Below are 55792 nucleotides of genomic sequence, written 5' to 3' on the forward strand. Positions count from 1 at the left end.
GCTCTCGCGGAAAAGGATCTCCGGGCGTAGCGTTGGCGGTATGCGGCAGGCACACGCTGAAGACGCCAGGACCGAGGCCAGACGAGTGATCCGCAACCTGCTGGGAGAGGACCGCCCGACGGCCGAGACACTGGTCGCCGACGCGCGCCCGATCGTCGGGGACGAGCGGTGCGACCGGTGTCTGGGGCTGGCTCTGGGCGCGTCGCTCACGCGGCGGTCGGCGGAGCTGGCCGCGATCGCCGCGCTGCTGGTCGGCACCAGGGAACTGGGCGCGGAGTGGTGGACGCGCCCCAGGGGCGGGAAGCTGCCGGCGCCCGACGAGGTGCTGCGCACGGCCGTGGCGATCGAGCCGTGGACCGATCTGACCGCGCTGGAGATGCTGGCCGCCTGGGCGTCCGACGATGCCGCCGACGCGCTGTGGGGCAAACCGGTCGCCCAGGTCGACCTGAACTCGTGGCAGGCCGAGGACCGCTTCGAGCTGCCGGAAGGGGTGCGGCCGGGGCAGCGGCTGGTCGTGCACTTCGACGCCGGTGGCCGGCTGGACGCGGTCGTGACGCGGCGCCCCGACGAGGACCTGGGCTCCAACCTGGACTTCCACTCGCTGCGCTACTCCCGGCCCGCCGAGGCGCAGTGGAGCTGGGGGGTGGCCGCCGGGCTGGGCCCGCACCGGCTGCCGGGCGAGGACCCCGACCCGTACGCCCGGCCCGTAGACGAGGAGGCGGTGCGGATCCTGCGCGACTGGGCGCTGCGGCACGGCGCCACCGCGCAGCAGCTCGGCGAAGGCTGGGGAAGCGTCGGCGACGTGGTGGCCGCGATCGAGCGGGTGGACTGGATGTGGCGCAGCGGCGAGTGGTTCGGCTGGTGGCGCGGCGCCTCGGCGCTCGTCGACGGCTCGGCCTACCTGCCCTACCGGCTGGAGGAGCTGGCCTCCGGCTGACGCCGCCCTCCGGGATCGCGCCGCTCGGCCGGAATCACCGCAGCGGGGCGGTGGTTGTCAGTGGGCGTGAAGGTTGAGATTTTCTCTGACATCGTCTGCCCTTGGTGCTATATCGGGCACACCAGGTTCGCCCGTGCCGCGGAGGCGTTCCGGGCCAAGGGCGGGGTCATCGACGTGACGATGCGCCCGTACCAGCTCAACCCGGACGCCCCGGCCGAGGGTGAGCCGCTGATCCCCGCGCTGGAACGCAAGTTCGGCGCGAACGTCCCGCAGATGGTCACCCGGGTGACCGCCACCGGCGCCGAGGACGGCCTCGACATCCGCTTCGACCGGGCGGTCAGCGCCAACACGTTCGAGGCGCACCGGCTCGTCGACGTCGCCGCCGCGCAGGGGCTGGGCGAGGAGATGGCCGGGCGGCTGTTCCGCGCGCACTTCACCGACGGGCTGAACGTCGGCGACCCCGGGGTGCTGGCCAAGCTGGCCGCCGAGACGGGTGTGCGCGACACCGGCGAGGGGGCCGGCGGAGTGCGCGAGCAGATCGCGAGGGCCGCCCAGCTCGGGATCACGGGGGTGCCGCTGTTCCTGTTCGAGGGGCAGTTCGCGGTGTCGGGGGCGCAGCCGGTGGACACGTTCAGGGTCGCGATCGACGAGGTGGCCGCCCGCACCGGCCAGACGCCCATCACGCCGCTCACCCCGCCCGGCGACGGCTGCGACGACGGTTACTGCGCCGTCTGAGCGACCCGGCCGCCACGACGGGTGCTGTGCCTCTACTGAGCCGCGTGCGTGGCTCCCGGGGCTCCCGGGGCTGTGGTGCCCTCGCCGAGCAGGCCCGCGCGGTGGTGGCGGCGGCACAGGACCTGGTAGCGCACCGGGGAGGCGTCGGTGTCGCCGATGACCACCTGCTCGCCGGTGCGCGCCAGCTCGCCGCCGACCACGCGGGCGTTGAGCCGGCCCGGCCGGCCGCACCAGCACAGCACCTCGACCTGCAGCCGGCACACCTCGTCGGCCAGCTCGAACAGCCGCTGCGCCGCCGGGAACATCACCGACCGGAAGTCCGACGCCAGCCCGAACGCGTACACGTCGATCCCGTGCTCGTCCACCAGATCGGCGAGCTGCTCGATCTGCTCTACGGTGTAGAAGCACGCCTCGTCGCAGATCAGGTAGTCGATCTTGTCGTGCCCGGTGACCAGCGCTACCAGGTCGAGCGCGTCGCCGACCTCGATCGCCTCCAGGCCGAGCCCGATCCTGCTGGTGACCCGGGGCCCGCCCGACCGGTCGTGCTTGGTCAGCACCAGCCCGCGCCTGCCCTGGCGGCCGTGGTTGTAGTTCATCTGCAGCGCCAGCGTGGACTTGCCGCAGTCCATGGGCCCGAAATAGAACTTCAGCACGGCATCACGCGCACCAGGCGGCACAGGAGACAGGGCAGACGATTCAGTCACGGGGTGCCACCTTAGCGGCTTGGCTTGTTCCATGACCTCGTGGGACATTTCTCCTCTGGAGTATCAGGAGGAACCGTGGTCCATGACAAACCCCCGTCGCTCGACGCGATGATGACCCCCGACGAGGTCACCGCCGCGCAGGCCGACGCCGCCCGCTGGCGGTACGGCTTCTTCGTGGTCGTGACCGGCATCATCGCCGTCCTCGTCGCGTTCGGCGCCGCCGTGTTCGCCACCGGGGAGCTCGCCGCGCTGTTCGCCGGGGTGGCCGGGGTGATCGGCACCATCATCGGCGCCTACTTCGGCGTGCAGGCGGGCCAGTCGGGGAAGGCCAGGGTCGAGGCCGAACTGTCCAAGGCGCAGGAGATGGTGGTCCGGCTCGCCGCGTACGTGGGCACCGAGAACGCGCCCAAGGTCATCGACGAAGTGCTCGGCCGTCGCCGAAGCTAGAGGAGCCATGCGCAGCGTCCGTATCGGAGTCGACACCGGCGGGACGTTCACCGATGTGGTGGCGGTGGACGAGCAGACCGGTGAGATCGTCACGACCAAGACCCCCTCCACCCCCGCCAACCCGGCCGACGGCTTCCTCACGGGCGTCGGCAAACTGGGCGAGCTCGACGTCGCCTCGATCGTGCACGGCACCACCGTCGCGACGAACCTCCTCCTGGAGGACCGGATCACGAACCTGGGCCTGATCACCACGGAGGGCTTCGAGTACCTCCTGGAGATCGGCCGGCAGAGCGTCCCCGACGGCTACGGCAACTCCTACTTCTGGGTCAAACCGCCCCGGATCGTCCCCGTGCACCTGGTGAAGACCGTCGGCGGCCGGCTGGACCACCGGGGCGCCGAGGTGCGCCCGTTCTCCGAGGAGCAGGCGGCCGAGGTGGCGCGCTGGTTCCGGAGCCGGGGCGTGACCGCGATCGGCGTGTGCTTCCTGCACTCCTACGCCAACCCGGACCACGAGCGGCGGATGCGCGAGGTGCTGGCCCGCGAGCATCCCGAGGCCGTGGTGTCGCTCTCCAGCGACGTGCTGCGCGAGTACCGCGAGTACGAGCGCGCCGTCACCACCCTGGTCGACGCCGCGGTCAAACCGGGCATGCGCGCCTACATCGCCAACCTGTCGAGCCGCCTGGGCAAGCCGTTCTCGGTGATGAAGTCCAACGGCGGCGTGCTGTCGGCCCGCGAGGTCGTCCACCAGCCCGTCACCACGGTCCTGTCGGGGCCGGCGGCGGGCGCGCTCGGCGCCGGGCTGATCGCGGCCAACGCCGGGCACCCGTCGGTGATCACGCTGGACGGCGGCGGCACGTCCACCGACGTGGCCGTGGTGATCGACGGCGAGCCGTCCGTCACCACCGAAGGAGCCGTCGGCCGCTACCCGTGCAAGATCCCGATGATCGACATCGTCACCGTCGGCGCCGGCGGCGGCTCGATCGCCTGGATCTCGCCGGAGGGCACGCTCAAGGTCGGCCCGCGCTCGGCGGGCGCCGACCCGGGCCCGCTCTGCTACCGGCGGGGCGGCACCGAGGTGACGGTCACCGACGCGCACGTCTACCTGCGCCGCATCCCGCCGCACCTGCTCGGCGGCGAGATCCCGCTCGACTACGACGCCGCCCGGATGGGCATCGAGGCGCTGGCCGGCAAGCTCGGGCTCACGCCTCAGCGCACCGCGACGGGCATCCTGGAGATCAGCGCGTTCAACCAGAGCAACGCGATCCGGCAGCTCACGGTCAAGCGCGGGCTCGACGTGCGTGACTTCCCGCTGGTGACGTTCGGCGGTTCGGGGCCGCTGCTGGCGTGCCGGCTCATCGACATCCTCGGCCTGCCCGCCGTGATCGTCCCGCCCGAGCCGGGCAACGTCTCGGCGTTCGGCCTGCTCACGGTCGACGTCAAGAACGACTACGTACGCACCTGCGTCACCCGCGACCTCGACCTGGCCGGCGCCGCCAAGATCTTCGGCGAGCTGGAGGGCGAGGCCGCCGAGGCGCTCGACCGCGAGGGCTTCGACGAGCCCGTCCACGTACGCAGCGCCGACCTGCGCTACTACGGCCAGGCCTACGAGGTACGCGTCCCGGCTCCGGCCGGCCCGCTGGACGAGGAGTGGCGCGCGCAGGTCGTCGGCCGCTTCCACGACGCCCACGAGAAGCTGTACGGCTACGCCTACCGCGACGACGGACGGCACGGCGTCGAATGGGTCAACCTGCGCGTCTCGGGCATCGGCCCCATCACCCGGCCGGTGATCCGGCGGGACCCGTACCAGCGGATCGAGCCCGTCGAGGCGAGCAGGAGCGTGCACTTCGAGGAGGCGCACGACACCCCGGTCCTCCAGCGCGCCGCGCTGGAGGCGGGCGCGGTCGTCGAGGGGCCCGCCGTCATCGAGGAGTACGGCTCGACCATCCCGATCCATCCCGGTTTCTCCGCGAAGGTGGACGAGTACGGCAACCTGGAGGTACGGCGTGACTGACCCGATCCTCGTGGAGATCGTCGAGGGCACGCTCGCCTCGGTGGAGAAGGAGGTCGAGACCGCCATCGCGCGCACGGCCCGCTCGCCGATGATCCGCGACGCGCACGACTTCCGCGCCGGCATCCACGACGTGCGGCTGCGCAAGCTGACCGGCCGCTCCTACAGCGCGCTCGTGCAGCCGGTCGTCCGTGACTTCCCGGCCGCGACGATGAAGCCGGGCGACGTGTACTTCCACAACGACGTCTACCTGTCCGAAGGCGGCATCGGCCACCTGCCCGACCTGTGCGTCACCGTGCCGGTCTTCCACGACGGCGCGGTGGTGGCGTTCGTGCAGGCGTTCGGGCACCACGACGACATCGGCGGCGCCGTGCCGGGCTCGATGCCGTCGCACGCCCGGTCGGTGTACGAGGAGGGGCTGATGGTCCCGCCGATCAAGCTGTGGGACCAGGGCGTGCCGAACGAGGCGGCGCTGCGCATCATGACGCGCAACTCCCGCATGCCCGACTCGCTGGCCGGCGACCTCGACGCCGAGTGCTCCGCCTGTCTCATGGGCGCCCGCCGCCTCGGCGAGCTGTTCGAGAGGTACGGCAGGCAGGCGGTCGAGGAGTGCTTCGACGCGATCATCGCCAAGACGACCGAGACCTTCCGCCGGGAGTTGCTGGCCAAGATCCCCGAAGGCACGTACACGTGGGAGGACTACGCCGAGCACGACGGCGTCGACGAGCCGCGCCTGCACGCCCAGCGCATCACGCTGACCGTCGACCACGCCGCCGAGGCGCCCCTCACCATCGACTTCACCGGCACGTCACCGCAGGCCAAAGGCCCGATCAACCACGCGGGCGACTACGCCGACGGCGTCTTCCTGAAGAAGTGGCTCGCCCCGGTGCTGCGCAACCTGGCCGACACGCCCGAGCGCATGGCCGAGCTGGACGTCAACGAGGGCGTCGTCCCCCTCATCAAGATGATTTTCCCGGAGAAGGGCACGCTGCTCACCCCGGTCTTCCCCGCGCCCACCAACGCCCGCACGTTCGTCATCCTGCGGCTGCTCGGCGTCCTGGCCGGGGTGCTGGCCAAGGCCACCGGCGGCCGCATGCCCGCCGACCAGGAGACGATCCGCTACACCGGCGTGCACGGCACCGGCGACGACGGCCCGTACCTCATGCGGGAGGTGCTCGGCGGCGGCTCCGGCGGGCGCTGGTACGCCGACGGCGAGGACACCATCCACGTCGTGCCCGACTCGCGCAACATCCCCGTCGAGTTCGCCGAGGCGCGCTGGCCGTTCCGGGTCGAACGCCTCGGGCTGGCCTGCGACTCCGGCGGGCCCGGCATGTACCGGGGCGGGCTCGGCTACGACAAGCACATCAGGATGCTCCGGGACGCGTCGTACATGTCCATCGCCGACCGCTCGATCCTGTCGTGCTGGGGCGTCAACGGCGGCCTCGCCGGGCGTCCCTTCCGTGTCGAGATCGCCGGCAAGGAGATGGAGGGCCTGGTCGACGACCACCCGGTGCAGGCGGGCGAGCTCATCCGCATCCGCACCACGGGGGGCGGCGGCTGGGGCTCCCCGTACGACCGCGACCCGCGCGCGGTGGCGGCCGACGTCCGCGACGGCAAGGTCTCGATCGCCGGCGCCCTCGGCGACTACGGCGTCGTCCTGGACGGCGACCGCATCGACGAGCAGGGCACCGCCGAGCTCCGCGCCCGCCTCCGCCCGCCCGCCGACCGCTTCTTCGACCGCGGCCCCGGCTATCCGCGCCTGTCGGGCGGGCGCGCGTTCGCCGAGGTGGACGAACTGTAGAGATTGTCACGTCACGTGAGGGGCGGGGCCGCCATGAGCCGTCGTGAACCCCCCGTTCTCCGCGTACGTCGACGAGTCGTGCTGCCGGCACGTGGCCTCCACCTCCCCCGTAGGGGGCCTGTTCCAGGCGTGCCCGCCCGCGTACGCAGTGTCACCTGGGATGCGGGGCTGTCATGATGGGCTGCGTTTCCGGACCTTGACCCTTTGGAGGACGCAGTGCGCATCGCTCTCGCCGGGCTCGCCACCAGCCATCCCTACACCGATGCCCGCACCCTGGCCAGGCATGCCGAGCTGGTGGTGTGGGAGCCGGACGGGGAGCGGCTGCGGAGGTTCACCGAGGAGCATCCCGGGGCGCGGGTCGCGGGAAGCCTGGCGGAGGCGCTGGCCGACGGGCCGGACGGGGTGGTGCTGACGGTGCCGAACCCGCGGGTGCCGGAGGCGCTGGCGGCGGTGCTGGAGACCGGGGCGGCGTGTTTCGTGAACAAGCCGGCCGCCGCCACCCGGGAGCAGCTGGACCGGCTGGACCGGCTGGCGATCCATGACCGGGTGATGTCGGGCTCGGTGCTGCGGTTCGCGCCGGGGTTCGCGGGGGTGAAGGCGGAGCCGGGCGAGGTGCTGTCGGTGCGCGCGACCGTACGGCATGACGTGGGGCTCTGGGCGACGGGCTACAACGCCTGGCAGGACACCCCGTCGGAGGGCGGCGGGACGCTGGTGACCATGGGCGTGCACGGGGTGGAGCTGCTGGTGGCGCTGCTCGGCCCGCAGGTGCGGCTGGTGGGGGCGGCGGGGGCGACGCGGCACTACGGGACGCTCCGGTCGGAGGACACGGGGGTGCTGGCGCTGCAGTGGGAGAGCGGGGTGACCGGCGTGGTGGAGGTCCTCGGGGTGAGCGACCAGGAGTCCTACGGCGTGACCCTCTACCGGCGTGACGGCGCCGACCGGGTGGTGATCGAGCCGGGCGACGACCCGGTGCTCGGGCTGGGTTACGCGGGGACGATCGAGGCGTTCCTGCGCATGGTGGCGGGCGCGCCGAGCCCGGTGCCGTGGGCGCAGACCAGGGCGATCCTCGGCGTGCTGGTCGACGCGCGCGAGAGCGTCTGACGGCGGGGAAGGCGGTCCCCGTGCGGGGGCCGCTCATCGCGGGAGTGTGTGCCCGTTGACAGCGGGAGTCTGTCGCAGTTACGGTCTGGACCGTAAATGACGACAGAGGGGGATCCCGCGTGCGGACGACAGCGGAACTCGAGGAGCGGCTGGCGCGGCCGAGCGCCGGGCTGGTCGAGGACCTCGGAAAGCTCGACGGCGACATCATGATCCTGGGCGCGGGCGGCAAGCTCGGCCCGAGCCTGGTGCGGCTGGCGCTCAACGCCACCCGCGGCGACCGGCGGATCATCGCCGTCTCCCGCTTCTCCGAGCCGGGCCTGGCCGACGCGCTGACCGGCGAGGGCGCCACCGTGGTGAGCGCCGATGTGGCCGACGAGCGGGCGCTGCGCGAGCTGCCCGAGGCGCCGAACGTGGTGTTCCTGGTCGGGGCCAAGTTCGGCACGCAGGGCCGCGAGCACGCGACCTGGTACACCAACGCGTACCTGCCCGGCCGGGTCGCCGACCGGTTCCGCGACAGCCGCATCGCCGCGCTCTCCACCGGGAACGTCTACCCGCTCGTCCCCGTGACCGGCGGCGGCAGCGTCGAGGAGGACCGGCCCGGCCCCGTCGGCGACTACGCGATGAGCTGCCTCGGCCGCGAGCGGGTGCTGACGCACTTCTCGGAGCTGCACGGCACCCCCATGTCGCTGATCCGCCTCAACTACGCCGTCGAGCTGCGTTACGGCGTGCTCGTCGACCTGGCGCAGAAGGTGCTCGCCCGCGAGCCCGTCGACCTGGCCACCGGTCAGGTCAACATCGTGTGGCAGGGCTACGCGAACGAGGTGACCCTCCGCTCGCTGCTGCTCGCCGGCACCCCGCCGTACGTGCTCAACGTCACGGGCCCGGAGCTGATCTCGGTCCGGCGGGCGGCGCTGGAGCTGGGCGCGCGCCTGGGCGAGGAGCCGGTGTTCACCGGCGAGGAGGCGCCGACGGCGCTGCTGTCGAACGCCTCGCGGTGCCACCAGCTGTTCGGCTACCCGGAGATCACGCCGCTGGAGCTGATCGACCACATCGCCCGCTGGGTGTCCGACGGCGGGCCGATGCTGGGCAAGCCGACCAAGTTCGAACGCCGTGACGGCCGTTTCTAGAGCCGGCGGACCATCTTTCATGACAAGGGGGACACACGTGCTCAGCACGGCTCCAGAGGCGCAGACGTCGGTGCGTGACCTGTTCAGGCGCGGGCTGGTGATACCGGCGCACCCGCTCGCACTGACCGAGGACAGGAAGCTCGACGAGCGCCGCCAGCGCGCCCTGACCCGCTACTACGTCGAGGCCGGCGCGGGCGGTCTGGCGGTGGGCGTGCACACCACGCAGTTCGCGCTGCACGGCACGGACCTGCTGCCGCCCGTGCTGGAGCTGGCCGCGCGGACCGCCGGTGAGTTCGAGCGCGAGGTGGTGCTGGTGGCGGGCACCACCGGGCCGACCGCCCAGGCCGTGGCCGAGGCCGAGCTGGCCAGGTCGCTCGGCTATCACATGGCGTTGCTGAGCCCGTACGCCGAGCTCGACGAGGACGCGCTGGTGGAGCGGGCGCGGGCGGTGGGCGAGGTGCTGCCGGTGATCGGCTTCTACCTGCAGCCCGCCGTGGGCGGCCGGCCGTTGTCGCGGGACTTCTGGACGAGGCTGGCGTCGATCGAGTCAGTCGTCGGCATCAAGGTCGCCCCGTTCGACCGCTACCGCACGCTCGACGTGCTGCACGGCGTCGTCCGCGCGGGGCGCACCGCCGAGGTCGCCCTCTACACGGGCAACGACGACCACATCCTGGCCGACCTCATCACGCCGCACCGGGTGGTGGTCGACGGGCGGAAGGTGGAGGTCGAGTTCGTCGGCGGGCTCCTCGGCCAGTGGGCCGTCTGGGTGCGGCGCGCGGTGGAGCTCCTGGAGGAGGCCGGGCGCGCCCGCGCGGGCGACGACACCGCCGTGCGCCGCCTGCTCACCCTCGACGGGCACCTCACCGACGCCAACGCGGCCATCTTCGACACGGCCAACGGCTTCCACGGCTGCATCCCCGGCATCCACGAGATCCTGCGCCGCCAGGGCCTGCTGGCGGGCCGCTGGTGCCTCGACCCGGCGGAGGAGCTCTCGCCGGGCCAGCTCGCGGAGATCGACCGGATCTGGGCGGCCTACCCGTGGCTCAGGGACGACGACTTCGTGGCCGAGGGCCTGGCCCGCTGGCTGTCCTGACGGCCGGCGCGTGTCAGAGCATCAGCCGGTACAGCGTCAGCGGCCGCCCGCTGGAGCCGCTGGTCAGGTTGCCGGTGCGCTCGGCGAGACCGGCGAGCTCCAGGCGGTGCAGCATTCGGCGGGCGGTGCGCTGCTGGACGGCGAGCCGGTCGGCGATCTCCCGCGTGGTCAGCGGCTCGTCGCCGGCGGCGTCGCGGGCCTCCAGGAGCTTCTCCAGCGTGGGCACCGACAGGCCGACCCGCCGGGAGATGACCGACAGGTTCTGCTCGGCCGCCGGCCCGGTCGGGACCGACTCCAGCACGATGTCGGTGTCGGCGCGCAGCGACAGCACCGCCGCGACGTCGCCGATGCGGCGGGCGCGGGCCAGGGCGCGGCGGGCCAGGCTCTCCGCCTCGGCGGCGCTGCGGCCCAGGCCGAAGCCGACCCGCACCACCTGGTTCTGACTCGCCAGGCGGGCCAGCAGCGGCAGCCCGGTGAAGCCGACCGTGGCGTCGAACAGCGGCCCGCGGGTGGTCACCAGCAGGTGCGTGCCGCCGCGGAAGGCGGCGACGGTGCCGCCCAGGGCGGCGGCCTCGCGCAGCAGCCCCTCGTCGTTCTCCACCTCGATGAGGCCGAGCGCGATCTGCGCGTCCTCCTGGGCCTGGCCCTCGGCGGTCAGCAGGAGCTGGCGCAGCGCGACCCGCACCGAGTGCGTCGACGGGGCCAGCCGCAGCACGTGCGGGTCGTCGCGCAGCGACTCGTACACGGAGCTCAGGCAGGTGATCACCGGGTGGGCCGGGCCGCGCCGGTGGAAGGCGATGGCCTTCTTCGACGTCATCTCCGGCCGGTAGGGCAGGGTGCGCAGCTCGTCGGTGGGCAGCCCGGCCTCGGCGAACGTGGCCGTCACGTCGGCCGCCGGCAGCGTGTCGATGGACAGCCGGGTCACGTCCACGCCCTCGTGCTGCAGCCGCACCAGGGCGCTGAGCAGCGTCGCGCCCGTGTAGTCGACGAACGCGGCCGGGCGGGTGAGCGCCTCGGCGTCGCGGGAGAGCATGTACGGCACGATGCCGGTGAACAGCCAGCCCTCGACGGAGGAGGCGTGCGCCTCCACGATCGCGGGCGCCTGCGACTCGTGGTCGTAGTCGAGCCGCAGGGCGCTGAGGCCCGGCTGCTCCTCGCAGGTGGCCGCGACCTGGTCGACCAGATCATGCGGACCGACGACACCGATGACGATCGCCACCCACGTCTCCCTTTTCGTTATTAACGGTCAAGACCGCAATCGTAACCTGTGAGGTGCTCTGTGAAGTTCCCGTCCATGGCCGAGGCGGACGGCCGCACGCTCGGCGACGAGGAGGTGGCGGCCGTCGAGCGGGTGATCCGTTCGGGGATGCTCAACTCCGTCTGGGGCACCGAGGCGCGGGCGCTCGAACGCGAGATCGCCGAGCTGCACGGCGTGCGCCACGCGATCGCGTGTAGCTCCGGCACCGCCGCCCTCCATCTCGCGGTCGTGGCCGCCGCACCGGATCCCGGCGACGAGATCATCACGACGCCGATCACGGATTTCGGGACTGTGGCCCCCATCTTGGCGCAGAACGCCGTTCCTGTCTTCGCCGACGTAGATCCCGCCGACGGCAATCTCGATCCCGGCGCCGTCGCGCGGCTGATCGGGCCGCGCACCCGGGCCATCATGGCGGTGCACCTGTTCGGCGCCCCGGCCCGGGTGGACGAGCTGCGCGCCCTGGCCGACCGGCACGGGCTCGCGCTGATCGAGGACTGCGCCCAGGCGTGGCTGACGGAGCTGCCCGCAGCTCGTCCGCCCGGGCCGGGCGGGGCCAGGCTCGCCGGGACCGTCGGCGACGTGGCGTGCCTGAGCCTGCAGCAGTGGAAGCACATCACCTGCGGCGACGGCGGGCTCACGCTGACGAGCGACGACGAGCTGGCCCGGCGGATGCGGCTGTTCTCGGACAAGGGCTGGGACAGGTCGGCCGGCCGCTCGCACGCCGCCTTCGGCCTGAACTACCGCATGACCGAGCTCCAGGCCGCCGTAGCGCGGGCCCAGCTCGCCAAGCTGCCCCGGGTGGTCGCCGACCGCCGCCGGACGGCCCTGGCGCTCCTGGAGGCCCTGGAAGGCCAGGAGGGGCTGGAGGGGGTACGGCTGCCGCGCCCGGACGGCCACGCCTGGTGGCTCTTCCCCCTCGTGCTGCCCGGGGGCGGCGCGCCAGAGCTGGCCGCGCACCTGCGGGCGGCCGGGATACCGGCGCGGGCCGGATACCTGAACGAGCCCCTCAACCACGCCCCCGTCTGGCAAGGACCGATATATGGAGCCTCTCGCTACCCTTTGGAGGGGTACGCCCCCCGTCCGTGCCCGGAGGCCGAGCGGATGGTCGCCGAGACGCTGCTGGTCATCGACTGGAATGAGAACTACACCTCGGATCACATCAACCTCATAGCCCACGAGATGACGAAATTTCGGGCCCTCCCGTAGTCACGGTCAGGTATCAGGGATTGACCGCGCCGAGGACGCGTCACTAGGTTTCGGTCAGGACCGGTATTAGTGAAAGGATGCCGCCGATGAGGAAGACAACGGCCCTGGGCGTCGCGCTCGCACTGAGCGTCGCCGCCGCCGGGTGCGGATCGTCCAGCGGGTCGGACAAGAGCACGGTGACCCTCTGGATGTACCCCGTCATCGGCGACCAGGCCAAGAGCCAGGCGTTCTGGGCGAAGGTCGAGAAGGACTTCGAGGCGAAGAACCCGGCGATCGACGTCACCGTCGACCAGCAGCCGTGGGAAGGCCGCCAGGAGAAGGTCACCACGGCCCTGGTCTCGAAGAAGGGCTTCGACCTGGTCGTCCTCGGCCCCGACCAGATCCCGCAGTACGCCCAGCAGGGCACGATCGAGCCCGTCGACGACGTCGTGGCCACCGCGAAGGGCTCCTACCTGCCCAACTCGCTCAGCGCCCTGACCGTCGACGGCAAGCTCTACGGGGTCCCGATCTACCAGACGATCACCGCCCCCATCTACAACAAGAAGCTGTTCACCGACGCGGGCGTCGAGAAGGTCCCCGAGACGCTGGAGGAGCTCAAGGCGGCCGCCCCCAAGCTGGCCGCCGACAAGGTCGCCGTCCTCGACTACCCGGGCAAGCCCGAGGTCAGCCTGAACCAGAGCTTCTACCCCTTCCTGTGGGCCAACGGCGGCACCGTCTTCGCCGCCGACGGCAAGAGCGTGGCCTTCAACGGCCCGGAGGGCGTGGCGAGCCTGCAGCTCCTGCTCGACCTCAAGGCCGCCGGCGGCCTGCCGGAGAACGCCGCCAGCAAGGGCAACGACATCGAGGGCGGCGCGCTGGCGGCGGGCAAGACCGCCATGTACCACGCGGCCACCGCGCTGCAGGCCGTCCAGCTCGGCGCCGCCATCGGCGAGGAGAACGTCGGCATCGGCCTGCCCCTGGAGGGCAGCAAGCGGGTCGCGTTCGGCATCCCCGGCGGCGTCGTGCTCGCCAAGCACACCGAGAACAAGGACGCCGCCAAGAAGCTCGCCGGCTACCTGGCCTCGCCCGAGGTCGCCGCCGAACTGGCCAAGGAGTCGGGCTTCTTCCCGGCCCGCACCGACGTCACAGTGCCGGACCAGTCGGAGTCGGCCAAGGAGTTCGCCAAGTCCCTGCAGTACGCCTTCCCCGGCGACACCCACCCCAAGGCCCGCCAGGTGATGGGCCTCATCGCGCCGCACATCCAGGCCGCGCTGCTCGGCCAGGAGGACGCCAAGACGGCCCTGGACGCGGCCGCCGAGGAGGCCAACACGCTGCTCAGCAGCGGCGGCTGAACGAGAAAGGAACGCCGTGCGTCATCGCATGCGTGACCCGGTCACCGGGCTGCTGTTCGTCCTGCCCGTGCTCGTCCTCTTCCTGATCTTCCGGATCTTCCCCTCACTCGGGGCGGCGGGCATGAGCCTGACGAACTGGAACATCGGCGGAGAGTGGAGCTTCGTCGGCGCGGACAACTACGCCAGGCTGCTCGACGACGTCAACTTCTGGCTCAGCCTGCGGGTCACGCTGGTGTACGCGGCCATCTACGTGCCGCTGACCGTCCTGGTGGCGCTCGGCACGGCGTTGCTGCTCAACCAGGTGGTGTTCATGCGCGGGCTGTTCCGCGGCATGCTCTTCCTGCCGTACGTGACCAGCTTCGTGCTGGCGGGCATCGTCTGGCGCTGGATCTACGAGTTCGACGGGCTGATCAACGGCCTGATCGGCAAGATGGGCCTCGGCCCGGTCGCCTTCCTGGAGGAGGCGTCGCTGGTGCTGCCCGCGCTGGCCGTGGTGTCGGTGTGGAAGGGCTTCGGCTACTCGATGCTGATCCTGCTGGCCGGGCTCAAGTCGATCCCGGGCAGCTACCTGGAGGCCGCGACGGTCGACGGGGCTGGGCCCTGGCAGAAGTTCCGCCGGATCACGCTGCCGCTGCTCAAGCCGACGCTCTTCTTCGTCCTGATCATCGAGACGATCGGCGCCTTCCAGGTGTTCGACACCATCTACGTGATGACCGGCGGCGGCCCGGCCCGGGCCACCTACACGCTCATCTACGGCATCTACGACCACGGCTTCCGCTCGTTCGACTTCGGCTACGCCGCCACGTGGGGCGTGGTGCTGTTCGCGATCGTGCTGGTCGTGTCGCTGATCCAGCGCCGCTTCCTGGACCGGGGGAACACGTGACCATCACCGCCTCCAGGCCGCTCACCCGCGACCGGGCCGCCGGACGGCCGCGGCGCCGGCGGGCCAGGTGGCCGCTCGCCGCCCTGCTGGCCGTGCTGTCGCTGCTGACGGTCGCGCCGTTCCTGGCCATGTTCGTCGTGGCGCTGTCGCCCGCCGGGCAGCCGACCCTGCCCGCCCAGTGGCCCGACTCGCTCACCCTGGACAACCTGTCCAAGGTGCTGTCGGCGTCCGGGTTCGTGAAGTGGACGGTCAACTCGCTGCTCTACTCGGTCGTGTCCGTGGTGGTCATCCTGCTCACCGCGTCGATGGCCGGTTACGCGTTCGCCAAGAAGCGCTTCCCGGGCCGCGACGCGATGTTCTGGACGTTCCTGGCGACCATGATGGTGCCGTTCCAGGCGACGCTCATCCCCACGTTCGTGCTGGTCAACAGCCTGGAGGGGGTCGACACGTTCTGGGGGCTGATCGTGCCGACGCTGGCCAACTCCCAGGCGGTCTTCCTCATGCGGCAGTTCATCATGGGGCTGCCGGACGAGCTGTTCGACGCGGCCAAGGTCGACGGGGCCTCCGAGCTGCGGGTCTATCTGACGATCGTGGTGCCGCTGACCAAGCCGATCATGGCCACGCTGGGCGTGTTCGTGTTCCTGTGGCACTGGAACGACTTCCTGTGGCCGCTGGTCGTGGGGCAGAGCGACGCCACCCGGACGCTGACCGTGGGGCTGACCACGCTGCGCACTGAGGAGATGCAGCTGTCGATGCTCATGGCCTCGGCGACGATCTCGGTGATCCCGTGCCTGCTGGTGTTCTTCCTGCTGCAGCGGTACCTGGTCAACAGCATCGCGATGACCGGGTTCAAATAAGCTCCTTTCGTGGATATTTCGGCTCAAGCGCTCCGGGATCGGCTCCGCGGCACCCTCGTCGCCGCCGCGGCCACGCCCATGACGGCGGCCGGCGAGGTGGACCCGGACATCGTGACCCGCTACCTGGCGGGTCTCGTCGAGGACGGCGCGGGCGCCCTGGCGGTCCTCGCCCACACGGGCCGGGGCCCGTACCTGCCGCCGGCGACCCGGGCCACCGTGATCGGGCGCGCGGTCGCCCTCGGCGTCCCGGTCCTGGTGGGCGTGGGCGGCGAACCCCCGACGGGCCCCGGTCCGGCGGGGCCGGCGGGGCCGGAGGAGGAGGCGCGGGTCGCGGCGAGCCTGGGCGCGGCCGGGGTACTGGTGTTCCCCTCGCCCGGCGACAGGCTCGCGCAGCACGAGGCCGTCTGGCGGGCGGCCCGGCTGCCCATGATCGCCTTCGACCTCTACACCCGCCCCTGCCCGCCCGGCGTGCTGCGCGACCTGCTCGCCCACCCGGGCGTGGCGGGACTCAAGACGGCCCTGCTGTCGGACGCGATGGGCTGCCAGCTGGCCATCGCCCTCGCCAGGGACGCGGGCAGGCTCGCGATCACCGGCGAGGACCGCATGTTCGCCCCCTCCCTCCTGTGGGGCGCCGAGGCGGCCCTGGTGGGCATCGCCGCCGCGCACGTCGGCCTGACCGCCGCCGTCATGCGCGCCTTCGAGGGCACCGACCTGCGCGCCTTCCACGAGGCGTCCTCCCGCCTGGACCGGCTGGCGACGGCCACGTTCACCGGCCCGATGGAGGGCTACGTCCAGCGGATGCTGTGGCTGGCCGCCGCCGAGGGCCGCATCCCGCACTCCCACGCCTTCGACCCGTACGCGCCTCCGCTGCCGGACGGGGAGCGGGCGGCCGTGCTGGAGGCCCTAGCATCGGGCCATGCCTGACACGCGCCCGGACACGATCCGGCAGCTCTCCACGAAGGTGGTCTACGACAACCCCTGGATGGTCGTCCGGGAGGACGAGGTCGAGCGGCCCGACGGATCGCAGGGCATCTACGCCTACGTCGACAAGCCCGACTTCGTGATGGTCGTCCCGATGGAGGATGACGGCTTCCACCTGGTGGAGGAGTATCGCTACCCGATGCGCCGCCGCTCGTGGAGCTTCCCCCAGGGCACGGCGGTGGCCTCCAGCCGCGAGGAGGAGGCCAGGATCGAGCTGGCCGAGGAGACCGGGCTGCGCGCCGGGAACTGGACGCTCCTCGGCGCGCTCGACAACGCCCACGGCCTGGTCAACCAGCAGCTGTACGTCTACCTCGCCACCGACCTGGAGCGCGGGCCGGTCAACCGGGAGCACACCGAGCAGGACATGCTGCACCGGTGGGTGCCCCGAGCCGAGTTCGAGCGGATGATCCGCGCTGGCGAGGTGAGCGACTCGGGGACGATCGCGGCCTACGCCCTGCTCGCGATGGGGCTCACGTCAGGGTCTGGGTGATCTCGTCGCGGCCGGCTTCGTGCGCGACGACCGCGCGGGCGCCGTTGACCAGCGGCATCCACGGCGGCACGTGCCCGCACTCGACGTCGGCGATGATCGGCACGCCGAGCCCGCCGAGCGCGTCGAGCACCGCCTCGTGCTGGGTGAGCGTCAGGAGCCCGGGGGCGCGGGTGCGGCCGACGAGGATCGCGGTGGCGCCGGCGAAGAAGCCGGCCAGGCGCATGCCGTGCAGGTTGCGGCAGATGGTGGCCGCGTCGTGCTCGCACGCCTCCACGTAGACGATCAGCCCGTCGCCGGCCAGGGGCGTGGTGTCGAGGTAGGGCGTGCCCGCGAGGTTGCACAGCATCTCGACGCAGCCGCCGATCAGCCGCCCCTCCGCCCGGACGTCGCCGTCGCCGTCCAGGCGGGTCCACCGGCCGGGCGTGTCGAGGGTGAGCTCGTCCACCTCGGGCGCGTTCTGCCAGTCGTCGCGGCCCTGCGCCCGGTAGCGGCCGGGCGGGGTCTGGGTGAACGTCGCGCCGGGCGGCATCGTGACGATGTCCAGCCAGCCGGTCAGCCCGTCCGGGACCCGGTAGGGCGTGTCCATCAGGTTGTTGCCGTGGATGGTCGCGATGCCGCTCAGCAGCGTCAGCGGCGTCATGATCGTGGTGTTGTCGGAGTAGCCCACCAGCCAGGTCGGCTCGGCCGCGCCCAGGGCGTCCCAGTCGAGCAGCGGCAGCAGGTCGATGCAGGTCTCGCCGCCCCACGGCGGGATCACGGCCTTGATCGAGGGGTCGGTGAGCATGTCCGTCAGCTCGCGGGCCCGATCGGCCGCCGGCGCGCTGACGTGCCCGGAGCCGTCCATGCAGGCGCCGACGACCACTTCGTAGCCGCGTGCCTCCACGGTGCGGATGGCGGCCCGGAGGCGGTCCTCAAGGCTCTTGTCGACGCCGCTGGACGGTGAGGTGACCCCGATCCGGTCACCGGGGCGCAGGGAAGACGGATATCGCATCCCCGTTTACTAGCACGTACGAATCAGTCAAAACTAGCGAAATACGTCGCGGACATGTCCTCGTCGCCGTGGCCCTGGGCGTCGGCGCGGCGGAAACGCTCGCGCGCGGCGGCCACCACGTCGAGCCTGACGCCGGCCGACTCGCCCGCCTCGACGATGAGACCGGTGTCCTTCTCGGCGTTGCGTACGGTGAAGCTCGGCTCGAAGGAGCCGTCCAGGATCGCCCGCGACTTGACCTGGAAGTAGGCGCTGTCCATCGGCCCGCCCACGATCACCTGGCGGACCAGCTCGGGGTCCACGCCGAGGCCCCGGGCCAGCGCGAGCGACTCGGCGACGACGGCCGTCAGCGAGATGCCGAAGCTGACCGTGGCCATCTTCAGCCGGGACCCGGCCCCGGAGGCTCCGTCGTCCGCCAGCCAGAGCGTGCGCTGGCCGAGCGCGCCGAAGACGGGTTCGAGCGTCTCCCTGGCCGCGGGCGGCCCGGCGGCCAGGACGACCAGCGTGCCCTGCTCGGCCGGCTGCTTGGTGCCCTGCACCGGCGCGTCGACGAACGTCAGCCCGTGCGCCGCGGCCAGCTCCGCCAGCCGGGCGACGCCGGCCACGCCGACGGTGCTCATCTGCGCCCACACCTGCCCGGCGCGCAGCCCGGGCGCGGCGGCGGACATGGCGTCGTGGACGGCGCCGGCGTCGCTCAGCATCGTGATCACGACGTCGGCGCCGTGCACCGCCTCGGCGGGCGTGCCGGCGATCACCGCGCCGGCCGCCTCCAGCGGCTCCGCCTTCTCCCGCGTACGGTTCCACACGCGGACGGGCAGGCCCGCCGCGAGCAGGTTGCCCGCCATGGGCGCGCCCATGATCCCTGTTCCGAGTACTGCGACGCCGGTCATGCGTCCCACGTTAGCCGGTGACGGCGCCGATCACCGCCTGCCGTCGATGGCGATCCGCACCAGGTTGCGGCCCTTGAGCCCGTACAGGGCGCGCCGGGACGGGTCGAGGGCCAGCTTGGGCTCGCCGCCGAACCACTGGCCCGCCAGCCCCTCGACGACGGCCGACGCGGTGAACCCGCGCAGGTCGATCTTGTACACCTTGTCGCCGTCGGTGCAGTACGCCACCCGGCCCACGAGGAACAGGTCGCCGCCCTTCGGGCCGACCTTGAGCGTCCGGGTGACCTTCCTGCCCCGCAGGTCGAACTCGAAGACCACGCCCGTGTTCGTCATGCCGTACAAGTGACGGGGGCCGAGCGCGAGCGCGGAGATGTAGCGGACCCCCGGGACGGGCTCGGTCTCCCACAGCGGCTTGCGCGCCGACAGGTCGTAGGCGACCAGGCGGGCGCTCGTCGTGACCGGCGGCAGGCCGAGTCCCTCCTGGGTGAGGGTGCCGAGGTAGGCGGTGCCGCGCCGGGTGACGACCGAGTAGACGGTCTGGCGCTCGACGGCGGGCCGCTGGGTGACGTACGCGCCGGTGCGCGGCGAGTAGAAGGACAGGGCGCCGTTCATGTGGCCGGGCTCGGGCTGGGTGGGCATGACGAGCTGGCCGGTCCTGGCGTCCCAGGCCAGGTCGCGCGGGCGGTCCTGCTGGTTGCCGGTGCGCGCCAGCAGGGTGGCCTCGGCGTCGCCGGCGCGGTGCGAGTAGAGCGCGGCCTGGGTGTAGACGCCGATGTAGGTGGTGCCCCCGACGGTGAGCATGGTCTTCGGCTCGCCCGGGATGGGCAGCCGGGTGGTCTTGCCGGTGGCCAGGTCGTGGATGTCGGCGCCGCTCTTGCCGCCCACGTAGACGCGCTCGCCGTCGGAGTGCACCGACATCGGCTCCTCGGCCGCCGCCCGGAAGCCGCGCTGCACCAGGTTGCGGTACTCCAGCGAGCCCGTGGCCGGGTCGTAGACGAACACCGCGTTGTCCTGGACTCCGTATATGCGGCCCTCGTGGGCCAGGATGCGGTGGGTGGCGGCCTCGAAGTACGGCACGCCGAGCACCTCCAGCTCGCCGGTGTCCAGGCGGCAGCGGTAGAAGGTGCCGGAGGGGCGGCCCGCGAAGTACACGTAGCCGTCGTGGATGAGCACCGAGACGATGTACTTCTCGCCCGGGGCGGTGGCCTTGACGACCTTGTAGTCGGAGGGGTCCGCCTTGTTCAGGATGATCAGATCGGCCAGCGAGTTCATGCCGCCCGCGATGTGGGTGTCGGAGACGCTCATGCTCGACACCCAGTCGCGGTCCACCTCGGGCGGCAGCAGGTTGCGCCGCTCGCCGGTGGCCCGGTCGATCGCGATGAGGTGGGCGTTGGCGCCGACGCCCGCGTAGACGTGGGTGTCGTCGGCCTGGATGCCGCGCACGTACGCCTCGCCGGGCGCCGCCTCGCCCAGGTCGCGGGTGGTCCCGGTGGCCGGGTCGTACTCCTTGACCTTGCCCGGCTCGGAGGTGCCCAGGTAGACCTTGCCGTCGGGGGAGGCGGCCAGGGTCCAGATGAAGTGGTCGGGGTAGGAGGCGACCTTGGTGACGGTGCCCGCGACCGTGTCGAGCTTGTACAGGTCGGACTTGGCGTGGGTGCCGACGTAGACGTCGGTGCCCACCTTGCACATCGCCCACACGCCGACGCCGGTCGGGATCTCGAAATGGGCGGTGACCGAATCCTGGGCCAGGTCGTAGGCGCCGACCACGTTGGGCGACAGGCCGCGCGACCCGGCGTAGAGCACGCCGCCGACGAACTCGGCGTTGCCCAGCGGGCTGGCGACGCTGGCGGGCCCCAGGTCGGTGAGCGTGCCTTCGGGGGGTGCGGTGGCGTGGGCGGCCGTGGCGGGCAGGGTGGCGGGCAGCGCGGCGGCCGCCGTGGACGCGGCGGCCACCTGCAGGAAACGACGACGGGGGATCATGTGCGGCTCCCTGGGAAGGTTTGCGCCGCACGCTATAACGGGCCGGTCCGTAATGTCTAGATCGCGAACAGCTCCGCGGCGTTGCGCCAGGCGACCCGCTCGGCCGTCGCGCCCGTGAGCCCCGCCGCCGCGACCGCGCCGAACGCCGAGGACGGATCGATGAGCGTGGCGTCCGTGCCGAACAGCAGCCGCCGGTCGTCCACGGCCGCCACCACCTCGGCGATCCGGCCCGCCGGGGCGTGCGACCAGCAGGGCTCCAGGTAGAGCCGGTCGCAGCCGTTCGCGGCCTCGATCGCGTAGCGGTAGCCGTCGGCGCCCATGTGTCCGGCGATGACCCGCAGGCCCGGGATGTCCAGGCACACCTGCGCCAGGTCGAGCACCGAGGGGCCCCACGTGTGCACGAGCGCCGGCCGCCCGGCCTCGGCGGCCAGCTCCAGCGCGGCCCGCATGCGCGGCGAGGTCACCGGTGAGCCCGTGTAGTCCGTATGGATCTTGACGCCGACCCAGGGCCCGGTCAGGTCACGCAGGTCCTCGGCCGCCTCGCGCAGCCGCCGGGGGTTGACCGTCACGTACCCGTAGAGCCGGTCCTGCCCTTCGAGCACCTTCGCCAGGGCCCGGTTGCCCGCCTGGGCGTCGTAGATGACCGCCTCGGTGGCCGACACGATCGCCTTGCCGATGCCGTAGCGGTCCATGGTGGCCAGGCTCGCCCCGGCCACGTCCATGGTGAAGAACCACGGCCCCCAGTGCGCGTGCACATCGATGATCATGAAAGCAGCCTCCTCGCGTTGCCCCCGGCGACGGCGGCGACCTGCGCCGGGTCCAGTCCGCCGGTCGCCAGCCGCAGAAGCGGCACGATGGGTTCGTAGTGCGGCGCGCGGGTGCCGTGCAGCAGCCGCTCGGCCCCGACCTCGGCGGCGACCGTCTCCAGCGCGTCGGGGGAGTTGAGCAGCCGCGTCGAGGTGTGGAACCCGGGCTCCTCCATGGCGGCCACCAGGAAGTCGCCCAGGTGGTAGAAGTGCGTGTCGAGGAAGACGACCCGGGCGCCGATCCCGGCGAACGGCTGCCAGAAGCGGCGCACGTCGCCGCCGGTCAGCACCACCAGCCCGAGCTCCGTCGCACGCCGGGCGACGTGCCGCACCGACGGGAACGACGCCTCCACGCCCTGCTCGTCCGGGAACAGCCGCACCGCCCGGACGCCGGCCCCGGCCAGCCTGTCGAGCTCCCGGCCCGCGCCCACCGGGTCGCGCAGGTCGACCGTGCCGACGGGCAGCCAGCGCGGGTCCGCCGCCAGGGCCAGCACCTCGTCGTTGCCCTGCCGTACGTCGAACAGGGCCGCCCGCAGGCCGGCGACCGCGCCGGTCCGGGTGCGGTGGCCCGCCAGCAGCTCGCCCACCGACTCCGGCGTGCCGGGCGGCCCGTCGCGGTCGGGGAAGGCTCCGACGAGCACGTCCACGTCCAGCGTCACCTCCAGCCCGCCGATCAGGCTCCACGCGTCGAACGGCATTGCGGGCCCCTCCTCAATCGTCATGCGCGTCATCATGCCATTGACGAACCGCGCTCATAAAGTTACGGTCTGGGCCAAAATCGTGCACCAATGAACGCGAGGTCGCCGGATGCTCCGATCCCTGCTCGTCGTGGTGGCGGGCCTGTTACCCGCCCTCGTCTCACCGGCGCCCGCGTCGGCCGCCCCCTCCCGCTGCGGCGATCCCGCGGTCACCACCTACGGCCCGGCCTCGGTGACCGGCGCCATCGTCGGCGCCGTCGTGCACGAGGGCCGCGCCTACGTCGTCAGCCGCGGCCCCAAGCCGCCCGTGCTGGCCGAGATCGACCTGGCCACCCGCAAGGTGGTCAGGAGCGTGACGCTCCCCGACGGCCCGGCCGACGGCGAGCCCGAGGGCGGCTGGGCCGCGGCGGTCTCCGGCGGGAAGGTGTACGTCGGCACCTATCCCGTCCCCGACCTCTACAGCTTCGACATCGCCACCGGCGAGGTGGCCCACCTGCACTCCTTCGGCAAGGTCGGCGGCTTCGTCTGGAGCCTGGCCGCGGCCCCCGACGGCACCCTGTACGCGGGCACCTCCTCCGACGGCCGGGTGTGGGAGTACGTCCCCGGCACCGGCGCCGTGCGCCGCTACGGCGTGCTCGCCCAGGGCGAGCACTACGTGCGCGCGGTGGCGGCCGACGACCGCTACGTCTACGCGGGCCTGCTGGAGAAGCAGCTCCTCGTGCGCGTCGACCGCGTCAGCGGCGCCGTCCAGCAGCTCGCGGCCGGCAGCGCCGCGATCGGCGTCGTCGCGCTCAACGGCGACCGGGTCCTGGCCGCGGCCGGCGGCGAGCTGATCGACGTCCGCAAGGACGGCACGGACCTGCGGCGGGTCACCGTCGAGTCCGGGCTCCTGGACGCGCTCACCCCCACCGCCGACGGCTCCGTCTACGCCGCCTCTCGCCCCGACGGCACCGTCTACCGCTACCGGACCGGCGACACCGCGCTCACCAAGGTCATCGACCCGCCCTCCTACGGCGACGAGACCCGCCTGCTCCACGTGACCGGCGAGAACACGCTGCTGTCCTTCGCGGGCAGCGGCGGCCTGTGGTCGCTGGACCCGGGCACCGGCGCCACCGAGTTCACCGACCTCATCGACGCGGGCATGCCGGCCGGCGCCGAGCGGACGCAGAGCATGCTGGTCGTCCCCAACCGCGCCGTATACGCCGGCGGGCACTTCGCCCTGGACGTCCGCGACCTGCGCACCGGCGAGCACCGCAGGATCCGGGTGCCGGGCGAGCCCAAGACCATGGTCCGGGCCGGGAACAAGGTCTACGCCGCCATGTACCCCACCGGCGAGATCGTCTCCGTCGACATCCGCACCGACGAGGTCCGCAGCCTCGGCTACCTCGGCCACGACCAGAAGCGGCCCTGGGACATCGAGTACGACCCGCGCACCGGCAAGCTCCTGGTGGCCACCGCGTCGCTGTCGGCGAGCATCCCCGGCGCGCTGTCCGTGGTCGACCCGGAGACCGGCGAGACGGACGTGTACAAGGGGGTCATCCCCGGCCAGAGCCTCATGAGCCTGTCGCTCGACGCCGGGCGGGGCGTGGTCTACCTGGCCGGCGACGTGTTCGGCACCAGCGCGCCGTCCGCCTCCATCGCCGCCTTCGACCTCGCCCGCCGCACCGTCCTCTGGCAGGCCGAGCCGATGCCCGGCCACCGCACCTTCCAGGACGTCAAGCTGCACGACGGGCTGCTGTACGCGTCGTTCAAGCGCGACTCGGGAGCCTGGATGGCCATGGACCCCGAGACCCGGCAGGTCGTCCGGCAGGGCAAGCTGTCCGGCTACGGCGAGCTGACCGTGCACCGCGGCCGCCTGTTCGCCTCGGTCTTCCGCGAGGGCGGCAACGCCTACGAGCTCGACGCCGGGCGCGGGGCCACGCTGCTGGCCACCGGGCTGGGCGACGAGTGGCACACGAACCCGCAGCTCCACTTCGAACCCGGCTCCTGGAACGCCTGGGCGATCGCGGGCCGCGACCTGGCGCGGATCCGGCTGGACCCGAGCTGCCCGCCCGTGACCGTCCCGGCCGGCTGAACGAGAGGTTCACGCATGTTCAAGTCCCTGATGGTCGTGGTCGCGGGCCTGCTGCCCGCGCTCGTCTCACCCGCGCCCGCCGCCGCCGCGCCCTCCCGGTGCGGCGATCCCGCGGTCACCACCTACGGCCCGGCCTCGGTGACCGGCGCCCTGGTCGGCGCGGCCGTGCACGACGGTCACGCCTACGTCGTCACCCGCGGGCTGAAGCCGCCGGTGCTGGCCGACGTCGACCTGGCCACCCGCAAGGTGGTCAGGAGCGTGACGCTCCCCGACGGCCCGGCCGACGGCGAGCCCGAGGGCGGCTGGGCCGCGGCGGTCTCCGGCGGGAAGGTGTACGTCGGCACCTATCCCGTGCCCGACCTCTACAGCTTCGACATCGCCACCGGCGAGGTGGCCCACCTGCACTCCTTCGGGAAGAACGGCGGCTTCGTCTGGTCGCTGGCGGCCGCGCCCGACGGCACCCTGTACGCGGGCACGTACCCCGCCGGCCGGGTGTGGGAGTACGTCCCCGGCACCGGCGCGGTGCGCGACTTCGGCGTGCTGGCCGCGGGCGAGCGGTACGTCCGGGGCGTCGACGCGGACGCCCGTTACGTCTACGCGGGCCTGCTCGACAAGGGCAAGCTCGTCCGGATCGACCGGAAGACCGGCGAGAAGCTCGACCTGGCCACCGGGCCGTCGGGCATCGGCTTCGTCGCCGACCACGGCGACCGGGTGCTGGCGACCAGCGGCGCGACGCTCATCGACGTGCGCGACGACGGCACCGACGCCAGGACGGCCGGCCTGGGGCAGGACAGCCCGGGGTCGGGCAGCCTCGACACGCTCACCGTCGCGCCCGACGGCACCGTCTACGTCACCTCCCGGCCCGACGGCGCGGTCCACCGCTACCGCACCGGCGACACGAGCCTGACCAGGATCGCCGACCCGCCCTCGCCCGGCGACGAGACCCGCCGGCTGGCCCTCGTGGACGACCACACCCTGGTGGGCTTCTCGGGCAGCGGCGGCATGTGGTGGCTGGACCTGCGGACCGGCTCGTCGGAGTTCGCCGACATCATCGAGGCCGGGCTGCCCTCGGGCTCGGAACGGCCGCAGAGCATGCTGCTCGTCCCCAACCGGGCCGTGTACGTGGGCGGTCACTTCTCCATGGAGGTCCGCGACCTGCGCACCGGCGCCAAGCGGCGCTTCCGCATGCCCGGCGAGCCCAAGGACCTGGTGCGCCGCGGTGACAAGATCTACGCCGCGATCTACCCCAGCGGCGAGATCGTCTCCGTCGACATCCGCACCGACGAGGTCCGCAGCCTCGGCCGCCTCGGCCACGGCCAGCAGCGCCCCTGGGACATCGAGTACGACCCGCGCACCGACAGGCTGCTGGTCGCCAGCGCGCCGCTGGGGGCGAACCTCAAGGGCGCGCTGACCGTCGTGGACCCGGACACCGGCCGGATGGACGTGTACGTGGACGTCATCCCCGACCAGAGCCTGATGAGCCTGTCGCTCGACAGCCGGGCCGGCGTCGTCTACCTGGGCGGCGACGTGCTCGGCGGCGGAGGGACGCCGCCGGTGCGGACGGCGGCGTCGGTGGCGGCCTTCGACCTGCGCACCCGTACGGTGCTGTGGCGGACCGACCCGCTGCCGGGCCACCGGACCTTCCAGGACGTCAAGGTGCACGACGGGCTGCTGTACGGCGTGTACAAGCGCGACTCGGGCGTGTGGATCGCCCTGGACCTGGACACGCGGCAGGTCGTGCGGCAGGGCAAGCTGCCCGGCTACGGCGAGCTGACCGTGCACCGGGGCAAGGTGTTCACCTCCACCTTCTTCGGCGGCGGCAACGCCTACGAACTGGGCGAGGAGGCCAAGCTGCTGGCGACCGGCCTCGGCGACGAGTGGTACACCAACCCGCAGCTCCACTTCGAGCCCGGCTCCTGGTACGCGTGGGCCCTCGCGGGCCGTGACCTGGCCCGGATCCGGCTCGACCCGCGCTGCCCGCCCTTGACGGTCGGCACCGCCGCGTCATAGGTTTCGGTCTGTGCCGAAATTGATCGTGGACGCCCACCGGCTGGCCGGCCCCGTGCCGTTCGACGACCTGCCGGTGGACCCGCGGCCCGACCTGGACCGCCTGGGCATCGAGCGGGCCCTCGTGACCCATACTCTCAGCCTCTACTCCGACGCCGGGGCGGGCAACGACGCCCTCTTCGCGCTGTCGGACCCCCGGCTCGAACCGGTGCCCGTCGTGGTGCCGGGCGTGCCGGGGGCGTGCACCCCCGCCACGCCCGCCGACGTGCGGGCGTGGGGGGCGCGCATGGTGCGGCTCTGCCCCGAACGGCACCGATTCGACCTGACCGGCCCGATCGCGCTCCGCTGGCTCGCCGCACTTGGCGACGCCGCGGAACCCCCGCCCGCCGTCGCCGTCGACCTCGGCGAGACCTCACCCGCCCAGCTGCGCACGCTCGCCGGACTGCTGCCCGGGCAGCGCATCCTCGTGCTGAACCCCGGCTACCGCCGCCTGCGCGCGCTGGCCGAGCTGATGGCCGAGGCGCCGGACGTCTGGGTGGAGATCGGCACCGTCAACACGCAGGGCGGCGTGGAATGGCTGGCCGAGCGGTTCGGGGCCGGGCGGCTGGTGTTCGGCACCGGCGCCCCGGTGGCCGACGACTGCGGCCCGCGCTTCCTCCTCGACCACCTCGACCTGACGCCGCACGAGACCGACCTGATCGCGGCCGGCTCCCTGGAGAGGCTGCTCGGAGGCCGCCGATGATCCTCGACGCGCACGGCCACGTCGGCACCTGGCCGGACTTCCTCATCCCCGACCCCACCGCCGAGGGCCTGGTCGCCACCATGGACCGGCTCGGCGTCACCGCCGTGGGCATCAGCCACCTGCTGGCCGTCGGCCCCGACGCCGAGGGCGGCAACCGGCTGGCCCTGGAGATCGCCGGCAAGCACCCCGGCAGGTTCGGCGTCTGGCAGGTCTACAACCCGCACCACCGCACCCCTCTGGCCACCGACGGCGTGTGGGGGGTCAAGCTGCACCCGGACGTCCACCAGTGCCGCCTCGACGACCCGCTGTACGAGCCCGTCTGGCGGCTCGGCCTGCCGGTGCTCGCGCACGGCCAGACCGACTCGCCGTGGAGCGATCCGGCCCAGTTCGCCACCGTCGCCGCCCGGCATCCGGACGTGCCGCTCCTCATGGGGCACACCGGGCTCTGGCCGTCCGGCTTCGCCCGGGCGGCCCGCCTGGTCGACGGCCACCCGAACGTCTACCTGGAGGTGTGCGGCTCCCAGTCGACCGGCCGCTGGATCGCCCGCCTGGCGTCGCTGGCGGGCGCCGAGCGGGTCGTGTTCGGCACGGACGCCTGCTTCCTCGACATGCGCCTCGGCGTCGGCCGCCTCGCGCTCGCCCCGCTCACCGACGCCGACCGCGCCCTCATCCAGGGCGGCAACCTGGCCCGCCTGCTCGGGAAGGGACACCCATGACACTCGCCCTGCACGGCGGCACCCCGGTGCGCGCCACCCCGTGGCCGTCGTGGCCGCCGCCCCTGGATCCCGCCCAGCGCGAGCTCGTGACCGGCGTGCTGGAGAGCGGCCTGTGGGGCGCCACCCAGGGCGGCTCCCTCGTCACCGACCTGACCGCCGCGTTCGCCCGCGCGTCCGGCGTCCCGTACGGCGTCGCCGTCGGCAACGCGACGCTGGGCCTGTTCGCCGCGCTCAAGGGGCTGGGCGTGGGCCGGGGCGAGGAGGTGATCGTGCCCGCCTACACGTTCGTCGCCTCGGCCACGGCCGTGCTGCTCGCGGGCGCCGTCCCGGTGATCGTGGACGTGGACCCGGAGCACCTGCACCTGTGCCCGGACGCCGTGGCCGAGGCCGTCACGCCGCGGACCGCCGCCGTCATGCCCGTGCACCTGGCCGGCAGCCCGGCCGACATGGACGCGCTCGCCGCCGTGGCCGCCCGCCACGGCCTCGCGGTCGTCGAGGACGCCGCCCAGGCCCACGGCGCCACCTACCGCGACCGGCCGGTCGGCGGGCTGGGCGACGCGGGCGTCTACAGCTTCCAGGCGAGCAAGGCGATGACGGCGGGGGAGGGCGGGCTGATCGTCTGCCGGGAGGAGAAGACGTACGAGGCGGTCTGGTCGGTGTGCAACGTCGGCCGCCGGCTCGGCGGCCAGTGGTACGGCCACCCGTCGGTGGGCTGGAACCTGCGGCTCACCGAGATCCAGGCCGCGCTCCTGCTGCCCTGGCTGGACCGCCTGGACGACGAGATCGCCCGCCGCGAGGCCTTCTGCGCCGCCCTCGGAGCCGAGCTCGCGCACCTGCCGGTGACCGCCGTGCCGGCGCCCCCGGGGACGACCCGGGACTCGCGGCACCTGCTCATGCTGCGCGTCGAGGCCCCCGTGGACCGGGAGTTCCTGCTGGCCGCGATGGCCGCCGAGGGCGTGCCGCTGGACAGCGGGTATCCGCCGCTGGGCGGCATGGACGCGCTCGCCGCCGAGGGGGCGCGCGCCGAGCCGTGCCCGGCCACCGAGGAGGCCGCGCGCGGCGTGGTGTGGGTGCGCCAGTCGATGCTCATGGACGACCCGGCCCGCGCCGCCGACGTCGCCGAGGCGCTGGCCAAGGTGCTGTCCGCCTAACCCGATCGGGGGACGAACCGGACGAACGGGATGCGCTCCCCGGCAGCCCGGAAGTCCGCCTCCGAACCGTCGACCTGGAAGCCCATCAGGCGCGGCAGCAGCACCCTGGCCGCCCACCGGTGCCGGGAGGCGTAGCGGGCGAAGACGTCCGCGCCCTCCCCGGGCGGGAGCGGCACGGCCGTCACGGGGATCGTCCGCGTCCCGATCTGGATGGTGACCTGCGGCTGGTGCAGCACGTTGCGGTACCACGCCGCGCCGGTGCCGAACCCGGAGGCCGCCACGACGCCGGCCGGACCGGACTCGACGACTTCCACGACGACCTGCCGGGTCTTGCCGGTGACCCGCCCGACATGGTTGATCAGCACGAGCCGGCGGCCGAACAGCCACCCGAGCCCGATCCGGTAGAGGTGGATCGGCAGCCTGAACAGCAACCGGCCCAGCCCGGCCGGCGGCTCGGCCTTCTTGACGATCTCCATGGATCTCCTCCTTCGCTGGCTTAACCGACGAGTCTGCGCAGGACGGCCGCGGCGGCCCCGGGATCCGGCCCGGCTCCCAGCCCGCGGTGCAGGATCAGCCCGTCGACCACGGCCGCCAGGACCGCCGCCGTCTCGACCGGCGCGGGCACGCCGCGCTCGCCCAGCCACCGGCCGAGCCGGTCGCGGAACTCCTCCAGCACGCCGCGGATCTCCAGGCGGAGCGCCTCGTCGCGGGTGGCGGCCAGGTAGGCCTCGGTGGTCAGCAGCGAGGCGGGATCGGCCCCGGTGAACTGCTCGACGGAGGCCAGCAGTGCCTCGACCGCCTCGGCCGGGGTGCGCGCGCTCTCCAGGAACGCGTCGCTCTCGGCCAGCGCGCGGCGCAGGCCGGTGATCACGGCCTCGTTGAGCAGCGCCGGCAGCGACGGGAAGTGGTAGTGCACCACGCTCGGCGTCACCCCGGCGCGTTCGGCCAGGATCCGGGTGCTGACCGCGGTCCAGCCGCGCTCGGGGATGAGCTCGGCCGCCGCGTTCAGCAACCGCTGCCGCACCTCGCGCCCGCGTGCCGCCGCCGGAGAGTTCACCGGGTTCCTCCTTTTAGGGCAGTCGTCCTGTACGACTGCCCTGATACTAGGCCGCGCGTCCCGGGACCGCAAACCGGTTGCTCAGTAGGACTTACTAAGTTTTACTGAATACATGGCACGCAGGACGCAAGAGCTCGGCCGCTTCACGGACGTGGCGCTGCTGGTGCTCATCAGCCTGGCCGAGGGCCAGAAACACGGCTACCGGATGATCCACGACATCGAGGAGTTCTCCGGGACCGCACTCGAACCCGGCACGCTCTACGGCGCGCTGATGCGGCTGGAGGAGCGCGGCTGGATCGAGTCGGTCGCCTCCTCCGAGCGCCGCAAGCCGTACCGGATCACCGAGGGAGGCCGCGACGCGCTGCGCGAGCAGCTCGCCACGCTGCGCCGCATCGAGCGGGCCGGCGCGAGGCGCGCGGGGTTCGCCTGGGGCATGTCATGATGCGGGCGATCGCGCTGGCGATGCTCGCCCTCTACCCCAGGGCGTGGCGCGACCGCTACGGCGAGGAGGTCGCCGACCTGGTCCGCTCCCGGCCGGCGCGGCCGCGCACGGTGCTCGACCTGGCCAGGGGCGCGGCCGACGCGTGGGCCCGCCGCGGGCGCCTGCCCGGGGCCGCGCCGATGCGCGTCCCGGTCGCCGCCGTGCTGTCCGTGGCCGGGGCGGCCCTGTGGCTCCTGTGGAACCCGGGCGTGCGCGACCCGGCCAGTCTGCACGGCGTCTGGGCCGGGGCCGCGGCGGCCGGCGAGTTCGCCGGGCGGCTGCCGGACATGGCGCGCGGCCTGTTCGCGGCGGCCGGCGTCTACGGGGTGCTCTCGGTGGCGCCGCTCCTGATCACCTCCGTCTCCGTCATGAAGTCCGGCGGGCAGGGGGTGGCCGCCAGGCTGACGGCGCGCCAGGCGGTCATGACCGCGCCGTTCGTCGCGGCCCCCGCCGCCCTGATCGGCTACGTCCTCTACGGCGCGGCCTTCGCCGGCGGCGGCTACCCGGCCGGACCGCTAGGCGAGGCCATGGCGGGCGGCTTCGTCGTCCCCATCGTGCTGGCGCTGATGCTGCCGCTGCCGGCGATCGCCGCCCCCGCCCCCGCGCTGGCCGCCGCGGTGCGTGGCTGCGGCAGCTCGCTGGGGGTGGCGGCCATCCTCAACGCGCTGGCCTGGCTGCCGGTCGTGGCGCTGATGGCGCTGGGCCTGCCGGAGGCGTCGGGGCCGTTCGTGGCGGCGGTGTCGGCGGGCGCGCTGCTCAGCGTGGCCATGGGCGCCCTGGTGGCGGTGAGCGCGCTCAAGCACGGCCGCACCGCGCCCAGTCTTCGTGGAGTCGCTATTCGGCCCGAACCGTAACCGGAGTATTGACGGGAAATCAGTTCCTTTCTAGGTTTCGGTCATGACCTTAATCAAGCGAGCGTTCGCCGCCGCCGTGGCAGCCGTGGTGCTGACCGCGCCGGCCGCCCCCGCGCACGCCGATGACCGGCTGACCGACCTGGGGGTGCCGCTGCAGGACGTGCTGCTCCTCGGCGGCACCGTCGCCCCGGGTCCCGACGGCGCGCCCGTGCTCTGGGCCGCCTCGTCCGGGACGCCGGCCCACCTCAACGCCGTCAACCCCGCCACCGGCGCCGAGGTGGCCCGGCTCGACCTCCCCGGCGCCGCCGGCGCCTGGGCGGTGGACGCCACGCCCGACGGCAGCGTGTACGCGGGCACGTACGGCGACGGCCACCTCTACCGGTGGACCCGCGACGGCGGCGTCACCGACCTGGGCCGCCCGATCGCCTCGGAGAACTTCATCTGGTCCGTGGCCGCGGGCGAGGGGAGCACCGTCTACGGCGGCACCTCTCCCGGCGGCCGCCTGTTCGGCTACGACCCGGCCACCGGGATGCGCGACTACGGCCGGCTCTCGCCGTCCCACGCCTACGTCCGCAGCGTCTCCTACGCCGGCGGCAAGATCTACGCGGGCACCGAGAACCCGGCCGCCCTGTTCGAGGTCGACGCCGCCTCCGGCGCGGTCAGGCAACTGCCCGCGCCGCCCGGCGTCGACCTGAAGGACCGGTGGGCGTACGACGTCAACGTGGAAGCCGGTTACCTGTACGTCCGGCTCGGCACCGCGTTCCCCTCGCCGCTGCACGTGTGGGACATCGCCGCCGGCGCGTGGGTGGACGCGCTGGAGACGGCCCACGGCCTCGACGTGTCCCCGCCGGACGACCAGGGCCGGGTCTACTTTGTAAAGGGCGGCGAGCTGGTCCGCTACGACCCGCGCACCAAGGCCGTCACCCCGACGGGGATGCCGTTCGTCGGCCGGGTGGCCAACACGCGCGGCATCGGCTGGGCCGAGCTGGGCCTGCCCGACTACCCGGGCAAGAGCCTGGTGGGCCTGCTGTGGCGCGGCATGATGTTCCGCTACAACCCGGAGACCGGCGCCAAGTCGTTCGTCCAGTCGGGCATCAAGGGCGAGCCGATCGACATCACGGCCATCGCCGGCGGCCCCGACGGGCGCGTCTACACGGGCGGCTTCCTCAACGGCGGCTTCGCCGCCCTGGACCCGCGCACCGGCGAGAAGGAGGAGTTCCACACCTTCTCCCAGACCGAGGGGCTGGCCACGCACCGGGGCAAGCTCTACATCGGCGCCTACCCGGACGCCCGCATCTACGCCTACGACCCCGCGCTGCCCTGGAACAGCCCCGAGTACTCGCCCAGCCCCGAACCGGGACCGGCCGACAACCCGGTCAGGCTCGCCGACTTCCACGCCGACAAGCAGATCAGGCCCCGCGCCCTGACCTCCGCCGGGAAGTACCTGGCGGTGGGCACCATGCCCGACCTGGGCCACCTCGGCGGCGTCCTGGCCCTGTGGGACCCGGAGACCGGCGCGCTCAAGCACGCCGAGCGCAACGTCGTCCGGGACCAGAGCATCGTCTCCCTCGCCTACCGTGACGGCGTCCTCTACGGCGGCACCTCGATCTACAGCGGCCAGTCGGCCACCGAGCCCACCCAGCCGGAGGCCAAGCTGTTCGCCTGGTCGGTCAAGCACGACAAGCTGCTGTGGGAGATCGTCCCGGCCCCCGGCAAGCCCGCCATCCCGGCCCTGACGTTCGACGACCGCGGCCGCCTGTGGGGGATCGCGGGCGGCGAGGTGTTCGGCGTGAACGTCGCGGCCCGCAAGGTCGTCTCCCGCCTCACGCTCTCCACCAGCTCCAGCTCCGGCGGGCAGCTCGCCTTCAACCGGAAGGACAGGCTCCTGTACGGGGCGCACGCGGGCAAGGAGGCGTTCACCCTCGACCCCAGGACCCTGGCGCGCGCCGTGGTGAAGCAGGGGCCCGTCCAGCACCTCGCGGTGCACCGGTCGGGCGACGTGTACTTCGCGGAAGGATCGAGGCTCTTCCGCTTCCGGCCCTGACCGGACGCGCCCCCTCGGGACCCGCGCCCGGCCCCGAGGGGGTGGGCCGGGTCACCGGCACCTGCGGCCCGGCGCGCGAATGGCAGGATGGAGCCATGGGGCCATTGCGGATCATCGCGGTGCGGCACGGCGAGAGCGAGGCCAACCTGGCCTTCCGGGAGGCCGGCGACGAGCCGCTGGTCTACGGGCGCGGCGACGACGAGGTCACGCTGACCGCGCTCGGCAGGGAGCAGGCCGCCGCGCTCGGCGCGCTGCTGGCCGCGCTCCCGGCGGCCGAGGCGCCCGACCTGGTGTGGTGCTCGCCCTACCGGCGCGCCCTCGACACCTGGACGATCGCCTCGCGGGTGTGGGGCGCCGATCCGCTGCCGGTGACGGTGGACGAGCGGTTGCGCGACCGGAGCCGGGGCACGCTGGGCCGCTACAACGAGGCGGAGATCGAGCGGCGTCACCCGGAGGAGCTGGCCCGCCTGCGGGCCGAGGGCGACTACCGCTACCGGCCGCCCGGCGGCGAGACGTACGGCGACGTGGCCGCCCGGGTCCGCGACCTCCTGGCCGACCTGCGCGAGCGGGCCGAGGGGCGGCGGGTGCTGATCGTCGCGCACGACGCGGTGGTGCTGGCGCTGCGGCACGTCATCGCCGGGTCGCCCGATGCCGAGCTCGCGGCGCTGGACGCGTTCGCCCCGATCCTGAACGGCTCCGTCTCCACGTGGCACGCCGTCGGCGGCCGCCTGACCTTGCGCGACTTCAACACCGTCGGCCACCTGTAGGGGCGCTCAGGTGGTGACGATCTCGTCGGCGCGCGCCCGGGTGCCGTCGGCGGCGAACCACGCCTTCTCCTTCTCGAACCACCTCCGCCAGCGCGGCTCCAGGTGCGCGCCGTCGCGCGCCAGCACCCGCCGCAGCCGGACGTCCTCGTCCGCCTCGACCCAGACGGTGTAGGCCAGCAGGTGCGCCGCCGACGCCCGGGCCGTGCCGACGCCCTCGATCACCAGCGTCGGCGCGACCGGCACCACGACCTGTTCTGCGTACGTGGCCCGTACCCAGTCGTAGCGCCGGAAGGCGCCGGGGCGGCCGTGCCGCAGCGGCAGCAGGACCTGCTCCTCCAGGGCGGCGAACCAGGTGGCCGGGCCGTCCTCCCACTGCACGGGGAAGTCGTCGCTGTGCACCACCTGGCAGCCGAGCGCGGCGGCGAGCGCGCGGGCGAGCGTGGTCTTGCCGGAGCCGGCCGGCCCGTCGACGGCGACGAGGCGGACCGGGCCGCACGACGGAGGGCGCGTCAGGACGCGCCGGGCCAGGGAATCCACGGCACTCAGGGTAGGAGGAGACTGGAGCGCGGAGGCGAGAGGATATGCTGCCGCTTCCGAACCGGCTGGAGGTTGATCTTGCGCGGACCCCTGGATGACATCGTCGTGCTCGACCTTTCCAGGGCCCTCGCGGGCCCGCACGCCGCACAGATGCTGGGTGACCTGGGCGCGAGGGTCATCAAGGTCGAACACCCCGACGGGGGAGACGAGTCGCGGGGGTGGGGCCCGCCCTTCGTCGGCCCGGACCAGGGAATTTCGACATATTTCCTGGCGGCGAATCGTAACAAGCAGTCCATCGCCGTGGATTTGAAGTCCGACGCGGGCAGAGAGCTCATCGAACGGCTGGTGCGCCGCAGCGACGTGCTGGTGGAGAACTTCCGCACGGGGGTGCTCGACCGGCTGGGCCTGTCCGTCGAGCGGCTGCACGAGCTCAATCCGCGCCTGGTCGTCCTGTCCATCACCGGTTTCGGGCACGACGGACCCGAGGGCGGCCGGCCGGGTTATGACCAGATCGCGCAGGGGGAGGCGGGGCTGATGTCGCTGACCGGGCCGCCCGGTGAGCCCTACCGGGTGGGCGCCTCGGTGGCCGACCTGCTCGCGGGCATCCACGGCGCGTACGGCGTGGCCGCCGCCCTGTACGAGCGTGAACGCACCGGCAGGGGCCGGGTCGTGCGGACCTCGCTGCTGGCGGCGGTCACCGGCGTGCACTCCTACCACGGCACCGCCTGGACCGTCGGCGGCCGGGTGCCCGCCGCGGGCGGCAACCACCACGCCTCGATCGCCCCCTACGGCGCCTTCCGCTGCGCCGACGGCATGCTGCAGATCGCCGCGGCGAACGACGGCCAGTGGAAGAAGGTGGCCGCGCTACTCGACATCGACCCTGATATGGCGAAATATGCGACCAACAGGGACAGATTCGCGCACCGGGATGAGCTGATCGCCGACATGGAGAAGGCCCTGGCCGCCCACGACCGCGCCTACTGGCTGGCCAGGCTGGGAGAGGCCGGCGTGCCCGCGGGCGCGATCCGGTCGCTCGACGAGGTCTACGCCTGGGCGCAGACCCGCTCGCAGGGGCTGGTCGTCGAGGTGGAGCACCCGGTGCTCGGCCCCATCGAGCTGCCGGGGCCGCCGCTGCGCTTCGACGGGCTCGACGGCGTGAAACACTCGCCGCCGCCGGCGCTCGGCCAGGACGGCGACGCGGTGCTGCGCTGGCTCACGGAGCGCGAAGAGCTCGCCCGACGCGAAGAGCTAGAGCGATGAAGGGGATCCGGCGGCACCGCACGGTGCGCTCGTGCGTCAACATTGCATCACCGGCTGACAAGAGGGAGCGATGGTGAGCCGTCCGGACGCGCGCACACTGATCGACACGGTCCTCGACGGGGGCTCGTGGAAGTCGTGGGACGCGCCGCCCGCCGACCCGGCCGAGCCGGGCTCCTCCTACGCCGAGGAGCTGGCCGCGGCCCGGGTCAAATCCGGCTACGACGAGGCCGTGCTGACCGGCGAGGGGCTGCTCGGCGGCCGCCGGGTGGCCGTCGTGGCCTCGGAGTTCTCGTTCATGGCCGGGTCGATCGGGGTGGCGGCCGCCGAGCGGATCGTCGCCGCGATCGAGCGGGCCACCCGGGAGCGGCTGCCGCTGCTGGCCGCGCCCGCCTCGGGCGGCACCCGGATGCAGGAGGGCGCGACGGCGTTCGTGCAGATGGTGAAGATCACCGTGGCGGTGCAGGCGCTGCGCGCGGCGGGCCTGCCGTTCGTGGTCTACCTGCGGCACCCGACGACCGGCGGGGTGTTCGCGTCCTGGGGCTCGCTGGGGCACGTGACGGCGGCCGAGCCGGGCGCGCTCATCGGTTTCCTCGGGCCCAGGGTGTTCGAGTCGCTGCACGGCTACCCGTTCCCCGCGGGCGTGCAGGTGGCGGAGAACCTCTTCGAGCACGGCCTGATCGACGCCGTCGTGGCGGCCGGCGACGCCCGCGAGATCGCGATCAGGGCGCTGTCGGTGCTGTCGGCCGAGCCCGGCAGCGTGAGGGCGGGCCCCGCGCCGGAGGAGGACCTGCGGCCCGTGGAGGCATGGGAGGCCATCACCCGCTCCCGGCGCGACGACCGGCCCGGCGTGCGGGCGCTGCTCAAGCTGGCCGCCACCGACGTGACCCCGCTCAGCGGCAGCGGCGAGGGCGAGAACGAGCCCGGCCTGGTGCTGGCGCTGGCCAGGTTCGGCACCGCCCCGGTCGTGCTGCTGGGCCAGGACCGGCAGCACCAGCGCGCCCGCTCGCCGCTGGGCCCGGCCGGGCTGCGGGTGGCCAGGCGCGGCATGCGGCTGGCCGCCGAGCTGGGGCTGCCCCTGGTCACGGTCATCGACACGGCCGGCGCGGCGCTGTCGAAGTCCGCCGAGGAAGGCGGCCTGTCCGGCGAGATCGCCCGCTGCCTGGCCGAGCTGGTCATGCTCGACGCGCCGACGGTCTGCCTGCTGATGGGCGAGGGCGCCGGCGGGGCCGCGCTGGCGCTGCTGCCCGCCGACCGCGTGCTGTGCGCGCAGCACGCCTGGTTGTCGCCGCTGCCGCCGGAGGGCGCCTCGGCGATCCTCTACCGCAGCGTCGACTTCGCCCCGGAGATCGCCCAGGCGCAGCGAGTGCGCGCCACCGACCTGCGCCGCGACGGCATCGTGGACCGCGTCGTCCCCGAGCTGCCCGATGCCGCCTACGAGCCGAGGGCCTTTTGCGAGCGGGTCGGCCACGCGCTGGAGCACGAGATCGCCGGCCTGCTCACCCAGGCCCCCGGCGACCGGCTCGCGGCCCGCCTGGCCCGCTACCGCCACCTGGGCGGCTGACTCAGGGGACCGGGACGCGCTCGACGCGGATGGAGAAGACCTCCTCGCGCGGCACCACGACCTCGTAGGCGCCGTGGTCGACCATCCAGTAGCCGAGCGCCTCGGCCTTCATCCCGCTGTGGCCGGTGTAGGCGATGTGCAGGCCGTCCTCGTCCTCGTCGAGGACGATGCACGGCTCGCCGCCGAACGTGCCCACGGTGCGGATCAGCACCAGCCACTCCAGTTCCGTACGCGCCACCGTGCGCCGCCAGTAGCCGGAGGCGGCCTCGAACCCGTCGAGCTCCTCCTCGCTGAACAGCACCACCTGCTCGTCGGGCCCGAGCGCGGCCGGCAGCGTGCGCTCGCCGAAGCGGGCGACGAACCCGGAGGCGACGGGTGTGAGCTCGTCGTTCATGCGGCAGGCCGCCAGGTGAGACCGTCGTAGCCGGCGAACGGCCGTTCGCCCTCCGCGGTGATGTGCACGATGCTCGCGCCGGCCGGTATGGGCATCGGCGTGGTGTGGAACTGCGGCACCACGTGCTCGCGCGAGGTGGTGAACCCGTTGCCGGCGAACGGTGGCGCGTCGCTCCAGTCGCCGCCCATGTGCGGGCCGTACGGGACGGCGTAGGTGTCGACGTCGCGGGCCTGCCAGCGCATCACGTACAGCTCGGGCACTCCGGAGGTCAGCTCGGAGCCGTCGAACGACAGGTCGAGGCCGAAGTAGAGCTGCTCGGGGGTGGTCAGCCTGACGCAGTCCTGCACGCGGTAGACGAACCCGGCGATGACCGTGCGTTTGCCCGCCAGATAGGGCACCAGCAGACGCGGCGGGACCACCTTCTGCATCTGCGTTCCGCTCATGATGACCACTTTACGGTCGCTCGACCCCGAGCACCCGATGTTCAAGACACGGCAAGGTCGCGCGGGCGGCGGCGGTGGCCTCCGGATCGAGCTCCACGACCTGCACACCGGGCGGTGTGCCGAGATCGGCGCGCACCACGCCCAGCGGGTCGACCAGCATGCTGCGCCCGACGCCGTAGCCGTCCTCGGCCTCGGCCGGGTTGGGCGCCTGGCCGACGGCGGCGGTCCACATGGTGTTCTCCAGCGCGCGGGCGCGCACCAGCGTGACCCAGTGGTCCTCCTTGAGCGGCCCCGACCCCCAGGCGGCGATCACCGCGAACAGCTCGGCGCCCTGGTCGACCAGCGCCCTGGTCAGCTCCGGGAAGCGGATGTCGTAGCAGGTGACGAGCCCGACCCGGAGCCCGGCCAGCTCCACCACCACCGGCTCGGAACCGGGCGCGACCAGCTCCGACTCCTTGGCGCCGAACGAGTCGAACAGGTGGATCTTGCGGTAGGCGGCGCGGATCCCGCCGTCGGCGCCGATCGCGACGGCGGTGTTGCTCACCCTGCCGTCACCGGGCTCGAACACGCCGGCGATCACCGCCAGGCCGTGCCGCTCGGCGGCCTCGGCCACGCCGGACACGAACGGCCCGTCGAGCGGCTCGGCCAGCTCGGTGATGCGCCTGCCGTAGCGGGTGAGCGTGGCCTCGGGGAAGATCGCCAGGTCGGCTCCTTCCGCCTTGGCGAGGGCGTCGCGGACTCGTGTCAGGTTGGCCGCCGGGTCAGGGGACACCGGGATCTGGCAGAGGGCGATTCTCGTCACGGCCCGACTCTAACTTGTTGGGCACGTACCGGAACCGGGTGAGGCACCGCCAGATCCACTCCAGCGGCCCGTAGCGGCAGCGGCCCAGCCACCACCGGCTGAACAGCCCCTGGACGAGCAGCGTCACGGCCGTCAGCCCGAGCACCGACCAGCGGGTGGGGTCGGCGGCGAGCAGCGGCGCGGCCAGCACGATCACCACGGTGCCGCTCACGTAGTTGGTCAGCGCCATCCTGCCCAGCGGCTCCAGCGCCGCCGACAGCCACGGCCGCAGCACCAGCAGCAGCCCCGTCACGTACGCGGCCGCCCCGGCGACCGCGCCCGCCAGGTAGAGCGACCAGTCGCCGGTGGAGTTCCACGCGGCGGTGAGGAACACGACGGCGGCCACGCTCACGGCGAAGCCGGGCGCCAGCAGCCGCCGGGACGGGCGCAGCCGCATGAGGCCCATGCCGATCAGGAACGCGGCGGGGATGAGCAGCGGCCCGTTGGAGACGAACGGCGGCGCGTCCTCGATGCCCAGGTAGCCGCCGCCCTCCATGACGCTCCAGGCGAGCAGCGCCACCCCCAGCAGCAGCGGCGGCAGCGCGCCGGGCAGGAACGAGGCGGGCAGCAGCACCAGCGCCCCGAAGAACGCGTAGTCGGTCAGCACCTCCCCCGTGTACCAGGTGTGCTGGATCAGCCCGAACATCATCAGCCAGAACAGCCGGCCGAGCAGCGCCCACCGGCCGGACCCGCGCAGGAACAGCACGAAGCTGATGCCGAACAGCAGGGAGAAGATCGGGTAGAAGCGGCTCTGGAAGAACGTGTCGATCACCTGGTCGATGCCCGTGGCCGGCTCGTGCGGCGCGTGCTGCCACGTGTTGACCAGCATGATCCCGCCCACCGCGAACCCGCGGAGGGCGTCGAGCTCACGGATGCGTGCGACGCTGCCCAAGTGATCCACCCTATGGGTAATAGTGTGAGGCTGTGACGGAACCACTTGTCTCCCGGATGCGCTCCTTCGGCACGACGATTTTCGCGGAAATGAGCGCACTCGCCACCCGGACCGGCGCGATCAACCTGGGCCAGGGCTTTCCCGACACCGACGGCCCGGCGGCCATGCTCGACCGCGCCGTGCACGCGATCCGATCGGGCGCCAACCAGTATCCGCCCGGCCCCGGCGTGATGGAGCTGCGCCAGGCCGTCTCCGAGCACCGCCGCGAGCACTACGGCCTGGCCTACGACCCGGCCGGCGAGGTGCTGGTCACGGTCGGCGCCACGGAGGCGGTCGCGGCGGCCGTGCTGGCGCTGTGCGAGCCGGGCGACGAGGTGATCGCCTTCGAGCCCTACTACGACTCCTACGCGGCCTCGATCGCGCTCGCCCAGGCCCGCCTGGTCGGCGTCACGCTGCGGCCGGTGGCGGGCCGCTTCACGTTCGACCCGGCCGAGCTGCGTGCCGCCGTCACCTCGCGTACCCGGGCGATCCTGGTCAACTCACCGCACAACCCCACCGGTACCGTGCTCACCCGCGACGAGCTGACCGTCATCGCGGAGCTGTGCCGGGAGCGCGACCTGATCGCGATCACCGACGAGGTGTACGAGCACCTCACGTTCGACGGCGTCGAGCACGTGCCGCTGGCCACGCTGCCCGGCATGCGCGAGCGCACGGTGATGATCTCCTCGGCGGGCAAGACGTTCTCGGTCACCGGCTGGAAGACCGGCTGGGTGTGCGCGCCCGCGCCGCTGGTGACGGCGGTGCAGTCGGTCAAGCAGTTCCTCACCTTCACCGCGAGCGCGCCCTGGCAGGTCGCCGTCGCCTATGGGCTGCGGCACGAGCTCGAGTGGGTGGCGGCGCTGCGCGACTCCTTGCAGGACAAGCGTGACCGGTTGATGGAGGGCCTGGCGGCGGCCGGGTTCGAGGTGTTCGGGCCGGCCGGCACGTACTTCGTGCAGACCGACATCCGGCCGCTCGGCTTCACCGACGGGCTCACGTTCACCCAGCGGCTGCCGGAGCTCGCGGGCGTGGTCGCCATCCCCACGCAGGTGTTCTACGAGCACGCCGAGCGCGGCCGGCACTTCGTCAGGTTCGCCTTCTGCAAGAAGGACGAGGTCATCGACGAGGCGGTGACCCGGCTCAAGCGGCTGTCGGCCTGACAGGTCAGGTCTCGTCGCCCGCCAGGTCGACGATGGCGGCGACCGGGCCGCCGCCGGAGGGGCCCTGGTGCACGGCGGCCACCGACACGAACACCGCGGGGTCGCCGGTGACGGCCGCCGCAACGCCGCCCACCGTGGCCTTGATCTGGCGGTGCCAGTGCACGTCGGAGTCGTCCAGCATGATGTTGCGCCGCCCCCGTACGCGCCCCGACGGGTCGGCCTCGCACTTCATGAAGACGTTCACCAGCCGCCCGCCCAGGTCGGAGTGGTGCGGCCGGTCGGGCAGCGGCAGGCCGGCGTCACGGATCGCCGCCCAGATGCCGTCGGCGTCGAGCGCGTCGCGCATCACGCCGTGACCGGCCCGGTAGCGGCCGCCGATGCCGCGCACGTTGCCCACCAGCACGATCTGGGCCCGGTCCAGTTCGACGCCGGACGAGCAGGAGGCCACCGAGGAGTAGAGCGACAGGTCCTTGTGGATCTGGCCGGCCGACGGCATGCCGATCTCCCCGAGCGCCACCGCGACGCCCAGCGCGGTGGTGGAGTTGGACAGGTCCATCGACGGGCCGGTCTCCTCGATCGCGGTGTCCTGGCCGCGGTCGCGGGCGTCGGTGATGGTGGCCAGCGTCAGCAGCGGCGTCTTGGTCTGCACGTAGTGGACGTCGCGCGGGTCGTCGATGCCGGCGGCCTTCATGGCCTCGCGCACCCCGGCGGCGACCTTCTCCACCATGGCGGGCCGGCCGATGTCCTCCGGCAGGATCACCTCGCTCATCGCGACCCCGACCGACACGCGCGGCTCGTCCGACGGCACCGCCCGCGCCGGGTCGAGCGTGGCGAAGATCGTGGCGTGCGGGCTCAGCACGCCGTCGGTGCCTCCCGACCACACCAGCGGCACGCTGTCCGGCGCGGGATGGCCCCTGGAGGCGAGGACCTCGCGGAAGGCGCGGTCGGCCAGGATCCGCGTGTAGTCGTTGACGCCGCCGTTGCCCTCGGTCTTGCCGACGACGGCCAGCACCCGGTGCGCCTCGATCACCCCGTCGTCGACGAGCCGCGCCAGCCCGGACGCGTCGGTGACGCTCTCGATCGGCACCTTGCGCACTTCAATCGGATCCGGCATCCGTCCGCCCCTTCCAGCCACCTCGATCGGCATACCCCGCCCGACGTTACTGACGCCGGGATCGGGGTCACATCGGCAATGTCTGCCAGTAGGGTCCGGGTGTGATTCGTGAATGTGCCGTCAACGGGATAAGGCTGACGTACCGTGAGGAAGGGGACGTGGCGGCGCCGGTGCTGGTGCTGCTGCACGGCCGGACCGCCGACCACAACGACTGGAACGGCATCACCCAGCACCTGGCCAGGCGCTACCGCGTGCTGGCGCCCGACCTGCGCGGGCACGGCGCCAGCGAACACCCGGGCGCGTACGCCATCCCGGAGATGGCCGAGGACGTCGCCGGCCTCCTCGACGCCCTCGGCGTGGCGCGCGCGACGGTCGTCGGCCACTCGCTGGGCGGCATGGTCGCCTACCACCTGGCCATGAACCACCCCGGCCGGGTGACGCGCCTGGTCATCGAGGACTCGGCCGCGCCCGACCCGATGAGGGACCGCCCGCCGCTCGTGGAGGACGGCTCGACCGGGTTCGACTGGCGGATGATGCACGAGACCGAGCGGCAGTTCGTCGACCCCGACCCGGCCTGGTCGGCGGGGCTCGCCCGGATCACCGCCCCGACGCTGGTCATCTCGGGCGGCGCGGCCAGCCCCTTCCACGCCGAACGCCTGGCGGCCCGCATCCCCGGCGCCGAACTGGTGACGATCGAGGCCGGGCACCTGATCCACGTCACCGAACCCAAGGCGTTCAAGCGGGAACTGGACGCCTTCCTGACGTACTGACCGGCGTCAGGCCAGGCAGGCGCGGAAGACCGCGGTGAGGCGCTGCACGACCTCGGCCCGGGGGGTCGTCGTGTTCGGGCCGAAGAGCTGGCGGAACTGGCCGCTGCCCATGACGATGGCGGTGGCGATCGTCGCCCGCAGTTCGGCGTCGTCGCCGGGCAGGCGGGCGGTGAGCGGCTCCAGGATGGCGGTCCTGACCCGGTCCTGGGTCAGGCTGCGGATCTCGGCGCTGGACCCCGACCGGCTGAGGGTGGCGAGCACCGGGCTGTCGGACTCGGAGCCGAGCCGGTCGGCGACGTATTCGGCCAGGCGCACGGCCAGGTCGTCGCCCTCGTCGAGCACGCCGGGGAAGCGCCCCTGCTGCGCCAGCACCTCGGCGAACAGCTCGCGCTTCGAGCCGAAATATCGGTTGATGAGCGCGACGTTGGCGTTGGCCTCGGCGGCGAGCATGCGCATCGTGACCTCGTCGTAGCCGTGCTCGGCGAACAGCAGGCGGGCCGCGTCGAGGATGCGCCGCCGGGTGCCCTCCCGGCTCCTTGGTTCCACGAAGATGACAATAGGGGCCGGGCCGGGATGGGCAGGCCAGGGCGACGCGGGAATACTGGTCGATATCGCCTACCTTGGACTGTGTGACCGTAATGTCATAAAGATCCGCCAAGGTGGGAAGGGTGGGAACGAAGCTCGGCGATCACATGCGGGAGCGGCTGCGGACGTTCGGGCTGACGGCTCCCTCGATCGCGCAGTCCGCCGTGGGCTCGGCCGTGGCGTGGATGATCGCCACGCAGTTCCTCGGGCACGCGCGCCCCTTCTTCGCCCCCATCGCGGTGCTCATCAGCGTCGGCATCGGCCTCGGCCAGCGGCTGCGCCGGGTGGCCGAACTGGTGATCGGCGTCAGCCTCGGCGTCGGCGTCGGCGACCTGCTCGTCGCCTGGATCGGCTCCGGCCCCTGGCAGATCGCCCTCGTGGTGGCGCTGGCGATGGCCACCGCCGTGCTGCTCGACAGCGGCGCGCTGTTCGTCGCGCAGGCCGCCTCGTCCGCCGTCCTGGTCGCGGCGGTGGTGCCCGGCGACGACATGGGCGGCTTCGACCGGATGCTGGACGCGCTCACCGGCGGCGTGGTCGGCCTGGCCGCCGTGGCCCTCATGCCCGCCAGCCCGCTGACGATCGCCGCCAAACACGCCTCCGGGGTGCTCGACGCGCTGTCCACCGCGCTGGAGCAGGCCGCGGTGGCGATCGAGAAACGCGACGCCGACCTCGCCGCCGAGGCGCTGGAGGAGGCGCGCGGCACCCAGTCGGCCGTCGAGGAGTTCGGCCAGGCACTGCAGACGAGCAAGGAGATCATCATGATCTCCCCGATGCACTGGCACCGCCGCGCCCGGCTGGCCCGCTACGAGACCGCCGCCGAGCCCGTCGACCACGCGCTCAGGAACGCCCGCGTGCTGGCCCGCCGCACCCTGGCCGCGCTCGGCGAGTACCCCCCGCCGCCGCCCGCGCTGGCCGACTCGCTCCGCGAGGTCTCGGAGGCGGCGCTGCTGCTGCAACTGGAGCTCGGCGCGGGCCGCGAGCCCGTGCTGGCCAGGCAGGCCCTGCTCGCCGTCGCCACCCGCCAGCGGCCCGAACGCCTCGGCTTCTCCGCCGACGTGATCGTCGCGCAGCTCCGCTCGATCGTCGTCGACCTGCTCCGCGCCACCGGCACCGGCGAGGAGGAGTCGACGGCCGCGCTGCCTCCGGTCGACGTCCCGCCCCGCCCCTGACGGCCGCCACCCGCTCACCGGCGCCACCGCCGGCAGCGGCTCGGCCAGGTCGCCGCCGCCGTAGCACACGGTCTCGGCGGCCGGTGGAAGGAGGCGGGACGCGGCGCGGGTAGTCTCGGACGCTGTGCCGAGCATTCCGCAGCCCCTCGATCCCGCAGACGACGGCGGCGCCGCGCCCGCCGTGGCCGCCGCCCTGGCCGACTACCAGCGGGAGGCGGCGGGCCCCGACCGGGTGCTCAACGCGCTGGCCGGCGCCCGGCTGCTGGTGCCCGTCGTGGCCCTGCTCACCGAGTCCGAGGTGGGCGAGCACGGGCTGCGGCAGGAGAAGGAGAGCGAGATGGCGCTGCCCAAGCTCGTCGGCCAGGACGGCAGGCAGGCCGTGCTCGCGTTCACCGGCGCCGAGCCGTTGGCCAGGTGGCGTCCCGACGCCCGCCCGATCCAGGCGAGCACGCTGCAGGTGTGCCGGGCGGCCGTGGGCGAGGAGGCGGCGGCCGTGGTCGTCGACGTGGCCGGGCCGGTGCCGTTCGTGATCGAGGGCGAGGTGCTGCAGGCGCTGGCGGCCATCGAGTCCGGCACCCTCGACCAGCTTCCCGGCGTCACCGTCGCGCGCGTCGAGCCGGTCGCCAGACGCCGCTGGTTCTCCCGCCGCCCGAACTGAGCGCCGGCGGCCCTCTCCGGGAATCACCCGGCGGACGAGCGCCCGCCCGCATAGGGTCGGCCCGTGCTCGCACTGCTGGGGGTGCTCGGCCTCGTCGCCGGCCGCTACGTCAGGACCCTGGCCGGCGCCTTCGGCCCCGACCCCGCCGACCACCGTGCCGACCACCGTGCCGGGGCCCGCGCCGCGTTGCGCGCCCTCGTGCGCACCGTCCCGGTCCCGGCCTGGCCGCCGATCCCGGAGGTGGCCACCGCCGCCGTCACCGTGCTGGTCGCCTGGCGGGCGGGCCTGCCGTACGTGTACGCCGCGGTGGCGGGCACGGCCCTGGCCGTCATCGACTGGCGCACCAGCCGGCTGCCCGACGTGATCACGCTGCCCTCGTACCCGATACTCGCCCTGGCCCTGCTGCCCACCGGGGAGCTGCCCCGGGCGCTGCTCGGCGGGCTCGCGCTGGCCGCCGCGTACGGCGTGCTCTGGTTCGCCAGGCCCGCCGACCTGGGGCTGGGCGACGTCAAACTGGCCGGGCTGATCGGCCTGGCGTGCGGCGCGCTCGGCTGGCAGGCGTGGACCGTCGCGGCCCTGGGCGGGCAGTTCCTGGGCGCCCTCTACGCCGCCGCCCTGCTGGTCACCCGGCGCGCCACGCGCACGACCCAGTTCCCGTTCGGGCCGTTCATGCTGCTCGGCGGCCTGGCCGGGCTCTGTCTCGGTGGATGAACGCCGGACATCTCACTGGGCCGCGCATGGAAGACTTGGAGACATGTTGCGCTGGTTGACTGCCGGAGAGTCCCACGGCCCCGAGCTCGTTGCCATTCTGGAAGGCCTGCCTGCCGGGGTCGAGGTGACCACGGCCGCCATCGACGAGGCGCTGCGCCGGCGCCGCCTCGGCTACGGGCGCGGCGCCCGCATGAAGTTCGAGCAGGACGAGGTGACGATCGTGGGCGGGGTGCGGCACGGCCGCACCATGGGCAGCCCCGTCGCCGTCCGCATCGGCAACACCGAGTGGCCCAAATGGGAGAAGGTCATGTCGGCCGACCCGGTCGACCCGGCCGAGCTGGAGGGCCTGGCGCGCAACGCGCCGCGCTCCCGGCCCCGCCCGGGTCACGCCGACCTGGCCGGCATGCAGAAATACGGCTTCGACGACGCCCGCCAGGTGCTCGACCGGGCCAGCGCCCGCGAGACGGCCGCCCGCGTGGCGCTCGGCGAGGTGGCCCGGCGCTTCCTCAAGCAGGCGCTCGGCGTCGACGTCGTCAGCCACGTCACCTCCATCGGCGACGCCCGGACCCCGGCCGAGGAGCTGCCCGGCCCCGGCGACCTGGCCCGCGTCGACGCCGACCCGGTCCGCTGCGCCGACCCGGCAGGCAGCGCCGCCATGGTCGAGGTGATCGACCGCGCGCACAAGGACGGCGACACGCTCGGCGGCGTCGTCGAGGTGCTCGCCTACGGCCTGCCGCCCGGCCTCGGCAGCTACACGCACTGGGACCGGCGCCTCGACTCACGCCTGGCCGGGGCCCTCATGGGCATCCAGGCGATCAAGGGCGTGGCGGTCGGCGACGGCTTCGAGACCGCCCGCAGGCCCGGCTCCCGCGCCCACGACGAGATCGCCTACACGACCCAGGACGGCGTGCGGCGCATCACCAACCGCGCGGGCGGCGTCGAGGGCGGCATGACCAACGGCGAGATCCTGCGCGTCAGCGCCGCGATGAAGCCCATCTCCACAGTGCCCAGGGCGCTGGCCACGATCGACGTCAAGACGGGCGAGGCGGCCAAGGCCCACCACGAGCGCTCCGACGTGTGCGCCGTCCCGGCGGCGGGCATCGTCGCCGAGGCGATGGTGGCGCTGGTGCTGGCCGACGCCGCCCTGGAGAAGTTCGGCGGCGACTCCGTGGAGGAAGTCGCCCGCAACCTGTCCGGCTACCTCTCTTCGATGGTGATCAAATGACCAAGGCCGTGCTGATCGGCCCGCCCGGGTCGGGCAAGACCACTCTCGGCCGCCTGCTCGCCGAGCGGTTCGGCGTCGCCTTCCGCGACACCGACGCCGACGTCGAGGCGGCCGCGGGCAAGCCTGTCAGCGAGATCTTCATCGACGACGGCGAGGAGCGCTTCCGCGAGCTGGAGCACGAGGCCGTGCGGCGGGCCCTCGCCGAGCACGACGGCGTCCTGTCGCTCGGCGGCGGCGCGGTGCTGCACGCGGAGACGCAGGCCCTGCTCGCCGGTCATCCGGTCGTCTACCTGCAGGTGGGCCTGGCCGACGCGGTGCAGCGGGTCGGCCTCGCCTCGGCCCGGCCGCTGCTCGTGCTCAACCCGCGCAGCCAGCTCAAGCGGCTGATGGAGGAGCGCCGGCCCGTCTACGAGCGCCTGGCCGTCCTGACCGTCGACACCGGCGGCCGCGACCCCGAAGAGCTCGCCGACGAGATCGTGAAAGGCCTGGGCGCGTGAGTGTGACGCGGATCGCCGTGCGCGGCGACAGTCCGTACGAGGTCGTGGTGGGCACCGGTGTGCTCGGCGAGCTGCCGGGGCTGTTCAGGCCCGGTGTGCGCACCGTGGCGGTGATCCACCCGGCGAGCCTGCCGGAGATCTCCCGGCCGGTCTGCGCGGCGCTGTCCGACGCCGGGTTCGACGTGGTCGAGCTGCCCGTGCCCGACGGCGAGCAGGCCAAGAGCGTCGAGGTGGCCGCCCAGCTCTGGTCGGCGCTCGGCCGCTACGGCGTCACCCGCTCCGACGCGGTCGTCGGCGTGGGCGGCGGCGCGACCACCGACCTGGCCGGGTTCGTGGCCGGCACGTGGCTGCGCGGCCTCCAGGTCGTGCTCGTGCCCACCACGCTGCTGGCCATGGTCGACGCGGCCGTCGGCGGCAAGAACGGCATCGACACGCCCGAGGGCAAGAACCTCGTGGGCACCTTCCTGCCCCCGGCCGGTGTGCTGTGCGACCTGGCGACGCTGCCCAGCATGCCGCGCGCCGACTACGTGGCCGGCCTCGCCGAGATCATCAAGGGCGGCTTCATCGCCGACCCGACGATCCTCATGCTCATCGAGGACGACCCCGACGCCGCCACCAGGCCGGAGGGGCGGCACACGCGCGAGCTGATCGAGCGCAAGATCCAGGTCAAGGCCGACGTGGTGGGCGCCGACCTGCGCGAGGCCGGGCTGCGCGAGATCCTCAACTACGGCCACACGCTCGCGCACGCCATCGAGCGGGCCGAGAGCTACCGCATGCGCCACGGCGAGGCGGTCGCCATCGGCATGGTGTTCGCCGCCGAGCTGTCCAGGCTCGACGGCCGCATCGGGCCCGACCTGGTCGAGCGCACCCGCTCCATCCTGACGTCGGTCGGCCTGCCCACCGCCTACCGTGCCGACGCCTGGCCGCAGCTGCGCGACCACATGCGCCTGGACAAGAAGAACCGCGGCGCCAAGCAGCGCTTCGTCGTGCTCGACGGCCTGGCCCGGCCGGGCCGTCTGGAAGACCCGCCCGAGGAGCTTTTGGAAGCCGCCTACCGTGCGGTCGCGCGTGTCACCGGGCATTAACGTGTGTGGGCCACTACAGTCGTGGCCCACGCCGCAGCACGACGAAAAAGCGGAGATGAACAGCAGGTCATGAGGCATTACGGCTCCTTCGTGGCGCTCGGTGACAGTTTCACCGAGGGCTTGAACGACCCCGGCACCAACGGCCACTACCGAGGCTGGGCCGACCGGGTGGCAGAACGGCTCGCCCAGGACGATCCGTCGTTCCGCTACGCCAATCTGGCGGTGCGCGGCAGGCTGCTCGACCAGATCGTCGGGGAGCAGGTCCCGCTCGCCGTCCAGATGGCCCCCGATCTGGTGAGCCTCTGCGCCGGCGGCAACGACCTGCTGCGGCCCGGCAGCGACCCGGACGTGATGGCCAAGCGCCTGGCCGGCGCGGTGCGCGAGCTGCGCTCCTGCGGCGCCGACGTGCTGCTGTTCACCGGCGTCGACCCGCGTGACACGCCGCTCATGCGGCGGCTGCGCGGCCGCTTCGCCATCTTCTACCTGCACGTGCGCTCCATCGCCGACCTCTACGGGTGCCACCTGGTGGACCAGTGGTCGATGCAGGGGCTGCGCGACTGGCGGGCCTGGAGCGAGGACCGCCTCCACATGAACGCCGACGGTCATAGGCTCGTCGCCGCCCGGGTGCTCGACGTCCTCGGCGTGCCCTTCGACGACTGGCACAAGTCCTGGCCCCAGCGGGCCGTGGATCCCCGTGCCCGCCGCAAGGAGGACGCCCAGTGGATCCGCGAGCACCTGGTGCCGTGGATGTCTCGCCGGCTGCGCGGCGTCTCCTCGGGCGACGGGCTCTCGCCGAAGCGTCCCGAGCTGTCCGAGTGGTCCTGAGTCCTTCCCCGGTCACCTGACGATCCTGTACGGCGTGCCGTACAGGATCGCCGCTCATTCGGCGGAGAGCCGCTTGAGGGCGGCGCGCGGGACGGCGGGGTCGGTGGTGCGCCAGAACGGCGGGAGAGAGCCCATCAGGAAGCCGCTGTAGCGGGCGGTGGCCAGCCGGGGGTCGAGGACGGCGATGACGCCCTTGTCGTCCTGCGAGCGCAGGAGGCGGCCGGCGCCCTGGGCGAGCAGGAGGGCGGCGTGGGTGGCGGCCACGGTCATGAAGCCGTTGCCGCCGCGGGCCGCCACGTGGCGCTGCCGGGCCGAGGTGAGCGGGTCGTCGGGGCGGGGGAACGGGACGCGGTCGATGATGACCAGCCGCAGCGACGGCCCGGGCACGTCCACGCCCTGCCAGAGCGACAGGGTGCCGAACAGGCAGGTCTCCTCGTCCTCGGCGAACTGCTTGACCAGCAGCATGGTCGAGTCGTCGCCCTGGCACAGCAGCGGCACCTTCAGGCGGTCGCGCAGCGCCTCGGTGGCGGCCTTGGCGGCCCGCATGGAGGAGAACAGCCCGAGCGTGCGCCCGCCCGCGGCCTCGATCAGCTCGGTGATCTCGTCCAGGTAGGCCTGCGGGAGGCCGTCGCGGCCGGGCTGGGGCAGGTGCTTGGCGACGTAGAGGATGCCCGCGCGGGGATGGTCGAACGGGGAGCCGACGTCCATGCCCTGCCAGCCCTTGTCGCCCAGCCCCCACTGCCGCGCCATGCCGTCGAACGTGCCGCCGAGCGCCAGCGTGGCCGAGGTGAGCACCACGGTGCGGTCGCCGAACAGCTTGTCGCGCAGCATGCCGCCCACGTTGAGCGGGGCCACGCGCAGCATCGGCGGGCGGCGGTCGGTGCCGCCCTCCAGCCACACCACCTCGGCCCGGTCGGCCTCCGAGGCGTGCCCGTAGGCCTCCAGCATGCGCACCGCCGTGTCGTGCACCTCGTCGAGCGCGGTGAAGGCGGCCTTGCGCTGGCCGGCGCGGTCGGGGTCGTCCTTGTCGCCGCCGCGCGGCCCGAGGGCCGTCAGGCAGCGGGCGGCGCTGTCGCGCACCAGCGCGAGCGTCAGGCCGAGCACCTCGGGCAGTTCGTCCACGCGGCCCGGCGGGGCGGCCGCCAGCAGCGCCTTGAGGTCTTCGCCCGCCTCCAGGAGCTGGTCGGCGACCGGCTGGTCGATGAGGCGGCCCACGCGGCGCACGGCCAGCGACACCGAGCTCTCCGACAGCTCGCTCGTCACCACCGAGGTGACCCGGTCGACCAGCTCGTGCGCCTCGTCGACGACGACGAGCTCGTGCTCGGGCAGCACCGGCAGGTCGCCCATGGCGTCGATGGCCAGCAGCGCGTGGTTGGTGACGACCACGTCGACCTCGCCGGCCCGCGCCCTGGCCAGCTCGGCGAAGCACTCGGGGCCGCTCGGGCAGCGGGTGGCGCCCAGGCACTCCTGGGCGCTGACGGAGAACTGCCGCCAGGCCTGCTCGCTCACGCCGGGGACCAGCTCGTCGCGGTCGCCGGTCTCGGTCTCGTCGGCCCACTCCTGGATGCGCTGGACCATCCGGCCGGTCGCGCTGACCTCGCGCGGGTCGAACAGCTGGTCCTGCTCGTCCTCCTCCGGCCAGCCCGCGGTGGCCTTGTAGCGGCACAGGTAGTTGCGGCGGCCCTTGAGTATGGCGAACGTGGGCTCGTGCGGCAGCTCCTTGGCCAGTGCCTCGGACAGGCGGGGCAGGTCGCGGTCGACGAGCTGGCGCTGCAGCGCGATCGTGGCCGTGGAGACCACCACGGGGGTGTCGGTGTCCATGGCGTGCCGGATCGAGGGCACCAGGTAGGCCAGTGACTTGCCGGTGCCGGTGCCCGCCTGGACGGCCAGGTGCTCCTCGTCGTCGATGGCCTGTTGCACGGCCTTGACCATGGTGATCTGGCCCTGGCGTTCGCTCCCTCCGAGAGCGTCGACCGCGATGCTGAGCAGTGAGTCCGCTGACGGGAGATGGGAGTCCGGCACGGCAGTAAACGCTACCCGCATTCCGGGGTCGCCGCGCCGAACGCGGCGTGACCGGCCATACGCATCCCGGCGTTCACGGGCCCGTCCGCCGCCGCCCATGGCACACTGGCCGTCGGTGCTCCAACTGGTCATGGAGTGACCTGCGGGGGTATCGGTGGAGATGGTTTTGTAGGCTTCTCCGGGGTTGAGTGGACGTATTAGGGCTGGATGTGCAGGATGTCTGCCATGTCGGAAGTTGTCCCGTTGCCGTCGTTCGGCGAAGTGTTCTTCGATGCCCGAGGCCAGGAGCGGTGTCTCCGTGTCACCTGGCACGAGGGCACGCTGGTGCTCAGCCTGTGGCGGGGGGAGATGTGCACGGCGAGCTTCCGCATGCCGATGGACGACGTCGGCCGGCTGCTCGACACCCTCGACGACGGCTTCGCCGAGGCCACCGGTGAGCAGCCCGCCGTGCCCGCTCAGGAGCCCGGCACCGAGGTGATCCCCGGCACCGGGCAGTATCACCGGCCGCCGCAGACCGGCCAGCACCAGGCGGCCCCGGACGACCGGCCGACCTCCACGCTGTCGCCCAACGACGTGCTCGTGGCCCGGGGCAACCCGGCCCACCAGGACAAGCTCGTCGCCTCCTACGGCGAGCCGCGCGAGCAGCGCCAGCCCTTCTCCGGGCCGCAGTACAGCGACCCGCTGTCCGGCCCGCCTCCCGCCGAGCCCTTCACCGGCCCGCAGTACACCGACAGCGGCTACAGCGATCCGCTCTCCGGCCCGCACTACACGCAGGAGCAGCCCTTCACCGGGCCCCAGTACGCGGAGGAGTCGCCGGGGGCCTCGACCGGGCCGGTCTACCAGTTGCCGGGCGAGCGCCCGTCGCCCCTGTCGACCGACCCGCTCGGCTTCCCGTCCCAGGCGAGCGCCCCGTACCAGCAGGCCGAGACCTACCAGCAGAACGAGACCTACCAGCAGAACGAGCCGTACCACTCGGGTGAGACCTACCCGGTCGGCCGGCCCGAGCCGTACCCGCAGCGCCAGCCCGATCCCTACGGCGGCCAGCAGCCGCCCAGCCGCCCGCAGCGGCCCGTGCAGCCCGCCGCCGGGCTCGGCACCCCGATGCACGGCATCCCGGGCGCGGGCCGCCGCCAGGACCCCTTCCAGGACCGCACGTACGGCCAGGACCCGTCCTACGGTCCGGACTCCTCCTACGGTCCGGACTCGTCCTATGGCCAGGACCCCGCCTATGGCCAGGCCACCGGTTACGGTCAGGATCGAAGCTACGGCCAGGACCAGGGCTACGGCCAGGGTCAGAGCTACGGACAGGACCCCGGCTACGGGCAGGGCGGCGCCTACGGGCAGGAGCGGGCCGACGGGCGCACGCCGCCGAACCCGGTGGACCCGCTGCTCGCCCTCGGTCAGCCCGCCGAGCCGTACCAGCCCCAGGACCCCGACATGACCCGCCCGTACGTCGGCGACCCGATGTTCTCCACCGGCGAGCGCCTGCGCCCCGAGCAGCAGCAGTACGACGAGCGCGGCGACCGTCGCGAATGGTGATCGCCACGCACTGACGGCGTTTCCTACACTTGTCCCGACAAATTGGGACACATCTGGAGGAGTCGCCGGTGAACCCGATGACGGGCCTGCAACTGCTGCTGACGGCCGGAGGCGCCGTCGCCCTCGCGGCGGTGGCCCGCCGGAAGGGCTGGCCCGCGCCGCTGCTGCTGGTCGCGGCCGGGCTGCTGGTCTCGCCGCTGGTCCCGGCGGTGCGGCTGGATCCGGAGCTGGTGCTCTACGTGTTCCTGCCGCCGCTGCTCTACTCGGCCGCGTTCGACAGCTCCTACCTGCGGCTGCGTGACGCCAAGGGGCCGGTGGCGCTGCTGTCGGTCGGGCTGGTGCTGTTCACCACGGTCGTGGTGGGCCTGGTCGTGCACCTGATGCTGCCCGCCGTGCCGCTGGCGGCGGCGTTCGCGCTGGGCGCGATCATCGCGCCGCCCGACGCGGTCGCGGCCGTGGCCGTGGGCCGCCGCCTCGGGCTGCCACGCCGGACGCTGACCATCCTCATCGGCGAGAGCCTGTTCAACGACGCCACCGCGCTGACCGCCTACCGGGTGGCGATCGCGGCGGCCGTGGGCGGCAGCATCGACCTGCTGGAGGGCGCCTGGCAGTTCCTGGTCGCGGCGGCCGGGGGCGTGCTGATCGGGCTGGCGCTGGCGTTCGCGTTCGCGTGGCTGTTCCGCCACACACGCGACTCGCTGGTCGAGAACACGCTGATGCTGCTCATCCCGTTCGCCGCCTATCTGGCGGCCGAGAGCGTGCACGCCTCCGGGGTGATCGCGGTGGTGATCGTCGGGCTCTACCTGGGCAACCAGATGCACCTGCGCGGGTTCGGCACCCGGCTCGTGTCGGACTCGGTGTGGAAGGTCAGCGACTTCTTCCTGGAGACGATCGTCTTCGCGCTGATCGGGCTGCAACTGGTCACCGTGGTCGAGGGCATCGTCGGCTACAGCCCGTGGGAGGTCGCGCTCTACGCGGTCGTGGTGTTCCTGGTGACGGTCGCGGTGCGGTTCGTGTGGGTGTTCGCCGCCGGTTACGCGCCGCGCCTGCTGCGCAGGGGGGCCGAGACGCCTTCGCCGCAGCAGCTGACGATCGTCGGCTGGGCGGGCATGCGGGGCGTGGTGTCGCTGGCCGCCGCGCTGCTCATCCCCGACATCCCGGACCGGGAGATCCTGCTCTTCCTCACCTTCACCACCGTGATCAGCACCCTGCTGGTGCAGGGCCTGACGTTCCCGGCGCTGATCAGGAGGCTGCGCGTGTCGAGCGAGCAGGAGCGGTACGAGGACCGGCTCGCCGAGGCGTCCGCCCAGCAGGCAGCGCTGGAGGCCGGGCTGGCCGAGCTGGAACGCCTGGTCGCCGCCGACGGCGAGCCGGACGAGATCCAGCGGCAGGTCATCGACCAGCTCAGGGAGAAGTCCTGGCGCCGCTCGCTGTCGGCCTGGGAACGGCTGGGCGGCGGCACCGGGCACGGCGGCGCCGAGACGCCCAGCGCCCTCTACAAGCGGCTGCGCCGTGACATGCTCCAGGCCGAGCGGCAGGTGTTCGTCCGGCTGCGCGACGAGCGGCGGCTGGACGACGAGGTGCTGCGCGAGGTGATGGCCCAGCTCGACTTCGAGGAGGCCATCCTGGAGCGTTAGCCCATCGAGCTGTCGACGAAGCACCACCGCCACTTCTCGTTCGGTTCGAACGACTGCACCACCGGGTGGCCGCTTTCGCGGAAGTGCGCGGTCGCGTGCTTGCCGGGCGAGGAGTCGCAGCAGCCGATGTGGCCGCACTCCAGGCAGCGCCGCAGGTGCACCCAGCGGCCTCCGGTCGCCAGGCACTCCTCGCAGCCGTCCGGGGTGCGCGCCTGCGGGTCGTCAGCCTGGGAAAGATGCTCACACATAGCCATGACACCGATCCTATTTCGGGCCTTCCCCTGGCTGAGGGCCGGACCCGGGGCAGCCGGGGAGCGACGCGGTGCGCGGACGCCGACACGCCCGGCCATCAGGCCGGGCGGTGGCGCCTCGGGGGCGCGGTCCGTTGGGTAGGGTCGAGATATGTCTCGCCTACGCAGCCGGTTCGTGCCCTTGCTCGCCTTCTCCGCGTTCGTGTTCGCCGCCGGATGCGGCGAGGTGAACGACACGATCGACAGAGCACAGGCCTGCCTCGAAGCTCCCAAGATCATCGGTGAGCTCACCGCCCAGCTCGGCTCGCTGGTCAACGACCCGCAGGCCATGGAGAAGGCGCTCGACGGCACCGCCGCCAAGCTCAA

Annotated in this window: 55 protein-coding genes (1 of these 55 cut by a window edge); 37 read left to right on the forward strand and 18 right to left on the reverse strand. The window is 73.0% G+C overall.

All coding sequences use genetic code 11. From position 1 onward, the window contains the following. Window positions 1-40 precede the first annotated feature (40 nt). Entirely contained in the window at window positions 41-937 is an 897-nt protein-coding gene (locus ADY59_RS15720) for a hypothetical protein (RefSeq protein WP_049562810.1), read from the forward strand. Window positions 938-1003: 66 nt separating this feature from the next. Continuing rightward, window positions 1004-1672, forward strand: coding sequence for a DsbA family oxidoreductase (locus ADY59_RS15725; protein ID WP_063780667.1), 669 nt, complete (start codon window positions 1004-1006; stop codon window positions 1670-1672). Window positions 1673-1704: 32 nt separating this feature from the next. Here the strand turns inward: ADY59_RS15725 and ADY59_RS15730 are convergent, their stop codons facing one another. Beyond that, window positions 1705-2325: a thymidine kinase gene (locus tag ADY59_RS15730; RefSeq protein ID WP_197093673.1), complete on the reverse strand. Its 621-nt coding sequence runs from the start codon at window positions 2323-2325 to the stop codon at window positions 1705-1707. 126 nt (window positions 2326-2451) lie between these two features. Here ADY59_RS15730 and ADY59_RS15735 point away from each other — a divergent pair, with 126 nt between their 5' ends. The 6 genes from ADY59_RS15735 to ADY59_RS15760 all read left to right on the forward strand — a co-directional run bounded on the left by ADY59_RS15735 (window position 2452) and on the right by ADY59_RS15760 (window position 9953). Continuing rightward, window positions 2452-2823, forward strand: coding sequence for a hypothetical protein (locus tag ADY59_RS15735; protein WP_049562814.1), 372 nt, complete (start codon window positions 2452-2454; stop codon window positions 2821-2823). Between the two features lie 7 nt (window positions 2824-2830). Beyond that, window positions 2831-4834, forward strand: coding sequence for a hydantoinase/oxoprolinase family protein (locus tag ADY59_RS15740; RefSeq protein WP_049562816.1), 2004 nt, complete (start codon window positions 2831-2833; stop codon window positions 4832-4834). Beyond that, window positions 4827-6632 carry a hydantoinase B/oxoprolinase family protein gene (locus ADY59_RS15745; protein ID WP_049562817.1) on the forward strand — a complete coding sequence of 602 codons (1806 nt, stop codon included), beginning with the start codon at window positions 4827-4829 and terminating at the stop codon, window positions 6630-6632. Before ADY59_RS15740 ends, ADY59_RS15745 begins: the two co-directional genes overlap by 8 nt. Before the next feature lie 216 nt (window positions 6633-6848). Further along, the gene (locus ADY59_RS15750) at window positions 6849-7733 is read left to right on the forward strand and encodes a Gfo/Idh/MocA family protein (RefSeq protein ID WP_197093674.1); all 885 of its coding nucleotides are present in this window, start codon (window positions 6849-6851) and stop codon (window positions 7731-7733) included. Between the two features lie 119 nt (window positions 7734-7852). Continuing rightward, window positions 7853-8860: an NAD-dependent epimerase/dehydratase family protein gene (locus tag ADY59_RS15755; protein ID WP_049562821.1), complete on the forward strand. Its 1008-nt coding sequence runs from the start codon at window positions 7853-7855 to the stop codon at window positions 8858-8860. Between the two features lie 19 nt (window positions 8861-8879). Next, window positions 8880-9953, forward strand: a complete 1074-nt coding sequence (locus ADY59_RS15760) for a dihydrodipicolinate synthase family protein (protein ID WP_049562822.1) — start codon at window positions 8880-8882, stop codon at window positions 9951-9953. Between the two features lie 13 nt (window positions 9954-9966). Here ADY59_RS15760 and ADY59_RS15765 read toward each other — a convergent pair whose 3' ends face one another. After that, window positions 9967-11172, reverse strand: coding sequence for a hypothetical protein (locus ADY59_RS15765; protein WP_063780668.1), 1206 nt, complete (start codon window positions 11170-11172; stop codon window positions 9967-9969). A 60-nt stretch (window positions 11173-11232) separates the two neighbouring features. Here ADY59_RS15765 and ADY59_RS15770 point away from each other — a divergent pair, with 60 nt between their 5' ends. The 6 genes from ADY59_RS15770 (at window position 11233) to ADY59_RS15795 (ending at window position 16959) form a co-directional block, all read left to right on the forward strand. Then, the gene (locus ADY59_RS15770) at window positions 11233-12417 is read left to right on the forward strand and encodes a DegT/DnrJ/EryC1/StrS family aminotransferase (RefSeq protein WP_156325527.1); all 1185 of its coding nucleotides are present in this window, start codon (window positions 11233-11235) and stop codon (window positions 12415-12417) included. Window positions 12418-12503: 86 nt separating this feature from the next. After that, window positions 12504-13748, forward strand: coding sequence for an extracellular solute-binding protein (locus ADY59_RS15775; protein ID WP_049562824.1), 1245 nt, complete (start codon window positions 12504-12506; stop codon window positions 13746-13748). A gap of 28 nt (window positions 13749-13776) precedes the next feature. Next, complete coding sequence (locus tag ADY59_RS15780) at window positions 13777-14631, forward strand: carbohydrate ABC transporter permease (RefSeq protein ID WP_049562825.1); 855 nt, start codon at window positions 13777-13779, stop codon at window positions 14629-14631. Then, window positions 14628-15488 (forward strand): carbohydrate ABC transporter permease, encoded by an 861-nt coding sequence (locus ADY59_RS15785; RefSeq protein WP_049562827.1) that lies wholly within the window; start codon window positions 14628-14630, stop codon window positions 15486-15488. Before ADY59_RS15780 ends, ADY59_RS15785 begins: the two co-directional genes overlap by 4 nt. 9 nt (window positions 15489-15497) lie before the next feature. Beyond that, on the forward strand, window positions 15498-16412 hold the full coding sequence (locus tag ADY59_RS15790) for a dihydrodipicolinate synthase family protein (RefSeq protein WP_197093675.1): 915 nt from the start codon (window positions 15498-15500) through the stop codon (window positions 16410-16412). Continuing rightward, window positions 16405-16959: an NUDIX domain-containing protein gene (locus ADY59_RS15795; protein ID WP_049562830.1), complete on the forward strand. Its 555-nt coding sequence runs from the start codon at window positions 16405-16407 to the stop codon at window positions 16957-16959. The genes ADY59_RS15790 and ADY59_RS15795 overlap by 8 nt, the downstream gene beginning before the upstream one ends. On the opposite strand, the gene ADY59_RS15800 is transcribed toward ADY59_RS15795, so the two are convergent. The 5 genes from ADY59_RS15800 to ADY59_RS15820 are packed head-to-tail and all read right to left on the reverse strand — an operon-like array spanning window position 16940 to window position 22342. After that, window positions 16940-17950 (reverse strand): S66 family peptidase, encoded by a 1011-nt coding sequence (locus tag ADY59_RS15800; protein WP_049562834.1) that lies wholly within the window; start codon window positions 17948-17950, stop codon window positions 16940-16942. The two genes, ADY59_RS15795 and ADY59_RS15800, sit on opposite strands and share 20 nt — an antisense overlap. A 23-nt stretch (window positions 17951-17973) precedes the next feature. Further along, entirely contained in the window at window positions 17974-18837 is an 864-nt protein-coding gene (locus tag ADY59_RS15805) for an NAD(P)-dependent oxidoreductase (protein WP_049562835.1), read from the reverse strand. Window positions 18838-18867: 30 nt separating this feature from the next. After that, complete coding sequence (locus ADY59_RS15810) at window positions 18868-20814, reverse strand: PQQ-binding-like beta-propeller repeat protein (RefSeq protein WP_049562837.1); 1947 nt, start codon at window positions 20812-20814, stop codon at window positions 18868-18870. A gap of 56 nt (window positions 20815-20870) precedes the next feature. Further along, window positions 20871-21581 (reverse strand): amidohydrolase family protein, encoded by a 711-nt coding sequence (locus ADY59_RS15815; RefSeq protein ID WP_049562839.1) that lies wholly within the window; start codon window positions 21579-21581, stop codon window positions 20871-20873. Then, window positions 21578-22342: an amidohydrolase family protein gene (locus tag ADY59_RS15820; protein WP_231618738.1), complete on the reverse strand. Its 765-nt coding sequence runs from the start codon at window positions 22340-22342 to the stop codon at window positions 21578-21580. The genes ADY59_RS15815 and ADY59_RS15820 overlap by 4 nt, the downstream gene beginning before the upstream one ends. A gap of 85 nt (window positions 22343-22427) precedes the next feature. Here ADY59_RS15820 and ADY59_RS15825 point away from each other — a divergent pair, with 85 nt between their 5' ends. Genes ADY59_RS15825 through ADY59_RS15845 form a run of 5 tightly spaced genes read left to right on the forward strand, consistent with a single transcriptional unit; the run spans window position 22428 to window position 29008 of the window. Then, window positions 22428-24392: an outer membrane protein assembly factor BamB family protein gene (locus tag ADY59_RS15825; RefSeq protein ID WP_049562842.1), complete on the forward strand. Its 1965-nt coding sequence runs from the start codon at window positions 22428-22430 to the stop codon at window positions 24390-24392. Window positions 24393-24407: 15 nt separating this feature from the next. Further along, a complete protein-coding gene (locus ADY59_RS15830) occupies window positions 24408-26402 on the forward strand; it encodes a PQQ-binding-like beta-propeller repeat protein (protein ID WP_049562844.1) in 1995 nt (664 codons plus the stop codon). Between the two features lie 10 nt (window positions 26403-26412). Further along, window positions 26413-27141: an amidohydrolase family protein gene (locus ADY59_RS15835; RefSeq protein WP_156325528.1), complete on the forward strand. Its 729-nt coding sequence runs from the start codon at window positions 26413-26415 to the stop codon at window positions 27139-27141. Continuing rightward, window positions 27138-27857, forward strand: coding sequence for an amidohydrolase family protein (locus tag ADY59_RS15840; RefSeq protein WP_049562847.1), 720 nt, complete (start codon window positions 27138-27140; stop codon window positions 27855-27857). The genes ADY59_RS15835 and ADY59_RS15840 overlap by 4 nt, the downstream gene beginning before the upstream one ends. Then, entirely contained in the window at window positions 27854-29008 is a 1155-nt protein-coding gene (locus tag ADY59_RS15845) for a DegT/DnrJ/EryC1/StrS family aminotransferase (RefSeq protein ID WP_049562848.1), read from the forward strand. Before ADY59_RS15840 ends, ADY59_RS15845 begins: the two co-directional genes overlap by 4 nt. Here ADY59_RS15845 and ADY59_RS15850 read toward each other — a convergent pair. After that, window positions 29005-29484: a nitroreductase family deazaflavin-dependent oxidoreductase gene (locus ADY59_RS15850; RefSeq protein WP_049562850.1), complete on the reverse strand. Its 480-nt coding sequence runs from the start codon at window positions 29482-29484 to the stop codon at window positions 29005-29007. The two genes, ADY59_RS15845 and ADY59_RS15850, sit on opposite strands and share 4 nt — an antisense overlap. A 20-nt stretch (window positions 29485-29504) precedes the next feature. Further along, window positions 29505-30065, reverse strand: a complete 561-nt coding sequence (locus ADY59_RS15855; protein ID WP_197093676.1) for a TetR/AcrR family transcriptional regulator — start codon at window positions 30063-30065, stop codon at window positions 29505-29507. A gap of 112 nt (window positions 30066-30177) precedes the next feature. Between ADY59_RS15855 and ADY59_RS15860 the strand changes: the two genes are divergently transcribed. From ADY59_RS15860 to ADY59_RS15875, 4 genes are all read left to right on the forward strand, one after another. Further along, window positions 30178-30507 carry a PadR family transcriptional regulator gene (locus ADY59_RS15860; RefSeq protein ID WP_049562851.1) on the forward strand — a complete coding sequence of 110 codons (330 nt, stop codon included), beginning with the start codon at window positions 30178-30180 and terminating at the stop codon, window positions 30505-30507. Then, window positions 30504-31400, forward strand: a complete 897-nt coding sequence (locus ADY59_RS15865) for a hypothetical protein (RefSeq protein ID WP_156325529.1) — start codon at window positions 30504-30506, stop codon at window positions 31398-31400. Before ADY59_RS15860 ends, ADY59_RS15865 begins: the two co-directional genes overlap by 4 nt. A gap of 43 nt (window positions 31401-31443) precedes the next feature. Continuing rightward, window positions 31444-33444 carry a PQQ-binding-like beta-propeller repeat protein gene (locus ADY59_RS15870; RefSeq protein ID WP_049562854.1) on the forward strand — a complete coding sequence of 667 codons (2001 nt, stop codon included), beginning with the start codon at window positions 31444-31446 and terminating at the stop codon, window positions 33442-33444. A 95-nt stretch (window positions 33445-33539) separates the two neighbouring features. Then, entirely contained in the window at window positions 33540-34211 is a 672-nt protein-coding gene (locus tag ADY59_RS15875) for a histidine phosphatase family protein (RefSeq protein WP_049562855.1), read from the forward strand. 6 nt (window positions 34212-34217) lie between these two features. Here the strand turns inward: ADY59_RS15875 and ADY59_RS15880 are convergent, their stop codons facing one another. Beyond that, complete coding sequence (locus ADY59_RS15880) at window positions 34218-34748, reverse strand: uridine kinase family protein (RefSeq protein WP_049562856.1); 531 nt, start codon at window positions 34746-34748, stop codon at window positions 34218-34220. A gap of 78 nt (window positions 34749-34826) precedes the next feature. Here ADY59_RS15880 and ADY59_RS15885 point away from each other — a divergent pair, with 78 nt between their 5' ends. Both ADY59_RS15885 and ADY59_RS15890 read left to right on the forward strand, forming a co-directional pair. Beyond that, window positions 34827-36008: a CaiB/BaiF CoA transferase family protein gene (locus tag ADY59_RS15885; RefSeq protein ID WP_049562927.1), complete on the forward strand. Its 1182-nt coding sequence runs from the start codon at window positions 34827-34829 to the stop codon at window positions 36006-36008. Between the two features lie 70 nt (window positions 36009-36078). Next, window positions 36079-37569 carry a carboxyl transferase domain-containing protein gene (locus tag ADY59_RS15890; protein WP_049562859.1) on the forward strand — a complete coding sequence of 497 codons (1491 nt, stop codon included), beginning with the start codon at window positions 36079-36081 and terminating at the stop codon, window positions 37567-37569. Between the two features lies 1 nt (window position 37570). Here ADY59_RS15890 and ADY59_RS15895 read toward each other — a convergent pair whose 3' ends face one another. The 4 genes from ADY59_RS15895 to ADY59_RS15910 are packed head-to-tail and all read right to left on the reverse strand — an operon-like array spanning window position 37571 to window position 40139. Then, window positions 37571-37963: a hypothetical protein gene (locus ADY59_RS15895; RefSeq protein ID WP_049562864.1), complete on the reverse strand. Its 393-nt coding sequence runs from the start codon at window positions 37961-37963 to the stop codon at window positions 37571-37573. Then, a complete protein-coding gene (locus ADY59_RS15900) occupies window positions 37960-38406 on the reverse strand; it encodes a hypothetical protein (RefSeq protein WP_231618739.1) in 447 nt (148 codons plus the stop codon). Before ADY59_RS15900 ends, ADY59_RS15895 begins: the two co-directional genes overlap by 4 nt. Window positions 38407-38416: 10 nt before the next feature. Further along, window positions 38417-39208 carry a carbon-nitrogen hydrolase family protein gene (locus tag ADY59_RS15905; protein ID WP_049562865.1) on the reverse strand — a complete coding sequence of 264 codons (792 nt, stop codon included), beginning with the start codon at window positions 39206-39208 and terminating at the stop codon, window positions 38417-38419. Beyond that, the gene (locus ADY59_RS15910) at window positions 39168-40139 is read right to left on the reverse strand and encodes a DUF418 domain-containing protein (RefSeq protein WP_049562866.1); all 972 of its coding nucleotides are present in this window, start codon (window positions 40137-40139) and stop codon (window positions 39168-39170) included. Before ADY59_RS15910 ends, ADY59_RS15905 begins: the two co-directional genes overlap by 41 nt. Before the next feature lie 32 nt (window positions 40140-40171). Here ADY59_RS15910 and ADY59_RS15915 point away from each other — a divergent pair, with 32 nt between their 5' ends. Continuing rightward, complete coding sequence (locus tag ADY59_RS15915) at window positions 40172-41338, forward strand: pyridoxal phosphate-dependent aminotransferase (RefSeq protein WP_082310138.1); 1167 nt, start codon at window positions 40172-40174, stop codon at window positions 41336-41338. A gap of 4 nt (window positions 41339-41342) precedes the next feature. Here ADY59_RS15915 and ADY59_RS15920 read toward each other — a convergent pair whose 3' ends face one another. Then, the gene (locus tag ADY59_RS15920) at window positions 41343-42452 is read right to left on the reverse strand and encodes a ring-opening amidohydrolase (protein ID WP_049562869.1); all 1110 of its coding nucleotides are present in this window, start codon (window positions 42450-42452) and stop codon (window positions 41343-41345) included. 158 nt (window positions 42453-42610) lie between these two features. Between ADY59_RS15920 and ADY59_RS15925 the strand changes: the two genes are divergently transcribed. Beyond that, on the forward strand, window positions 42611-43222 hold the full coding sequence (locus ADY59_RS15925) for an alpha/beta fold hydrolase (RefSeq protein ID WP_197093677.1): 612 nt from the start codon (window positions 42611-42613) through the stop codon (window positions 43220-43222). 6 nt (window positions 43223-43228) lie between these two features. On the opposite strand, the gene ADY59_RS15930 is transcribed toward ADY59_RS15925, so the two are convergent. Further along, a complete protein-coding gene (locus ADY59_RS15930; protein WP_049562870.1) occupies window positions 43229-43768 on the reverse strand; it encodes a TetR/AcrR family transcriptional regulator in 540 nt (179 codons plus the stop codon). Between the two features lie 122 nt (window positions 43769-43890). Between ADY59_RS15930 and ADY59_RS15935 the strand changes: the two genes are divergently transcribed. The 7 genes from ADY59_RS15935 (at window position 43891) to ADY59_RS15965 (ending at window position 49977) form a co-directional block, all read left to right on the forward strand. Next, a complete protein-coding gene (locus ADY59_RS15935; RefSeq protein WP_197093678.1) occupies window positions 43891-44976 on the forward strand; it encodes an FUSC family protein in 1086 nt (361 codons plus the stop codon). 124 nt (window positions 44977-45100) lie between these two features. Next, window positions 45101-45634, forward strand: a complete 534-nt coding sequence (locus ADY59_RS15940) for an SseB family protein (RefSeq protein WP_049562873.1) — start codon at window positions 45101-45103, stop codon at window positions 45632-45634. Window positions 45635-45697: 63 nt separating this feature from the next. After that, window positions 45698-46345: a prepilin peptidase gene (locus tag ADY59_RS47550; protein ID WP_053174799.1), complete on the forward strand. Its 648-nt coding sequence runs from the start codon at window positions 45698-45700 to the stop codon at window positions 46343-46345. 43 nt (window positions 46346-46388) lie between these two features. Further along, a complete protein-coding gene (gene aroC / locus ADY59_RS15950; protein ID WP_049562875.1) occupies window positions 46389-47570 on the forward strand; it encodes a chorismate synthase in 1182 nt (393 codons plus the stop codon). Continuing rightward, a complete protein-coding gene (locus ADY59_RS15955) occupies window positions 47567-48067 on the forward strand; it encodes a shikimate kinase (protein ID WP_049562877.1) in 501 nt (166 codons plus the stop codon). The genes aroC and ADY59_RS15955 overlap by 4 nt, the downstream gene beginning before the upstream one ends. Further along, window positions 48064-49152 (forward strand): 3-dehydroquinate synthase, encoded by a 1089-nt coding sequence (gene aroB, locus ADY59_RS15960; protein WP_049562879.1) that lies wholly within the window; start codon window positions 48064-48066, stop codon window positions 49150-49152. The genes ADY59_RS15955 and aroB overlap by 4 nt, the downstream gene beginning before the upstream one ends. 69 nt (window positions 49153-49221) lie before the next feature. Further along, window positions 49222-49977: an SGNH/GDSL hydrolase family protein gene (locus ADY59_RS15965; protein WP_049562881.1), complete on the forward strand. Its 756-nt coding sequence runs from the start codon at window positions 49222-49224 to the stop codon at window positions 49975-49977. Window positions 49978-50031: 54 nt separating this feature from the next. Here ADY59_RS15965 and ADY59_RS15970 read toward each other — a convergent pair whose 3' ends face one another. Then, complete coding sequence (locus ADY59_RS15970; protein WP_049562883.1) at window positions 50032-52020, reverse strand: ATP-dependent DNA helicase; 1989 nt, start codon at window positions 52018-52020, stop codon at window positions 50032-50034. Window positions 52021-52224: 204 nt separating this feature from the next. Here ADY59_RS15970 and ADY59_RS15975 point away from each other — a divergent pair, with 204 nt between their 5' ends. Both ADY59_RS15975 and ADY59_RS15980 read left to right on the forward strand, forming a co-directional pair. Beyond that, on the forward strand, window positions 52225-53538 hold the full coding sequence (locus tag ADY59_RS15975; protein ID WP_156325531.1) for a hypothetical protein: 1314 nt from the start codon (window positions 52225-52227) through the stop codon (window positions 53536-53538). A gap of 77 nt (window positions 53539-53615) precedes the next feature. Then, window positions 53616-55175, forward strand: a complete 1560-nt coding sequence (locus tag ADY59_RS15980; RefSeq protein WP_049562932.1) for a Na+/H+ antiporter — start codon at window positions 53616-53618, stop codon at window positions 55173-55175. Here ADY59_RS15980 and ADY59_RS15985 read toward each other — a convergent pair. Then, the gene (locus ADY59_RS15985; RefSeq protein ID WP_049562890.1) at window positions 55172-55429 is read right to left on the reverse strand and encodes a UBP-type zinc finger domain-containing protein; all 258 of its coding nucleotides are present in this window, start codon (window positions 55427-55429) and stop codon (window positions 55172-55174) included. The two genes, ADY59_RS15980 and ADY59_RS15985, sit on opposite strands and share 4 nt — an antisense overlap. Before the next feature lie 148 nt (window positions 55430-55577). On the opposite strand from ADY59_RS15985, the gene ADY59_RS15990 reads away from it, so the two are divergent. Continuing rightward, on the forward strand, window positions 55578-55792 hold the 5' portion of the coding sequence (locus tag ADY59_RS15990; protein WP_049562892.1) for a hypothetical protein. It continues 178 nt past the right edge of the window; only the first 215 of its 393 coding nucleotides appear in the window; the start codon lies at window positions 55578-55580; its stop codon lies off the right edge, out of view.

It is taken from the genome of Nonomuraea sp. SBT364 (genome assembly GCF_001083785.1).
GTDB lineage: Bacteria > Actinomycetota > Actinomycetes > Streptosporangiales > Streptosporangiaceae > Nonomuraea.

What these genes read in the sequence shown, in the direction of transcription:
- ADY59_RS15840 (WP_049562847.1), top strand. Translation starts at nt 27,138, where the DNA reads ATGATCCTCGACGCGCACGGCCACGTCGGCACCTGGCCGGACTTCCTC.
- ADY59_RS15955 (WP_049562877.1), top strand. Translation starts at nt 47,567, where the DNA reads ATGACCAAGGCCGTGCTGATCGGCCCGCCCGGGTCGGGCAAGACCACT.
- ADY59_RS15895 (WP_049562864.1), bottom strand. Translation starts at nt 37,963, where the DNA reads ATGAACGACGAGCTCACACCCGTCGCCTCCGGGTTCGTCGCCCGCTTC.
- ADY59_RS15810 (WP_049562837.1), bottom strand. Translation starts at nt 20,814, where the DNA reads ATGATCCCCCGTCGTCGTTTCCTGCAGGTGGCCGCCGCGTCCACGGCG.
- ADY59_RS15800 (WP_049562834.1), bottom strand. Translation starts at nt 17,950, where the DNA reads ATGCGATATCCGTCTTCCCTGCGCCCCGGTGACCGGATCGGGGTCACC.
- ADY59_RS15920 (WP_049562869.1), bottom strand. Translation starts at nt 42,452, where the DNA reads ATGCCGGATCCGATTGAAGTGCGCAAGGTGCCGATCGAGAGCGTCACC.
- ADY59_RS15825 (WP_049562842.1), top strand. Translation starts at nt 22,428, where the DNA reads ATGCTCCGATCCCTGCTCGTCGTGGTGGCGGGCCTGTTACCCGCCCTC.
- ADY59_RS15975 (WP_156325531.1), top strand. Translation starts at nt 52,225, where the DNA reads ATGTCGGAAGTTGTCCCGTTGCCGTCGTTCGGCGAAGTGTTCTTCGAT.
- ADY59_RS15890 (WP_049562859.1), top strand. Translation starts at nt 36,079, where the DNA reads ATGGTGAGCCGTCCGGACGCGCGCACACTGATCGACACGGTCCTCGAC.
- ADY59_RS15815 (WP_049562839.1), bottom strand. Translation starts at nt 21,581, where the DNA reads ATGATCATCGATGTGCACGCGCACTGGGGGCCGTGGTTCTTCACCATG.
- ADY59_RS15985 (WP_049562890.1), bottom strand. Translation starts at nt 55,429, where the DNA reads ATGGCTATGTGTGAGCATCTTTCCCAGGCTGACGACCCGCAGGCGCGC.
- ADY59_RS15850 (WP_049562850.1), bottom strand. Translation starts at nt 29,484, where the DNA reads ATGGAGATCGTCAAGAAGGCCGAGCCGCCGGCCGGGCTGGGCCGGTTG.
- ADY59_RS15820 (WP_231618738.1), bottom strand. Translation starts at nt 22,342, where the DNA reads ATGACGATTGAGGAGGGGCCCGCAATGCCGTTCGACGCGTGGAGCCTG.
- ADY59_RS15900 (WP_231618739.1), bottom strand. Translation starts at nt 38,406, where the DNA reads ATGAGCGGAACGCAGATGCAGAAGGTGGTCCCGCCGCGTCTGCTGGTG.
- ADY59_RS15870 (WP_049562854.1), top strand. Translation starts at nt 31,444, where the DNA reads ATGACCTTAATCAAGCGAGCGTTCGCCGCCGCCGTGGCAGCCGTGGTG.
- ADY59_RS15795 (WP_049562830.1), top strand. Translation starts at nt 16,405, where the DNA reads ATGCCTGACACGCGCCCGGACACGATCCGGCAGCTCTCCACGAAGGTG.
- ADY59_RS15965 (WP_049562881.1), top strand. Translation starts at nt 49,222, where the DNA reads ATGAGGCATTACGGCTCCTTCGTGGCGCTCGGTGACAGTTTCACCGAG.
- ADY59_RS15780 (WP_049562825.1), top strand. Translation starts at nt 13,777, where the DNA reads ATGCGTGACCCGGTCACCGGGCTGCTGTTCGTCCTGCCCGTGCTCGTC.
- ADY59_RS15830 (WP_049562844.1), top strand. Translation starts at nt 24,408, where the DNA reads ATGTTCAAGTCCCTGATGGTCGTGGTCGCGGGCCTGCTGCCCGCGCTC.
- ADY59_RS15775 (WP_049562824.1), top strand. Translation starts at nt 12,504, where the DNA reads ATGAGGAAGACAACGGCCCTGGGCGTCGCGCTCGCACTGAGCGTCGCC.
- ADY59_RS15760 (WP_049562822.1), top strand. Translation starts at nt 8,880, where the DNA reads ATGACAAGGGGGACACACGTGCTCAGCACGGCTCCAGAGGCGCAGACG.
- ADY59_RS15860 (WP_049562851.1), top strand. Translation starts at nt 30,178, where the DNA reads ATGGCACGCAGGACGCAAGAGCTCGGCCGCTTCACGGACGTGGCGCTG.
- aroC (WP_049562875.1), top strand. Translation starts at nt 46,389, where the DNA reads ATGTTGCGCTGGTTGACTGCCGGAGAGTCCCACGGCCCCGAGCTCGTT.
- ADY59_RS15875 (WP_049562855.1), top strand. Translation starts at nt 33,540, where the DNA reads ATGGGGCCATTGCGGATCATCGCGGTGCGGCACGGCGAGAGCGAGGCC.
- ADY59_RS15865 (WP_156325529.1), top strand. Translation starts at nt 30,504, where the DNA reads ATGATGCGGGCGATCGCGCTGGCGATGCTCGCCCTCTACCCCAGGGCG.
- ADY59_RS15805 (WP_049562835.1), bottom strand. Translation starts at nt 18,837, where the DNA reads ATGACCGGCGTCGCAGTACTCGGAACAGGGATCATGGGCGCGCCCATG.
- ADY59_RS15980 (WP_049562932.1), top strand. Translation starts at nt 53,616, where the DNA reads ATGACGGGCCTGCAACTGCTGCTGACGGCCGGAGGCGCCGTCGCCCTC.
- ADY59_RS15845 (WP_049562848.1), top strand. Translation starts at nt 27,854, where the DNA reads ATGACACTCGCCCTGCACGGCGGCACCCCGGTGCGCGCCACCCCGTGG.
- ADY59_RS15970 (WP_049562883.1), bottom strand. Translation starts at nt 52,020, where the DNA reads ATGCGGGTAGCGTTTACTGCCGTGCCGGACTCCCATCTCCCGTCAGCG.
- ADY59_RS15740 (WP_049562816.1), top strand. Translation starts at nt 2,831, where the DNA reads ATGCGCAGCGTCCGTATCGGAGTCGACACCGGCGGGACGTTCACCGAT.
- ADY59_RS15720 (WP_049562810.1), top strand. Translation starts at nt 41, where the DNA reads ATGCGGCAGGCACACGCTGAAGACGCCAGGACCGAGGCCAGACGAGTG.